This is a genomic window from Stieleria neptunia, from assembly GCF_007754155.1.
Classification (GTDB): Bacteria; Planctomycetota; Planctomycetia; order Pirellulales; family Pirellulaceae; genus Stieleria; species Stieleria neptunia.
In genome coordinates this window covers 2,594,627-2,652,297 of record NZ_CP037423.1, presented here as the reverse complement: position 1 = coordinate 2,652,297, position 57,671 = coordinate 2,594,627, and the positions used below count along the sequence as shown (strand labels likewise).

Genomic DNA, 57,671 nt, shown 5'->3' with positions numbered 1-57,671 from the left:
ACGCGATCGATGCGTTGTGCGATTGGAGCGATTGAGTCGCCGAGGGGGCGTGAGATGGCCAGACAGTCGGTGGCAGAATGATTCGGGGCAGAATGATGGGCACGTAGAAATCCTGCCGGCTTCGCCACCCCATCATTTAATGCTGTGAAGCATTTATTTCTTGTGTGTTTCGCGAGGTTTTAGCGGCAGGGCGCGAGCCCTCCGGTTGCTCATCTTCACCAAAAGACCGGAGGGCTCGCGCCCTGCCGCTAACAATTGCTTCATCGTCTTGCCCCCATCGTCTTGCCTCCATCATTCTGCCGCCGTCACGCCGACGGCTCACCGGCCACTCCCATCGACTGCTTCCAATCCGCGATCCAGCCTCGAACGCGTCGGGCGAATTCCGGCGGGGTTGCCCCGACGGTTTGCAAGCGGGCCGGATTTCCGTCAAACACCATCTGCTCGAGTGTGGCGTCGATTTGTTGCAAACAGCCAGAAAGCCGTTGTAGAATTGCGGCTTGGTCGTCTTGGGAGATCGGTTCGGTCAGCAGCCGTAACCGTTCGACGGATCGATTGATGGATTCGTGTGGCTGACGCAAGCGGACCAGATTTCTGTTTTGAGCTTTCAAACGACACGAATCGATGAAGACACGTCGCAACCGGCAAGACTCATCGAACTGAAACACCGGATCTTGGTCCCAGTACAGACTCAGTTGCCCCCGGGATCGGAATCCGATCACGACGTCGGTTCGGTCCACCCACAGCCTGCCGCGAACCGGCATCGCGGTCCCGTCGCGGAGCAAATCTTCACGGTCTTCGGTTTGCTTGGCCATCAGGAACCAGAGAATGACGAATCAAATTCAGATGCAGCCGACGTTTCGTGTCACCCTTCCATGGGAACGCGAGGAGGCGAAACAGCGGCTTCGCCGCGCGATTGAATCGGACGAACTGTCGGCCCACGCGGAATCGGCCGGGTGGGTGTTCGATTTTCAAATCGAATCGGCAGACAAGCGGTTCTGGTCGCCTCATCTATCGATCCAATTGAACTGTATGGACGAGCCGCAGTCTAGCGAGGCATATTGTCGATTTTCGCCACGGCCAGAAATTTGGACGATGGTGATGGCGATTTATCTGGTCGCGGCCTGCTGTTTCTTCGCCGCGTTGATTTTCGGATTTGTGCAGTGGTCGATGGGCAACCCGCCGTGGTCGCTGGTCGTCGTGCCGATTGCGATCGTCGTGATCGCCGGATTGCACGGGGCCAGCCTGATCGGCCAAGGATGGAGCCGCGATCAGATGGACGTGCTGCGATCGCGTTGGGAGAGAACGGTTGAACTGGCCCGGTCGGAGTCGACGGTGTAGCAACGCACGGAAAATAAGTGGGATAGGCTTCCAGCCTGTCGACGCTGGAATGACAGGCTGGAAGCCTATCCCACACGAAGGATCCGACACTTATTTTCCGTTCGATCCTTAGCGTCACAATTCGGTGACCTGAACGGCATTGCTGTGAAGCATTTTTAGCGGTAGGGCGCGAGCCCTCCGGTGTGTTGGCAAAGAGGAAGAACCGGAGGGCTCGCGCCCTGCCGCTAAAACCGTTAGAAACCCGGGGGGAAAAGGCTTCACAGCGGTGACCTGATCGGGTGTGGATCAAGTCGCTGAATCGGTCGAGCGTTTCAAATGCTCGATCGATGCGCGCGAGGGAGGAATACAAATGCGTGTCTTCGGGTGCTGTTGCTTCCAAGCACCCCACGTGGTGCGCGCATAGGGGTAATCCTCCAGCGGCAAGGCCGCTGACATCTGGCCATACCGTTTGCCGTTGAGCAGGAAGACCATCTGATTGTCGATATCCAGACCGCCGACGTGCAGCGGAATGGGAGATTCCGAGTCGTCTTTCAAGACGCGCACGCAGTCGACCAGAGAACAGTAGGAAACAGAGACCGACGTCTGCTGTCCGAAATGCAAGTTGACGACATGCGCCTTGGGATCCCTCATCTTTTCCAGGACGAACGCGATCGCTCGGTCCTCCACCTCAATGCCGACCACCGGCGTGGAATCGATCAAGTCGACGGCATCGCTTCGTTGAAGCGGCGGCTGTTCGACTCCAGCATGATCCACAGTCATTTTGAGGGGCTTGTGAAATCTGTTTTGCCCAGTGTTTCCGCCAGTGTTTCCGCCAGTGTTTCCGCCAGTGTCTCCGCCGGCGTTCGAGCGGGCATCCGACGCGTGATCTTGACTGGAAAGTAAACCGAGCGCGACGCGGCCGAGCACGAGCCCCACCGAGAGGATCACAACGAAGGTCAAAATGGGGGCAAATTCGGAGGATCGTTTTGACATCTTGTCGATTGAACATGGAGCCGTGTACGTGAGCGGCCTGCGACATCGCGGTCGCAACACTTGGATGGTCCGATTGACCATCCCCCACCGCCCCCTGGTGTTTGTCTAAACGGTCCGAAGATCGTTTTTATACACGGTCAAACGATGTTTTTGAGAAAGAGGGTGTTCAAGCCTCGCTTGGTTTCGATCCTCATGCCGATTGCCTCCATCGAGCCGTTTCCCTGTCACGGACTCATGCCCGTTCGGCTTGTTCGTGCATGATCGTCAGCAAGCGGTCGATCATCGTGCTTTCCTTGTGGGAGACCTTTCCCAGTCCCAGATGCCCGCCGGACGCTTTGGCAACCGTGATCATTTGCTTCTCGGTCAAGTGGATCAATCGATTCGCGGCGTTACGTGACATCTTCTTCAAGATCCCGTGCGTGTACCGTTTCCAGGCATCGATCCCCAATCCCGGGGGTTGTTTTTGCAACCAGGTTTCAAGCACCAGCCAGGCGGTGGAGTCTTCGCGAATCCCCAGCTTGGCGGCCTGGGCCTGAATCACCTCGCGTTCCTCCGAGTCGGCGTGGTCTTCGGCCCAAGCGACCAAGACCAACGGAATGAACCGCAAGCAGATCAACTCGTCGGCGGTGATCCCCAACTTGGAAAGCTCTTCGATCAACTGCGGGTCTTCGACACCGGTGCTGCGAACCAACGCGGCCCGCGACGTCTCCGAACCGGCTTCGGCATGCAGCCGTTGGACGATCCTAGCCTCCAACTCCGCGAAGTAGCGTGCCGCGTGTGACTTTGCGGTCGATGGCTCGTCGGTCATGATGGCTCTCGATTCAACGTGTTGGCGGGTAGGAGAACGTTGATCGCACGGTCGCGGCAACGTCGGCGTCGCGACGTGAACCGCCGCAACAACACCCTCCGCTCGAACGTGCAATTGAAGGGCCAAATCGAGGCGGGAAGAGGGTTTGGCCCGCGTGATCCGGGCGCGTTGTCATGATGTCACACATTGCCGCCCGCCGATCGAGACAAATGGCACACAGTGGGCCGATTCGCACGCTCTAAAGAAATTCGCGTGATCGAGATCGGCGATCTGACGATCGTCTGCAGTTCTGGCATTCGATTTGCTTGATTCGGTTGGCTTGATTGCGAGTTGATCATCACCTCGGAGAATTTTTGCCATGCACAACGTCCTACTTGCCATCGACGGATCGACCCCTTCGATCGAAGCCGCCAAACTGCTCGCCCACCTTCCCCATCCGGACAGCTTGGACCTGACGGTGTTGAGTGTGGTGCAGCGTCCTTTCATCCACAGCAGCTACGCGACGGGCGAGTTGCTGGAGAAGGCGTTTGAGCGCGACAAAGCCTTTGCCAACGAGTCGTTCCGGCAGGTGGCGGAGATGTTCGACGGGGCCAACGTCAAGATCAAGCACGTGATGCGCGAAGGTCCGATCGGTGAATCCATCGTCGAGCTGGCCGGATCGCTAAAGCGGGACTTGGTGGTCGTCGGTGCCAAGGGGCATTCGCAAATCACGCGTTTGTTGCTCGGCAGCGTCAGCGATCACGTCGCGACCCACTCGCCCTGCAGCACGTTGGTGGTCCGCCCCACCGGGCTGCATGACACCGCGCGTCCGATCCGAGTCTGCTTGGCGTATGAGAGCAGCGAATCGGCGGTCTCGGCGCTGGAAGAAATCGCGGAAGTCCCTTGGAAGACGGGAACCGATTTCCATCTGCTGACGGTCGAAACGTATCTTTCGGATTTCATCGGTCAACGCATCGCAGACGAAGGCATTGAGATTTCGTCGCACTACCTGGAGGGTCTCGCCGACGCCAAAGCGCGACTGGCTGACGTGGCACCACACGCCAAAACGCACTTGGTCCAAGGCGATCACGTGGGCGAAAGCATCGTCACGTTCGCCGAAGACAACGCCATCGACTTGCTGATTGTTGGCGAGACGCCGCGGAGCGCCGTCAATCGATTCCTGTTGGGCAGCACGTCGCGGTATGTCTTGCGTCACGCACCTTGCAGCGTCTGGGTCACGCGCAATCGGGCGGTCCAAACCAGTGGCTCTTAACCCCACAACTTCCTCTGATGGAGGGTGAGACGATGAAAGTCTTGCTAGCGACCGATTGTTCTCAACAGGCGGCAGCGGCCGCGGAATTTCTGCACTCGCTGAAATTCACCGAGCCGATGAGCTTGACAATCATCACCGCTCTGGGCGACCCCTACGGGTCAAGCCCCGAGTCGACACAGCATTGGTTCCCCGAACTGCTGCGACAGGAACGCGCTCGAGCGGAAACCCACCAAGCCGACTTGGCCAAGCGATTGCGGGAGCGTTGCACGCGCATCGATACGATTTGTCGTCCGGGACATCCGGTCAAAGTCGTCCTGGGCGAAGCCAAGGATCTGGATTGTGATCTGATCGTCATCGGGGCCCGCGGCCACTCGTTCTTCGGACGCTTGTTGATCGGCAGCGTTTCGGACAGCATCGCCACGCACGCCAAGTGCTCGGTCTTGGTGGTCCGTCCGCCGGACGAGGCGGATTCCAAACGCGACGCCGATTCGGCCCACGTCAACCGAATCCTGATCGGTTACGACAGTTCCAAAGCGTCTCGCGAAGCCGTCGAAGAAATCTTGGCACTCGATTGGGATGCCCAGACCGAGGTCGAACTGCTCAGTGTGGCTCCGATTTACGATTACCTGCTGGGCAACGGATTGTCGACCGCAGCGATCGCCAACGAAGAGGAGATTTTCAAGGAGATGAAGCAGGGCGGCGATCAAATGAAAGATCGCTTGATCGACAAATTGCCCCACACCAAATCGGTGATCATTCATGACCAGCGGGTCGGCGACGCGATCGCCGATCTGGCGGAAAAAAGTGATTCCGATTTGGTCGTCGTCGGTGACTCCGGTCACAGCTTGCTGGACGACTTCCTGCTCGGCAGCACCACGAAGTACGTGTTGCGTCATGCCCCCTGTAGCGTCTGGATCTCCAGACATCACCGCACCAATTCCGGGCAAGACACCGGCGCGACCGACACCGGCGCGACCGACACCGGCGCGACCAATGTCGAGGCGGTCTCCAACGAGGCTTCAGAATGAGATCGACTGCAGCGGGGCCGCGCTCGGATGACAGTATCGGGCGGCAAATCCCGTGAGTGATTCGACGCTGGGCAGCGCAAGTTTTTGTCGCGATCGTCTCAGGTGCGTGTGCACGGTGCTCGCGCTGACGTCCAATCGTTCCGCGATCTCACGGGTCGGGTAGCCCAGCGCCAACAGCCCCAAAACCTCTCGCTCTCGATCGGTCAGCGTTTTCAGTTCACTCGGGATCAGCACCGACAACACACAGACGGCGACGTCCGGGCGATCCAGCGGCCACAACCACTCACGTGAGTGTTGGCCGCGTTTGTTTTCCAGTTCAAGCGTCGCCTCTTCGCCGAGCGTGACGACCTTGGCAAAGGCCAACTTGGCCCGCTCGGTCGATTCTCCGGTCAAATGCTTCCATGCCAAATCACCCGGTTTCCAGGACGGCTTTCGACCGCTACGCCAAATCACATGGCCTCGCCAGTCGCAGATCGTGACATTTATCCCATCCAGCATCACATCAGACATTAAGAATCGCCGTCATTTTGCTCGTATTGCGATGTTTTGCGGTGCCCGACTCGCTTAAAACTTTGCCTTCATGAAGGTGACACTGTTCTTCGAAAATACACCTCCTGGCGAGACCGGGGCAATCTCGCCGGGAGGCTTCGAAGCAATGCCGAACACAATGGATCTACTCCATTGTCGCTTTTCGATGGGGTCAGTTCTGATCAGATCCACTCCGTGGCGAAGGAAGAGGGGGCGGTCGTCATCGTTGTGCGTTTTGTAACGCCGCCGCTGCTGGGGATGGCCGCCAAATTGCGGGTTCCCGATCGACCGCTGCATTAGAAAAAGCTTCACCGCCGATCCGGTTCGCGCCACAGGTTCTCCAAGCGATAAGGACGCGTTATTTGATCGCAAATACCGCAACGACTTGCCAGCGGCCGGCAAGCTCGAACATGGATAACCGCACATCTCCACGCGGCATTTCTCAATCCACGTCCATCATTGCACGTACGCTTCGGCCGCATATTGATTGCTCAATCGCGTGCTGCTATCGCACGGCAGCGTGCGATAGGTGTACCCGGCCGCCTTGACCGCGTCTTTGACCGGATTGAATTCCGCAAACGAATCATCCCAGACCGCAATCAGCACATGAAATTGCCCGGGCTGGAATTCGGCCTTCAACCGTGCAACCAAGTCGGAGAGCGATTGCTCGGTCACCGGCGATCCGCGGTGCGGTTTGGGCGTCACACGCGTCAACGAGCGACTGTGCTGAAGGACAAAAAAATCATCGCGATTGACGCCCTCGCTGGGGCCGGCTTGCAACATGTACCAACGCCCGTACCGCAGCAACACGACCGCTTCATCGGTCATGCTCCGACTCAGCGGACGGAATTCAACCGATCGTTCCGACTGCGTGCGAATCGCGCTGGCGCCTTCCGCTTGGTCGGCGATCTGTCGCTTCACTTCCTCGATTTGCTGTTCCAGTTCGGACTGGTTCGCCAATTGATCCCGGAGCGCCTGTTGTTGTTCTTCCTTCAGGTGATCGGTCCGTCCGGCGTGCCGTCGCGCCAGCGAAAGCGTCTGCTCAAGGGAACGCAACCGATCGGACTTGGCCATCACGTCGCCTGCGGGGTCCAATTGCCGCCTGATCTGTTGCTGAGCCTGGATCGCGGCAACGGTCTGGCGAACCTTGGCCTCCACCAGCGCCGTACTGACCGGCGCGGGCTGCTGGTCGTCCGCATCGTCCGGTTCGGCCGGCGCCGTCCCACGGGCGATGATCAACAACGCCGCCAGCAGCGTCAAAAACATCACGCCCCCAAACACATTCGACACCGTGTCCAGCAACAACTCCAGCGAATCATCGTCGTTGCCGTTCGTCCTCCGCCGACTCATCGTGCGCCCCCCTCGATGTCTGCTTCCACGTCCCCTTCGATCGGAACGTCGCCCTGCACCGTGATCTGGGAATCTTCATCCAACAACTCCAACGCCAGCTTGAATCCGGCCTGACGGAAATCAGACAAAAAGATGGCACCGGCACCGGCCACCGAGGGACGCAGCACCAAGATGATGGATCGCGTTTGGGTTTTCTCGCGCAACACATCACTGATTTGACCAATCGTCTGCATCGGGATCTGTTGGCGGGCGTATGACACGGTTGTCACGTCGGTGGGATTCAGCACATCGAACAGTTCCGCGTAGGTATCTCGCAAATCGACGACCCACATCGGACGCGTGGGGCTTGCGGTGGTCTTGAACGCGACCAGTTTTCCACTGCGGTGAAGCACTTGCTCTTGTTTCAGCGACTCCAACTTTTCCCGCAGTCGCTCCCGCAGTTCAAGAATCTCTTTGCGCTGCTGGCTCATCTGCTGCGAGGCCACCTGCTGTTGCAGTGTCTCCGCCTGCGACTTGGCCTCGTCGGCTTGACGAACGAGCTCGGCAAGTTCCGATTGAGCGGACTGGATGTCACCGTCCAAATCGCGGGCGTTCGCGTCGAGTAAGTCCTGATTGTCACGACGCAATTGTTTTAGCTGTTGTTTCAATTGCTCTAGATCCTGGACGGGATCCTCGATCGCCTCGTCAGGCGGCGTCGCGACGACATCGGCGGTGGATGAATCATCGGCCAGCTTTTCCTGCAGGTCAGCCGCTTGGGTCGCCAATCGCAGACTCAGTTGCACCACCAACAGCAACAGAATGAACAACATCACGCCGGCGACACCGGTGATGATGTCTTGAAAGGCAAACAGGTTGACGGTTTGCTCGCGTCGTCGACGTCTCATCGGGCATCACTCCAACACGATGGGGCCATCGATAACGACCGCGTCCTCGTCCACATCCCCTTCCTGGACCACTTCGACCGCGGCAAACCCCGGCTCGTCGTCTTGATTCGATCCGGAAGCGGCCGGTTGCCGATTCGTTTCGGGCGTGCCAGCGCCGGCGTCGGAATGTGCGATGCGGCTCAGCACTTCGCGCTGACAATACTCCGTGCACTCATCAAGAAATTCTTCTTCCTGTTTCTTTTGAAACGTCATCGTCATCTGGACCAACAGCGCAGCCATCAGGGCCAGCAGTGTCGTTTCAAACGCCGTCGCCAGTCCGCCGGTCACACCCTGGAGCGCGCCGATCAATTTCGACGGGTCTTCGGTTTGGCTGAGCACCCGTCCAAACCCGCCGATCGCGATCGACAGCCCCGAAACCGTCCCGATGAACCCCAGAATCGGAATCGCCCACACCAACCCGCGTACCAGATTGAAACTGGTTTCCATCACCGATTCATCGTGATCGGATTGCGTCCGCAAGATTTCGCCCAGATCGACCACGCGACTCAGGTTTCGTGCGTTGGACAGCCCGACTTCGATCCGATGCAAAAGCACAAACCGTTTCGGATCGTCACAGACTTCGTACAAGCGATGCAACACTTCACTCACCCGGTCGACCGACAAGACAAAGTCGATTTGGTCAGGCATCACGCTCAATCGAAGCGCCTTTTGCTGGAGCTTCAGTTTTGCCCGTTTGAACCACAGAATCAACATCGACCAGACGGAAAAAAAGACGATCACCGGTGGCGTCCAACCGCGTCGAATGAACATGTCCACGATCGGGTTGGAACCGATCGCGACGAACGATCCGAACAGCACCACCGTGATCGCAGCGGCGATCAGCGCAGGTAACACGCTCCCCACACGTGTGTAACGTGCGCCCGCGAATCCGAAACGGCGTTCGATGTCGCGTCGCATCCAAACGAGTCGATCGTTGCTGACCGGCGATGCATCCACGTTGATCAGTTCCTGGTTGTCGAGGGAGCGGACGAGACGGAGCGTTGTGGGACGACACAGAGGATCGCGCCGCACTGCTGGGCGTCAGGATCGGTCATCAGTGGCGGCTTCGATGTCTGCAGTGTGCCGAGGTCGACGCGTTTCGTCCGTCCCGATTGTGAATCGACCGAAAAGACGACCAGGGGATCGGAATCAGCCGGCTCGCTGAGGACCGCTTCGTAGTTTTCCCCCTCCAGGGACACCCAGCCGATCCAACGCGGCGGCGACGGACGCGGGCTGCGGAACGCTTTGAACTCGGCGAGCATCCGTTCGACGCGTTTGTCCCAGTCGTCCACGCTTTCGAGCAGGCGTCTTGCTTGGGTCACCTTCACCACACGATCCACGTCTTCCGGGTCGGACGCCAACCAGTTCGTGTCCCAGTCGAAATCGGACGCGTGCAAGGATTCAAGCCAGTCACCAAACGCTGACTTGATCGGAACGCTTCCCCGCACGGCAATCTCCAAAACGCGTCGCATCCAAATCAATCGATAGATCGGATCAAACGCCGGCTCGCTCTGAAACGTTCGCAACTCGCTGATCAATCGATAAGCGACGGGCGTGAAGTCGGTGACCGTGACGTCGGCGACGCTCGGCGCCACCTTGGCGGCGAATTGGCTGTGCCCCGACAAGGCAACCTTGGGCAGCACGTCCTCGCGAAACCGCAAGCCAAAGTTTTTTGTTTCACGCTCCAGTGAAGGATTCAACAGAACCGAAACAAGGTGCGCCCGTGGCGACTTTCGATCCGGTGCTTGTTCCGAATAGAACACGCTGCCGCTGGGATCGGGATAGACATAGATGCGATGGACCAGCGGTGACCGAAACGCATCACGCAATGCTTGGATCGCCTCGTCGCAGCCGGCAAGAGTTTGATACGTTGCTCGCCAGCGGGTCGCTTGGACGGCCAACGGATGCGTGGGCTCCAGCGATTCGGCGTGCTTGAGAGTCGCCAGCCAGTCTTGAGCCAATGCGCCGTCGACCGATTGCGGCTGACGATAGGCGGGATGATTCAGAACATCGATCCAGGCAAGCGTGGTGTCGATGGCATCGGCACTCGGGGCCTCTCGCTGCAGCCGCTGAGCCAACGCGTCTCGGGGCCAATCGTCGGTAAATTGCTCGATGGCCCGCTTGTAGCGTTGGGTCTTTCCCACCGCTCGCGTGATGGCGTCGACGCGTTTGTCGCGGTCGGTCTGCTTCTTTTCCTGTTGGGCGGACGTGGCGAGCATTTTGGCGGCCTGTTTGGCTGCTTCGCTCAATTCCGGATTGCCGAGTTGATGGTCGGCGGCAAAACGCCCCAGTTCTTGTTGCAACTCAAAACGTCGAGCCGACCGCGCGTCGTCAGAAAGTTCCTGGGATTCGACACGCAGGAAGCGTTCGACTTTGCCCTGTAGCATCTCAAAGGCATGCGTCTGGTCATTCGCCCTGGCGGCTTCTCGTTGCAACCGTTGCTCCTCCGCTTTGGCAAGCATTTCGCTGGCGAACTGCCGTTCCTCGTCGCTCCGTGCCAACGTGTTCAATCGTTTGACGTCATCCGCATCGATGTCGGTCGTGGCAGACGATCGCATTTGATCGGCCAAGCGTTTGAATTCGGCCTTCCGTTCGGCTTCGCGGGCGATCGCTTGGTCGACCATTTCTCGGCCGCGGACGAAGGCAGGTTCGGCCCGCGTGTCTTCGCTGAGCTGTTCGAGAAAGTTGGAGGCTTCGTCCCAAGATTCCGCGGCGACCAGTTTGTCAAATTCGGCCTCGTGATCGACCAGCGTCCGCATCCGGTCCAGGGTGGTCAATCCGAACGCGCCGACGACGGTCGCAAACAGGCACACGACACAGGCGACGGCGAACATCAGCCGACGCCGTTCCAGCATGCGTTCGGCCTGGATGTATTCGTCGGCGCGGTACCGCAACAGCGGCGATAACTCCTCGCCCGACTGTTCGGCCGCCGACTCCGCCGCGGCCAAGGCTTCGGCAACCTCTTCGCGTGACGCACCGGTTTCCAGTGCACGCTGCAAGCGGTGGAGGACAGGGTCGACATTTCGCTGAATCAAAGGGACACCGCAGGCTTGGAAGACAACACCAACCGCCGCGCGATCACGCCGCGTTGGATCACTGAATCTCGATCAAATCCCGCTCCAAGCTTAGTTCGCTGTTGGTCCGCCCGGTACTCCCTTCCAGCCGTTCGAGCAAGGCTTCGAGTTCTTTTCGCATTTGCCGGACCTCCGCGTTGGTCACGCCCGACCCGGTCGCGGCGATTTGACCTTCGCCCCCCAAGTCGGATTCGGCCGATGCATCCTCCGCGCCGCCCGCCGGTTCTCCCCGCAGCTCGGCCAATTCGGTTTCCAAGTCAAAATCCTTGCCCGGCGGCGGCATCAATCGTGCGGCATCCAACGCCTGCTCCAGTGCCGCTTGCGATTGTCCCCAACGACGATTGGACTGGGCTTGCTCGAGCAATTGCTTGGCCGCATCGACCCGGCTCCGCCAGTCCATGTTGCCCGACTGATCGCGGAACGCCAATTCCTCCTCACGATCGGCGACCGCCTGGGCCTGGCGCTTTTGAGCCGATGCCGGCGACGAAGCGGGGGGTGGGAAACAGCCGCAACAAATCAGCAGCATGCAAACAACCAAGGATGGTTTGATCATCACCGTGACTCACTCCAGATAGGTTTCTTTCATCTCGGCCAACAACACATCGAGCAGTTCCGCTTCGCCGATCATCCCATTGTGACGAAACACAATCTTGCCGCCCGGCGCAACCAAAACGGTGTGCGGCTCGGGGCCTTCCCACTGGGGATCCAAGGCCGCGATCAACGCATCCACATCCGGGTCGGTGAACAGATAATTGTTCGACGTTCGGCCTTCGGACGCCAGCGAGGGTTTCAATCGCGCCGGCAGTGCAGCCCGGTTTGCCGACAGAAAGGCGACCACACGGTCGCGGTTTTTGGGCAGATCGGTGCTGATCGTGATCAGTTCAAATTTTCGCAACCCCATCCGCCGTGAGACACGCGTCAGTCCCGGAAACTCTTCGACACAGGGCGCACACGTCGTGGACCAGACATTGAACAAGCGGTATTTGTCGGTGTTGTTTTCGACCAACTTGGCCAGACCCGCGGCATCAATTTCGTCCAGCGTCACCTCCGCCGATTGCCAACGCGTCTCGTCCGCTTCCACGTTGACAATCTTCTCACGCCACTTCGTCGAACAGCCGAACGGTTTGGTCACCGGGACGGGGACGGGTTTGCCGTCCAAGAGCGCCAGCACCGCGTCACGTGTTTCGCGTGACTTGACCGACGCCGGGTCTGGATAGCGTGAGTTGTCCAAGCGGCCCTTGTATTGCAACGTTCGTTGGGCATCAAAGACAAACACGTGGGGTGTCGCCAAGCAGCCATATTTCTTCGCCGTCGCTTGCGTGGCCCCGTCGTACAGATACGGAAACGTGAATCCATGGTCCTTTGCATACGGCGTCATGTCTTCGAAACTATCGTCGTACTTGGAATAGCCCAATTCGTCGGGCCGAAGCCCGTCGCCGGAATTGGGATTGATCGCAACCACCCGAACGCCCCGGCCTTCGACTTCACGCACCAAGTCCATGAAACGCGGGTCGTGGGCGTGACAGACCGGACAATGGTTGGACGTGAAGTAGACGATCAACACCTTGCCGTCATCAAAGTCTTTGAGTGTCCAGTCGCGCCCGTCGATCCCCGGCAATTTGAAATCCGGTGCCGCGTCGCCAATTTTCAGGGTTTGCAGACCGGGCGGGAAATCGGCCGCGGCGGACAACGCGGGTACACAGCATAGCGCCAAGCATGCGAGCAGAACTTTGGGCATCACGATCACTCCGACGGGGAAGGTGGCGAGATCAATTCGGATTTCGGTGCGTCTGATTGTAGCGGATCTCGCAGAGCATTTTGCGGTCTGCGGTTCATGACACCTTGGACACAGTCCCGCGGTTGGCCCAGCGACGCTCGCCCACGATTCGAACCGCAAAAGCCGAACGCAAGCAATGCGAGGGTTCCAAGTAGCCAACGCATTGGCATCGCAGGATTGACGATCAACGTGAACCCTGAAAGACCAACTCTGAGAAGTCCCCCACCCCGATTACAGCAAATTCCGGCACCGAATGAGCGGAAACTCATGTTCAACCCGGCCGCCGTGGATGATCAGTCGACCGGTGTCCCACGCTTTGGCACGACGTATGCGTCGTAGCGAACATCACCAACGCAACGTTGATTCTCGATGATGTGCATCGGGACGACCTGTGTGTACCAAGTTGGGGCGTTCAGCCAGAGAGGAGAACCGGTCGTGACACCATGCCCATCAATCAGTTGTCCAACTAGCCCCGAGCGAATCTTTACGACTCGTCGCGGAAAACGCGTTGGCCTCTTTGCACTGGTATTGGCCATGCTGAATTGGTTCGATCTTGAGATGACTTTGATGGCCTATCATGCCGGCATCCTCTATGAAGCGAACCCGATCGCCGACTGGGTCTTGAACTTTCATGGTCCAGCCGGACTGCGTGTCTTCAAAGTTACCATGGTGATCGGTTCGGTTTCCGCTTTTCTAATCGGGCGACAATTGGCACTTACCGAAGCCGGTTGTATCGGCGCGAGCGTGATCTATTTGGGTGTCGCAATCGCATGGATTAACTATCCGTTGTTTTATCTCTGAACCACACGACATTCACGTTTGGAAGTCATAGATCGCTCCCAAACCGATTAGATCGGTCAACTCATCCAACGCTTGATAAGACTCTTTCATCAAATCGGGGTCAGCCAAGTCAGCCGCGGTGAGCGATTCGCGATAGTGCCGATCGATCCAGTGTTCCAACTGCGTTACAAGCTGATCGGTTAGAAAAACGCCTGCCGCGACTGATGCCAGTTCGTCTGGAGTTAAAACGACGCGTAACCGCAAACATGCAGGCCCGCCGCCGTTGTCCATGCTCTGCTTCAGATCGACATATTCGACTCGGTCAAATGTCTTTCCCTCGACCAATTCGCCCAGCAACGCGTGCACGCCGGCGTGCCGTCGGCAATCCTCCGGGGCGACCAATACGGTTTCGTCATTTTCCGTCGTGACGATCTGGCTGTTGAACAAATAGGTTGCAACGGCATCGTCCAGGCTGACGCGTTCCTCGGGAACCTGGACGATTCGAATCGCATCTTGAGTCGCCCGTCGCAAGTCTTCGATCACACTCGACGGTTGCTCAAAGGCTTGTTCATGGCAAAACAGCAGTTGACGATGTCCCACCGCGATGACATCGTTGTGGAACACACCGGCATCGATGGCACGCGGGTTTTGTTTTGCGAAGACCACTCGGTCTGGATGCAGACGATGAAGGCGAGCGATCACTTCGCCGGCCGCTTTCGATTGTCGGGCCACAAACCGTTTGGGCCCCGACGCGTCATCGCCGCGACTGTCTGATCCGTAGACAAACATCTGCACGCCGGGGGCGTCGAACGTGTCACAGAATCGCGTGTGATTGGCGGCGCCTTCATCCCCCATCTCCGTCGAACTCGGTACCGCATCGTGATGCACAAAGAACCGTGGATCGGGAAAGATCCGTTTCAGCAGCATCGCCGTGATGTCGGTTTCACTCGCCCGATGCAAACTGGTGACCAGATTGGCCGGTGTGAAATGGACACGTCGATCGGCGGCATCGGCCGATGGACAAACCGTTGCCGCGTTGGCCGTCCACATACTGGAACTGGACATGGCGGTCGCCAGTAAATGTGGCGAGTGCTTCTGTGCCGTTGCCAACACCGCCGCGTCGTCACCGCTAAACCCTAACCGTCGCAACAGGGCCAGGTTGGGACGCGGTTGGGGAGGCAACAAAGCTTGGGGCACCCCCAACGCGCGCAGCCGCACCATTTTCGCGAGCCCCTGACGAGCCGCAGCGCGAGGATTGCTTGGTGCACGACGATGCGACCACGAGGCAAGGTTTCCCGGCCCCAGGCCGGCGAAGTTGTGCGTCGGTCCGATCAGACCATCGAAGTTCACTTCGACGGTGGTGGGAGCAGTCGTGTTGGTCATAGAAATCAAGATTGGAAGTAACCCTCCCGTGTGGAGGCCGGCGGTTTTTAAAGTCACCCTCCTGGCAGGAGGGTCGAGCGCAGCGAGGGGAGGTCGATCGGTGAATCGTCACTCTCACTCCGTCGAAGTCGAGCAACGATTCACTGCACCGCGATCTCAATTCCCGGCATGATCGTCGCAGGCATCGACAGCGAATCCGACTCCAGCATCGCGGACGCATCGCTGCAGTAATCGGCCGCGAAATAGCCGCTGGGGCGATGGTTGCCCGACGCGCCCAGACCGCCGAACGGTAGACGACCGCTGGCGCCGATGGTCGCTTGGTTCCAATTGACGACGCCGGCACGAATGCGTTTGCGAAAGGCGTCAAACCTCTCGCGATCATCGGACAACAACGACGCCGACAATCCGTACGCCGTTCGATTCGCTTCTTCAATCGCCGCATCAAAGTCAGCGACACGAATGACTTGAAGCAGCGGTCCAAAGACCTCTTCGTCGATTCGATCGTCCATGCCGGTCACGTCGATCAAACCGGGGCGGACAAGGGCCGGATTACGGGGATCACGTTGTGCCGCAACCAGAGCCGTCGCGCCACCACGCAGCAGGTTGTCTTGGGCGTCGAGCACTCGGTCGGCCGCGGCGGTCGAGATCAACGGCCCCATGAACGGTTCGGGATCCTCGCCGGGCAACCCGACACGCAAGGTCTTGCAATGCTCCATCAGCCTTTCCAACAGCCGTTCCGCGTCGGCGTCGTCCACCAAGACCAACCGCCGCGCACAGGTGCAGCGTTGGCCGGCGGTGACGAAAGCCGAAACGGCGGTCAGATAGGCCGCGGCGCCCAGATCGTTGGCCCGATGAACGACCACCGGGTTGTTGCCACCCATCTCCAACGCCAACAACACCTGGGGCCGGCCCGCCAACGACCGATGGATCGCGCAACCGGCGGAATAGCTGCCGGTGAACAAGACGCCGTCGACCGCTTGCGACACCAGTGTGGCGCCGACCTTGCCGTCGCCTTGAACGATTTGCAGCACGCCGGACGGCAACCCGGCCGATTGCCAGAGCTCGGCCAACAACGCTCCCGTGCCCGGCGTCATCTCGCTGGGCTTGAACACGACCGTGTTTCCCGCGATCAACGCCGGAACGATGTGTCCGTTGGGCAAGTGCGCGGGGAAATTAAACGGGCCGAGCACCGCCATGACGCCGACACCGCGATAGACCACGCGCCCGATGCCTTGCGGTAGATCGATCCGCTGCGAACCACTCCGCTCCCGATAGGCTTCGATGGCCAACTTGACTTTCGCGGGAACCAGCTTCGCTTCGCCGACGGCTTCCCAATCGGGTTTACCGGTTTCGCGACTGATCTGTTGCGTGATCTGGTCCTGGCATTCGGTCGCCGTCGCCGCAAATCGTTCCGCCACGGCGATACGTTCCTCGACCGACGTGGTCTGCCACGACGCAAGTGCGGACCGAGCGTTTGAGACTGCGTCGGCGACGTCTCTCTCTGTCGCGACAGTTCCTTCCCAAACCACTTCATCGGTTCCCGGAAAGCAGGCTACCCATGGCGGTGTTGATTCGGATGATGCGGTCATGAAGGTTTCCTCTCGCTAGACGGTTCGCCGCTCCAAAATGCTTTGGCCGTTCCCTTCAGTGGCGAGACGATCAAAGGATCTCCCACCGAGATGCCCAGATTTTCGGCATCCTGTTGCTGCAGTTGGATTCCATCGCTTGACCGACGCGTCGCACAACCGATGCAACGAAAGGGACCCTCGGCGGTCGCCACCAGCGTGTCCATCACGGCGTCTTCGTTCTCGGTGAACACACCCGCCAGCTCAACGTGGCTCGATTCAACGATCGTCCGAATCGCCTTGCGGTCACAACGAATGCACGGTCCTCCGTCGAAGATGTCGACCATTTGTGCTTCATGAAAGCCCTCGGATTCAAGCAATCGTAACGCGGGCTCGGTGTTGGTGTGCACCTTGCCGATCACCTCGCGGGCCTGCTGGGGAAGCAGCGGTACATAGATCGGATGGCTCGGCATCAACTCCGCAATGAACTGTTTGTCTCGAAAGGACTGGGTGTCGGCGATCGGGAAATCGACCTGAAAAAAGTGGCGGCCGACGGCGTCCCAAAACGGAGAGCGCCCGTCCTGGTCGATCACGCCCCTCATTTCCGCGATGACTTGACGATCGTAACGCTCGGGGTCGCGAGCGATCAGCATGAATCGCGACAGCGACAGCACGCGGCCTTTTCCACCACCCCGGAATGCTGGATGCAAAAACAACGTCCCCAATTCGGTCGGCCCGTCGAAGATTTTTGCCAAATGCAATGTGTCGACTTCGGTCCGAACGTTCAACGCCTCCGATCGATGGATGCTGCGTTCCAACCGGAACGCATAAAACGGTTCACCCTTGGCGGAATCGCCGACGTGGGTGAACAAGCCCGCGGTCCCGATCACGCGTTGCTCGGCAGCTTCGACCCACACCAGCAACGGTGACTGGCCACACTCCGATTCTTCAATTCGCTTGGCCAGCCGCTCGCGATCCGGCGTCAGGGTGGTCAACCCGAACGTCGACTGTCCGGCCAAGTCAAATAGGGCGTCCAGGTCTTGCGGTCGGACGAGCCGGATGTGGTGCATCGAAGGGATCCTAGGGAAAGCAAGGCGATGTTGACCGTCAATCAGGCGGTCGCTGCTCCAGTTACGACGGCTCTTCCGGGCAGTCGCTGCTCCGAGTACGACGGCCCTTCCGGGCGGTCGCTCCTCTGCATACGACGGCCCTTCCGGGCGGTCACTCCTCAGCGTACGACGGCCCTTCCGGGCGGTCGCTCCTCCGAGTACGACGGCCCTTCCGGGCGGTCGCTCCTCGCGTACGACGGCCCTTCCGGGGAGTCGCTCCTCAGCGTACGACGGCCCTTCCGGGCGGTCGCTCCTCAGCGTACGACGGCCCTTCCGGGCAGTTGCTCCTCCGAGTACGACGGCCCTTCCGGGCGGTCGCTCCTCGCGTACGACGGCCCTTCTGGGCGGTCGCTGCTCGCTGCAAAGCAGCGAGCGGAAACCGCCCCAAGTCTAGACACCAACGACTGCGAAAACCGTTTTAACCCTGCCATTCTATTCCGCTCAACACGTCTGGTCCAAATAGCTCGATCATTCCGCGTGACCTCCATAGACAATTCAACGAGAAAAACATTCCAACCACGCATTGACAGTTGGCGGGACATTTCTGCGCAGCGTGAGGCATGGTTAGACGAACCCACCCCCCGCCACGTCCGAAAAATACACGATGCGCACGTTCGCCTTGTTGGCCACCGTCTTTTTGATCCCCTTCGGCGTCCTCAGTTACCTGGGACAGTACGATACGAATCGACAAAGACGGGTTTGTGAAGCCCTGGTTGAGGATTGGCTGACGGCTGAAAAGGCGGGACGTGATACTCAACCATACTGGGAGAAAACCAGGGATCCGCTTCATTTCAGATCGCTGACCGAGTGGCAGATCCAGGAATCGTCGGCCAGCCATGTCAACCTGATGATCCATCGGTTGGACCGGCTCGGACGTCCCACGCCGCCGGATCACTACCGTGTCACGATCGGGTCAGACTACGATTGGGAAACGAGTCAGCTGATTCCCAAGATTCGGATGGCAGAGAACTTAAGCGACCCGCTTGGATACTATTCGAGACTGGCGGTCGACCATGTTGAAGACTGGCTGGATGAACAACGACGTGGTGGTGATGGCACCGACTACTGGGCCCCACACACGCGTCCGTCACGACTGTACAGCATCGCCGATTGGTCCGTCGTGAACGAACCCGAGAATCATTCTGACACTTCGGTCCACGTTTTGGTCCACTCGGCCACCAAGGGAGGGCATCCGATACGTAAGACCTGGCGCATTGAAGTAACGCACGGTGGATCCGGCTATAACGACTACGAACCCAAGATCACGAAAGTCATCGACTTGAGCGATTCAGTCACGCCAACAACTCTTTGACCACGTGTCCATGCACGTCGGTCAGCCGATAATCACGTCCCTGGAATCGATGCGTTAACCGTTCGTGATCGAAGCCCAATTGGTGCAGGATCGTTGCTTGCAGGTCGTGTACGTGCACGGGGTTTTCCGCGACACCAAATCCCAACTCGTCGCTCTGACCATACTCGAATCCGCCCTTCACTCCGCCACCGGCCATCCACATCGTGAACACATCGGGGTAGTGATCTCGGCCCAGAATCTTGCTCTTGGCCGTCCGGCCCTCGCGAAACGGTGTTCTACCGAATTCACCGCCCCAGACGATCAGCGTGTCTTCCAACAGCCCGCGTTGTTTGAGATCGCGAATGAGCGCCGCGATCGGCTTGTCCATCGTTGCGCACTTGTTGGTCAGGCCGTCGGTCAGCCCCGTGCCGGCTTGCGTGCCGTGGAAGTCCCAGCCCCAATCGAACAATTGCACAAACCGCACCCCCGATTCGACCAACCGGCGGGCGAGCAAACAATTGATGGCCAAGCTCGATGCCCCCGGCGTCGCACCGTATTCATCCAGCGTCTTCTGTGACTCGGCCGAGATGTCCATCACCTCCGGAACCGAGGTTTGCATTCGGAATGCCAGTTCGTACTGCGAGATCCGCGTCAAGGTTTCCGGATGCCCCATCTGTTCGGCTTGCATTTGATTCAAATCCGCCAACGCATCAAGCGTCGCGCGGCGGGTCGCGCGGCTCATCCCCGGCGGGTCCGACGAATAGAGCACGGGGTCACCCTTGGATCGGCACTGCACCCCTTGATAAACCGATGGCAAAAAACCGCTTCCGAAGGAGTTTTTGCCGCCGTTGGGTTGGACGCCGCTGGAGATCAAGACGACAAACCCGGGCAGATTTTCGTTTTCGCTTCCCAGTCCGTAGGTGATCCAAGATCCCATCGAAGGCCGTCCGCTACGCGGCGAACCGGTGTAGACCAATAACTCCGCAGGCGCGTGATTGAATTGATCGGTGTGCATCGAATGAACCACGCACATCTCGTCGGCGACATCATGAAAGTGTGGAATCGCATCGGACATCCACATGCCCGACTTGCCGACGCGCTGCCACGTGCGTGGCGAACCCATCAGCTTCGGGGTTCCAGAGGTAAAGGCGAATTCACGCCCGGCGAGAAATTGGTCGGGGCAATCCTGGTCGCTGCGTTGAACCAGTTCGGGCTTGTAATCAAACAGGTCCAGGTTCGGCGGCGATCCGGTCATGTGCAAGTAGATCACCCGCTTCGCCTTGGGCGCGAAATGGGGAGGCCGACTGGCGAGCGGATCACTCGCCCGTGCTGCCGATGACTCGGCGGCATCTCCGTCCCCCGCCAGCAACGACGCGAATGCCATCGAGCCAATCCCGGCAGCGGATTGCTGTAAAAAATGCCGGCGGGTGCGCGTTTGAAGGTATGAAACTCGGGGGTCCATGGCGGTCTAGAGGTTGCTGGGGCTTGAAAGGATTATCGATCACCCTGCCACGCAGGGAGGATTGAACGACGTTGGGGGAGAATCGAATCAGCGCGATCGATTCTCTTTATCGTTTCATCAACAGTTCGTCCAAATTTAAAATCACATTGGCGACCACAGTCCAGGCGGCATACTCGGCCGGGTCGGCGTCGTCGGGCAGGGCACCGATCGGATCGGTTGCCATCTTCATCGCATCGTCGGTCGACTCGCGATAGGTCTCAGTCGCTGCGGTCACGAGTTGTTCCAGACGCTCGATCTCCGCGGCATGGGGCGGCCGAATCAACGCGGTCTGGAAAGCGTATTGGATCCTTCCCTCGGCCGAGTCCGCCGCCCGGATCATGTTTCGCGCGAACGACTGAGCCGCTTCGACATACACCGGATCGTTCATCGTGACCAACGCCTGGAGCGGGGTGTTGGTTCGAATCCGCCGGACCGTACAGACCTCTCGGTTGGGTGCATCAAATTGAGCCATCGACGGATAGGGACTGCTGCGACGCCACGTCGTGTACAACCCGCGCCGATAGCGGTCTTCCCCCTTGCTGGTTTTCCAGTCGGTGGCCGATCCGAACGCAGCTTTCAACCCGAGCTCGGGTTGCGGCGGGTTGACCGGCGGCCCGAATTGTTTGTCGCTCAACAGTCCGCTGACGAACAACGCTTGATCGCGGACCATCTCCGCCGAGACGCGGAATCTTGGGCCCCGTGCGAGCAGTCGGTTGGCCGGATCGGCTGCGATCGATTCCGGCGTGGTCACGCTGCTTTGCCGATAGGTCGCGGACATCACCATCGACTTGATCAATCGCTTGATGTCCCAGCCGCTTTCGCGAAACTCGACCGCCATCCAATCCAGTAGACGCGGATGGGAAGGCAGCTCACCTTGTGACCCAAACTCTTCGCTCGTCTCCACGATACCGATGCCGAACAATTGCTCCCAATGCCGATTGACGATCACCCGCGGCGTCAACGGGTTTGCCGGGTCGACCAACCAGTGCGCCAGATCCAGGCGGCTGGGGTTGTCGGCATGGGCGATCCGGTGGAACGCCGCCGGCGTGCCCTCGCGGACCTCGTCGCCGGTACTCTGGTAATTGCCCCTCAGTTGCACCTGGGTGACGCGGCGTTTGTCGGCGGGCAGCTCCTTCATCACCGGAACGCTGGTCATCGGTTTCATCTCGGCCAGTGCGTCACGCGCCGCTTGAAGCTCATCACGCCAAGGTTTCAGCGCCGGTGCAATGCCACGGAAATACTCCTCAACTTGCGACGCCTGCTTCTCGTTCCAGCGGTCTTTGCCCTTGGCGATGATGCGACGAATCGGGACGGGCAACGTTGCCCAGCGGGTCAGGTTCGGGTCTGAACTGACGGACAAGCGGAAGTGATCAAGCAGATGACCTGCATGCTCGGATTCTTGTGCGATCGAAACCGTCAGCACACCTTCGGCCGCCGGCGTCGGTGCATCGAGCGACAACGTCAATTGATGGGGGCGACCGACCTGGGGTGCGATGGCCCAGCCTGTCTTGGAATCGGTCGCTGTTTGCAAGACTGCCACTGCGGGAAATCCGCTTTGTTCGTGATCGGCCGAGGCATGGCTGAACGAGACGCTTCGAAGTCCGGTGGGGGACAGGGCATGCATTGCTTTGGCAGGGGTCTCGGGTTTGCTCGTCCAGACGACGTCTCGTTTCTTGCCCAGCAGAGACACCGTGAATCCGTTCAATCGTTCGATGATTCCGGCGCCTCCATCGGTTCGATTCCACAGGACCAGGTTTTCGATCGGCATCGCTTCGCCTAAATCGATTTCAACCCAGGGATCTTTTTCACCGTTGGTGTGTTGGACCGAACCCTTGTGGTAGTCGCCTGCGGTCTCGCCGTCGTTGACACGCGCGGCGACGGCATCGGCGTAGGTTGAACTCTGGGTCGCCTTGCCTCGCGGCGCGACGTTTTCGCCCTCGCTGAACACTTCGATCTCTGCAAGGTGCAAAAATCGCGACTTGCCTGGCAATTCGACGCGAACGAATTGGGCCTGGACCGGAGCGAGCTGCTTGGGCGTCCAGGTCGCACGAAGCTGGGAGATCACGAAGTTTCGTTTCTGTGATTTCGAAGTCTCCAGCCGAATGCCTGTGACGGGTTCATCCGAGGTGGAGATTTGGATCTGGTAGGTGTCCGATTTCAGTTCGTCTTCGGAGGCCTGGATCCATCCGTCATCGGTCGTCTCCAGCCGGCGTTTGGCGTCGATCGAGGCGACGTCGGCGACTCGCCAATCGGGCGGCGAAGAAAACCGGGCCAACCACTGTTCACGTTCTTGGTCGACTTGATCCGAGGGGGCGGAAAGTTTCGCTTGCAGTGATTCAATACGCTGAGACAATTCGACTTTGCGGCGTTTCTGATCATCGCTCCAGACTTCCAGCAGCGGGCTTTCGTTGCGTTTGTCCGCGTCTTCGGTGCTGTTGAAGAAGGCGAAGAATTGAAAGTATTCGTCTTGGGTGATCGGATCGTACTTGTGGGTGTGGCACTGGGCGCAGGCCATGGTCGTGCCCATCCAAACGGCCATCGTCGTGTTGACCCGATCGACGACCGCGACGTTGCGAAATTCTTCGTCATTGGTACCGCCTTCGTTGTTGGTCAACGTGTTGCGATGAAAGGCGGTGGCGATCAGTTGCCGGTCGCTGGGGTCGGGCAGCAAGTCGCCGGCAATCTGTTCGATCGTGAATTGATCAAACGGCATGTTGTCGTTGATCGCTTGGATCACGTAGTCGCGGTAGGCCCAGATCGTGCGTGGCGGGTCGTCGGCGTAACCTGCCGAATCGGCGTAGCGGGCCAGGTCTAGCCAGACCCTCGCCCAACGTTCTCCGAATGCCGGGCTGGCGAGCAACGAGTCGACGTAGATCTCGTACGCATCGGCGCGATCGTCCTCAGCAAACGCTCGGGCTTGCTCCCAGCTCGGCGGCAATCCCGTCAGGTCGATCGCCAACCGGCGGGCCAGCGTCAGACGGTCGGCTTGGGGCGCGGGATGCAGGCCAGCGGCATCCATCTGTGCCAGCGTGAAATGATCGATGGGGCCGGTCGGCCAGGCCGGGTCGGACACCTTCGGAAGCGGTGGGCGGACGGGGACTTCGTAGGACCAATGTCTGGCGTAGCATCCGCCTTGTTCGATCCACTTTCGCAGCAACGCGACCTCGGCCGGTTTCAGCGGATCGCCTTTCCCGGTCGGCGGCATCACCACGTCTTCGTCGTCGCTGGTCACGCGGGCCATCAGCTCGCTGGCCTCGGGGTCGCCGGGCACCACGGCCGCGTAGCCGCCCAGGTCCTCGTGCGCCCCGTCGGCGGTATCCAAACGCAACCCCGCGGCCCGCTCCGCTTCATCGGGGCCATGGCACGTGACACAACGATTGAACAGCAACGGCCGAATCTCGCGGTTGAAATCGACCGCGGTTTCCCCTGCCGGTGCGAGGGATGAAACCAAGCCGTAAAGCAGGGAAACCGAAAAAACGCGTGTCAGTCGCATAGGTGGGAACGTTGAACGTTTGGAAGGGTGGCGGGCAACGTTAGTATACCCGAAACACAAGTCGACTCCCGAAACCCCGCAGCACAAAAATCCGCCCACCGGCATCTCGCCACTCCGCAGGCCGCCGTCCCCGAAGCCGCTGCCCCAGCCGCCCGTCCCCTACCATCCTGCCAGTCCGCTTCGAGACGGCAAGTCAATGGACTCAAATCACAGCCAGAATCAGTCCCACCCCACCCACGTCCCCAATCGACCTCAACCACCCAGGGACACGACCTCAACCACCCAGGGACACGGCACCGCGGCACCTCAACCACCCGGGGACACGGCACCACTTCACCCGGAGACACCGTCACCTGGGGACACGGCACGTCGATTCAATCCAATGCTATCAACCTTAAACGATTGTTTCGGATCTGAGCTGAATTTTTGGTGCAATAAGAGCCCCTGGGGACATGGCACAAGAGATCACCCGAGGATAGATCACATCGTTTTGACTCAATCACCTGGGGTCAAAATCACCCGGGGACAGAGCACCTGGGGACAGGGCACATCGGTTCGACTCAATGCTATCAATGCCGCAAGCATTGTCATTAATTTCAGATCGATTCTGAAGCAGAAATGGTTGACATAGGAGTCGATTTGTGGTGCGATGACGGCTCGTGGAATCGCACTATGCGGCTCGTTCTTGGGCTACGCAATTTGAAGAGGCCCTTCAAACCGTAGCAACGTCTAGAATCGAGTCTGTAATGGAGGATGCGATGTCACGTTCTAATCGCTGCGATAAGATTGACCCTCGCGAAGTTCAAATCGTTCACGCCATCAGTCGTACCACACGGGCTTGCCGGTTGTTTGGCGACGATCCGCTGTCGGGGAAAAACTGCGATCATCGCAAGGGCTGGATTGAAGGGTTGATCGAGCATTTCGCTGGCCAATTTGCCATCGACGTTCTGGCGTATTCGGTCCTCTCCAGTCATCACCATCAGATGCTTCGTTCGCGCCCCGACATCGTCCAGACTTGGGACGACACCGAAGTGGCACGACGATGGTTGATGATTTGCCCTAAACGCACAGACGATCACGGCAACCCCTTGCCGCCTTTGGATTCCGAGTTGGACACCATTCGGAACTGCCCGCCCCGGTTGGAACTGATACGCCTACGGCTCAGTGATGTTTCCTGGTGGATGCGACTATTGAACCAGCGCGTCGCCCAGCGAGCCAATCGTGAAGATGGCTCCAGCGGCCGGTTCTTCGAAGACCGCTTCAAGGGCATTCCAGTGATTGACGAGGAGTCCGTGTTGGCTTGTGCCGTCTACGTGGATTTGAATTGGATTCGAGCTTGCATGGCCGAAACGTTGGAGCTGAGTGATCACACGTCGGCTCAGCGCCGAATCGAAGCGATCACGGCGGAAACGCAAGCCCCGACGTCTAACCCTACCTCGGCACCCGACAATGCGTCGGAGGCCGCCGACAGGTGTGTCCGCCCGCTTGCAGATTCGTTTCTTGCGCCGGTTGATCTGAATGAATCGACGGAGTTGCCCGGCCCCCAACCGAGCCAATGTGATACACGCTGCAGCGACAAGGGGTTCCTACCGATCAGCGCTGCAGAATACCTCGAGCTACTTGACTGGTCGGCGCGACAATCGGCGGTCGGCAAAGCCGGACGTACCCCTGACAATCTCCCGCCAATTCTAGTTCGGCTCGGTTTATCGCCGACAGTCTGGCTGGAGCTTGTGGCCCACTTTGACGACCTATTCACCACGATGGCCGGATTACCGGAGAACATCGATCAGCGACGTGGCAAACAAACCGGTCGCCGGTTTCACGTCCTGCAGCGGACGCGTGAGCTGTTCGCACAAGCGACCTAGTTTGAACCGGCTTCATCGATCTGGTTTGATCTTGCAACGAAGGCTTCGCATGATCGCAACGTGCTCGCCGCGTTATTGAAGCGTCTCGGTATGCGGAACCGCTGACAGAGGCAGTGCGACGTCGCCTGTGATGTTTTAGTCTGATCGACAACCACAGCCTAAATCGTCGGCCGCAGCAATTGCCGCAACGATCGAATCTCTGCGGTGAAGAATAAGTGCCGTGTCCCCGACCGTTGGGCCGGTGCCGTGTCCCCGTGGTTGTTGTGTTGGGCCGGTGCCGTGTCCCCGGAGTTGGTGTTGGGCCGGTGCCGTGTCCCCGGGGTTGTTGTTGTTGTGTTGGGCTGGTGCCGTGTCCCTGGGGTTGTTGGGTTGGTGCCGTGTCCCCGAAGGGTTGGGACCGGGTGGGGCGGGCGATTTTTGCTTTCCCGGCTCGTAGAGGCTAGACTCGGGCGATCTGGACCTGCGATTTTCTTATTCTTTTCAACGGAAGGGCCGATTGATGGGCGTTCGATTCAGTGAAGTCGACTTGGCGACTCGAAGCGATAGCAACGTGATTCACTTGCACGTCAGCGGTACGATGAACCACGAAGATTACGAAATCTTCGGCCCCGACATCGAGCAGGTGATTCAAAAACATGGAAAGATTCGCGTGTTGCTGGAACTGGACGATTTCCACGGCTGGACGGCCCGAGCCCTGTGGGATGACATCAAGTTCGACATCCAACACTTTCGCGACATCGAGCGAATCGCCATGGTCGGTGACAGCACCTGGGAAAAGTGGATGGCGGTGTTCTGTAAACCTTTCACCGCCGCCACGATCAAGTACTTCGACGCCAGCGACATCGACGCCGCCTGGGATTGGATCTCCGAGAAATAAATGGCGCGGACAGACGCGTTGGTGTGCAGGCTTTAGCCGCCCGCTGTTGCTGCATCGCAGCGAACGGGAATCGCCTCAAGGGACCGTCCAGCTTAGGAACGCTGCGAAACGCGACGAATCCTCATGATCTCGTTGATTGAGTGTGATGTGGTCAGCGGACCGATGTACGACGTCCTTTCCAGGTCGTCGTGGGGAGTCCAGCGGACGACGGCCCGGAAGGGCCGTCGTACTCGTTGATCGGATTCGCTTGCCTCAGGCGGGTCAATTCTTTGGCGGCGTGGTAACGTGACGCGACGCCGGGCTGCGGCACCAAACCGCCGCCGAGAATCAGCAGGGTCAACATCAGCACCGCAATCCGTTCGGCCGGACGGGCGTGCATCGGAACCTGCGTCCGTGTCGGATGTCCGGTGAAGATGCGAAAATAGGCGGAGAGCACGGTGATCCCGCAAAGTGCCGCGGCGATCACCACCATCGTTCCGACCAGCGGGTAGACATCCACCGCACCTTCGATCAGCAGTTCCATGCCGACGAAGCCGACCGTCGCGGGAAAGCCGATCGCAGCCAGTCCGGTCAACAGGAAGAACCCGGCCAGCATGGGCATCTGACGATACAACCCATGGTAATCGACCAGCGCGACCCGCGAGATCCGTGCTTCGATACAACGGAGCGTGATCCCGAACCCGGTCAGCGACAGCCCCACGGACAGCCACAGGCACAACGCACCGGTCAGTCCGATCGGCGTGACCAATTCCAATCCGGCGAGCACCAACGCGGATTGGCTGAGAAACAAAAAGCAAAACATCCGGCGGGCTTCTCGTTGAATCAAGGCCATCGATCCCGCATAGACAGCCGTCACCAACGAGAGCACGGCGATGCTCTGCAATGCCCACGACGGCGCGATCGGCAACACCAACCGCATCACGGCATAGGCACCGACCAGCGGTGTGGAAAACAGAATCGCGGTGCCGAAGGTCGCTTTTTCGAATAGATCGGTCATCCACAGATGAAACGGGAACACGCCGCTGCGAAACAGCGCCGCCGCCGTCAGCAACGCACCAGGAATCAGCACAGCCCTGCTGTTCACATCGATCACACTGAGCCAACCATAGCCGACCACCAGCAGCACCGCGAAGACGGCCATGTGCAGCACATAAAGACGCGCGCACCGTTGACGGTTCCGCAGTTCCAAATAGGGTGGAACCGTCGCCGCAATCAGAAACACGATCAACGTCCAAGAACTGCGACAGCTAAACGTTGCCAACACCAGCGTCTCGGAAACCAACGCGAGTTTGAGCGAAAATCGTGGCGCTTTGGTGCGCAACGTGGACATCACCGTGACCAGGAAAATCAACGCAGCGAGCGGCAATTGGAACGCGCTGAGTTCGTCGACGACAAACACGTCTCGATCGAACATCCAATCGATAAACGGCCAATGGTCGTGCGCCTCGAACGTCCCGATCAAAACAAAATCGATCAGTTCGCCGATCGTCAACGCCAGCGTCACCGAACAGATCGCGACGGCGTGTCGCAAGATGTTGTCTCGGTTGCCGAGCAAGTGAATCCAAACCGCCCCGAACAAGGGGACCAGAATGGAAACTTCAATCCAGGGAAAATGAAACTCGGGCATCGTGGGCGTTGCTGGGGTAGGTGAATCGAATGTTCGGCGTTGAGACGTTAGGCCGCGGACTTTATATCTTCGGGGTGCAATTCGGCATGGTCCGATTCACGTGACGCTTCATGGGACAATGCGTCGGTGACCTGTCGCTCCACCGAATCGCACCAATGGAACACCCGCACGAATGGTTGGACGATCCACTTGTCCAAAGCGATGTCCATGAACCCCCGCTCGAATCCGAACCGATAGCACCAACGCTGCATCCGCGGTGGCAAAAAACCAACCCCCACCCATGAATCACGCGGCAATCGCATGCCCATCTTGTTTTCCAAATCGCTGTAATCCCTGAGCAACGTCGGTGCACGCAACAATTGCATCGTCCGCAGGCTCGCGTGCCCGATGATGTGGATCAGCGCCAGGTATTTCAGCCCCATTCCGATTTCCACGACGATGATTCCGACCTGGGTGAGCGAGGCGTAGGCGAGCGAGACCTTGACGTCATTTTGCACGCGTGACATGACCGCGCCGCAAACCGCCGAGACGACACCGAGGCTGATGACCATCACTTGCAGAGTCAACGAGGCGTCGAGAATCGGACTGAGCCTTAGCAGCAAGAACGCGCCCAAATGAACCGACAGCGCGCCGTAAAAAATGGCGCTCGACGGTGTCGGGCCTTCCATCGCTCGGGGCAACCAACCGCTGAACGGAAACAAGGCTGACTTGCCGGCCGCCGCGATCAACAGCAACGCCCCGACCATCAAGGCCTGGCTGGATGTGATCGCGGCCGTTCCTTCGGGCCAAACCCCGCTACTCATCAGCCCCCCGAAATCGCCTTCGCCGGTCATGTGATGCATCGTGATCGCGGCGATCAAAAACGCGGCGTCGCTGAGGCGATAAATCGACCACACCCGCTGACCATTGCGGACCGGATTGGTCCGTTCGTGAAAATAAGCCACCAGCAGCGCGGATGACAGACCGACCATTTCCCAGCCGACGAACAACGTTTCGATCGTACTGGCCAGCGAAGACAGGACCATGCCGCAAAAAAACATCGCGTAGTACAGGAAGAAACGCCCATAACCTTCCTCGCGATGCAAGTAACGACGTGTGAAGGCCCCCACCACGCCGCACAGGACGCAGGAAAGCATCAAGAAAGGGATGCTGAGACGATCGAAAGCGAACTTCAAATGGAACTGAAACTGCTCCTCGGGAATCGTGACCCAGTTGCCCAGTTCGATCGGCACGTAACGGATGTCCGTTGCGAGCATGATCACCAGAATCGCGACGGCGGGCAGCAACGAAAACAGCACGGCCGCTTGGGTCAGACGCGCGATCGACGTTTCGCTCAAGGGACGATTGACGAGTGTCGAAAGCCCGAGAATCGCCAACAACACGATCGGGCTGACAACCACCGCCGTCCCGAGGATGTGAAAGAGTAAGTGCAGGGGAGTCATGATAAAGGCTTCAAATCAAATGCAGGGTGCGGGCCGAAGTGGCGTAAGCTTCCAGCTTGCGAAAAGTGGTGTAAGCTTCCAGCTTGCGATCGCCGAGTTGTCTCGAGCTGAAAAGCAGGATGCTTACCCCACGCTTGAATCGGCACATCTCACGAGTGCTCCTCGATCGACGCATAGCCCAGGTGATCGCGTTGGCCGCGGTACCAATCGGCCGACGACGCGACGACGGGCAAATCGCTCGACTCCGGGGTATAGCGTTGATAGGTTCCGTTGACGTACCGCATGATCGTCGAGGTCTCGGGGTCGATCAGCGCAATCTGCACCCAGTTCCCCTTGATCAAGCACTCGATCCCCGGGTTCTCGTCAATGATCTTGTCCATCTTTTCCGGCGAGGTTTCGATGACGAACAGGATCCGCATCGGCTCGTGGATTTCAACCATCTGCTGCGACAATCCCGGTCGCAGATCGCTGGCGGCTCCGGTCATCACGCCGATCATCGACGCGACGTTGTGGGGCAGCTTGGATCCGCACCCATAGCCTTCGACATCGACGGTGGAAAAGTAGTATTCCAAATTGATCCCCGCACAAACCGGGATGGCCGCTTGCAGAATGCGGGTCAGCACGCTGACGTCTTCGTCGTCCACCGCCGGATCGTATTCGGTCAAGAACACGCGACGATCCATGAACAGACCACGGGTCCAGTCGCGACGTCCGACGGTGACGACGGCGTTGGTCGCGTGGTTGTATTCCGGTCGAGCCTGCGACAAATCCTCGGCCCGTTCCTCGACGTGCTCGAGCGCTTCGTCGGCGGTCAGATCCAGCGGAGCGGATTCGAATCGCCGGGCTCGTTCGTGCGCGTTTCGGGCGCGTGTTTCGTTGACGCTCTTTTCGATGCGGCGAAACAACGAACGATGCGTCCGCGGCAAGAGATCCAGATCGTAATACTCCACGTCATCGTTGCAGGTGTTGTGAAACGCCCCCACAAACCGCACGTCATCGGGCAATTCCACGCCGCGTTGGGCAATCAATCGCCGGACGCGGGGGTCGTTGGCCATCATGGCAAACGCGCGGGCGTTCGGGCCACCGCGTCCTCCGCTGCACGCGCCGCAGTTGTAGGCGGATTCATGGGGATTATTCAGACTGCCGCTGCCGTGGCCGAAGAAGACGATGATCGGAGGAAAGTTTTCGACCATGCCGATGTCTTGCAGGATGCGGATCACAATCCCCGCCATCTCGTCCAAGCTGTAGCCGAGCGATTCGGGTTCCGGTCCGGGCTCGGCTGCCGTCCGTTCCAAGTGCAACTCGGTCGCGGGCGGTTTGACGAAGGACCCCATCGTTTCGCGAATCTTTGACGTCAGCCGCGGCGCCAAGATGCGTGCCACCATCGGAAAGGTCGCCAACGCCCCAAAAATCCCAGTCACCCAACCACCGATCATGGTCCGCGAATGGGCATGAACTTGATGCGTGAACCAACCGATGCGGCGGCGGCGCTGGGCCCGTTTTGCGCTGACGTGCATCGCCGAGAAAAGTGGTTCTTCGCGGACGAAGTGCTGCGGCGTGAGAATCGCCGGGCAGAGCGCTCGGTAGTGGGCATGGTCGACGCCCTGGTAATACATGGCGACGGCGAAGAATCCGGCGGCCGAGGCGGTCACGCTTTCCGGATCGACTTCTTCCAGGTGTCGGCGGAACGATTCTTCCCGATCATCGATGCAAAAAATCGCCGCGTAGGCGGGTTTGCCGGATCGGGTGTCCCGGCGTTTCTGGCGGCGACGAGCCGAATGGATGGCGATCGCATCGAGCGTCTGATTGCGATAGTGTCGTTCATACGCGGCGTGCAAGACGCGGCGCCGTTGGACCGAATCGAACGTTTCGATTTCACGAATCAGACAGGCCCATTGCCCGGGCGTCATGTAGACCAGTTGTTCGGGTGTCCAACCGCCCGACTGGGCCAATTGAAAGATCGTGTACGTCCGCTCGTCGGTCGAGGGTCCCCGTTTGGCACCCAATCGGCGTTCGGCGATCCGGCGAATCTCTCGATAATCGCGTGTCCCGTACAGCCGTTCGCCGAATTCAGCGATCGCGTAGCGTTCGAGCATCAAGCGAATCGCCAGGTATTCGTTCAACGTTCCGTGGGGAACCGGGTGTTGGAGGAACGGAGCGTTTGTCTCCATCTGCCAGATCATGCCCGCCCAGCCTCGCAGGGCCAGCAGCGTCGATGCGATTTTCTCCTCGCTCTCTTCCTCGGCGATGCCCAACGCATCGAGCGACTGCCGGATCGAGACGAGCGGATCGAACGGTTCGGCCTGGATCGCGTTCAATTCACCGACGATCCCGTTCATCCACGTCGGCGTGACCGCCAGCGATCCCTGATACAACCGTGCAAAGGCCTGCGCGAATCCGAGTTCTCGATCCGGCAATGCCCAATCGGAAAAGCCCTGGTCGAGAAAGGCACCGCAAAAACGGATCAGCACTTCATTGACGCAGACGTCGATGTCTTCCCCGGAAACCTCCAGCAACAAGTCTCGAAGCCGAATCGGATCACGCCGTTCGATTTCGGGCAGTCCGGCCGATCGGACACCGTCACGCGAAATTTGCCACAGTAGTTCCAACGTGAAGGCTTGCCACTGGGCGTCGGACCACCATTCAATGGGCTGGCCGCGCCAACGGTCGACCGCCGCCACCACGACATCGGGCAATCGCGTCCCCGCATCGCCCAGGTCCAGATGACGCATCACCCAACTGCGGGTCTTTCCCACCATCTGTTCGGCGCGCTGTGGCGAAACCTCGGCGCGAAACCGGCTCAGCAGATCCGATTCGGCCAGCAACCATTTCAGCTCCGCATCGGGAGCCGAATGCAGCGTCATCTGCAGCATGGCCAATCGAAGGGTGTAGCGCGTCCCGAAACTGGCGACCAATTCATCGGCTTCCTCATCCAGGTCATCCATCAAGACTTGGCGCAGATCCTCGGCTGAGATCCGCCCCCGAGCCAGTTCGCTTCGATAGCGTTGTTCCGGCCAATAGGGCTGGCAACCGTAACGCCGTCCGCCTTCGATCACCGCCTGTTCAAAGGGCATGCCCTCAAACGAATGCAAGGTGTTGTGGTGAACGAAGACCGAAATGGGGCCCTGGGAAGGCAAGAAGTGTGTCGCGTGCTCGATCGCCGCTTGCAAGTGGGCGTGTTGATCGGCGCCGAGCCGAACGAAGGCTTCGGTCGCAGGGATGACGGCGGAGGTCGCGTCTTGCATGGTGGCGATGGATGGTTCGAGCAAAGTGATCACATCCTCATGTCTTGCGTTGTGATCACGTGTTGACGTCATCTATTAGGCACAATTCGTACCAAACCGATGATGACCGCCTCGGCCGCAGCCCCCGAATGCCAGTCGGCCCCCCAAATACGGACATTTGTAACAGTCACCGATCAGAAAAAAACCAGGAAGGAGCGACGCAACAGCGGGCAATGGCATCCCCCTTGCTTGAAAGTCGGGCAGGTGCATGGCGTTGCGTCAACGCATCGAGATGCAACCGGCCCCCAGCTTGCAGGGTGCATCGGCTTGCACGTACGTGCAAAGATTTGCACAGTTCAACGCATCGATCAGTTCAACGCATCGATCTGCAACCAAATTTCCAATCGGAAACGCATCTCATGATGGAGGTTCTTCCGCGAGTTTAGTGGCTGTTCTCGAATACTCGGGGAAGGTTTTTTGAGGGATGACTGCGATGTCCGATGGTTCTGTTCGGTAGGATGGCGAAGCCAGGTGAAGCGGAGGCGGGCTCTACTCTCAAGGAACTTCCTACCCAGCTAGTTCATTGGGGACCACTCGCAGGTTGAGTGCAGCTGCCCGTTTCGCCAGGTTTTCCATTGCTCGCTTCTTGTATTGCTGTTCGTAATAGTCGTTGCCGACATCGACATATTCCCTCCCGTACTTCAGCATCCCATAAACTATTTTCGCGAGCTTGTGGGCCGTCGCCGTGATCGCTTTGGGTGAACCAAGACGGGAACGGATCCTGCGAAAGAACGCTCCTAAGGCGCAGTTTGATCGTGCCAGGGACGCGGCGGCTGTTCGAAGTGCGGCGGCGGCTCGGTTCGCACTTGTACGTGTTTTACCACTGAGCAATTTCCCACCTGTCTTCTTACTGCCCGGACATAGGCAAAGCCAAGAAGTGAAATGCTTCTCTGTTGCCCACCTACTCATGTCGGTACCGATTTCAGAAATCAGTGTGATTGCGGATTGACCGCTAATCCCATCAATGGTCGTCATGTCGACGCCCAGCACCCGGTAGAGCTGATTGCGCATATCGAACCGGGGGCTATTGCTTCCAGCTTTAGGAGCCTTCAGCTTCGGCAGAATCTCACCGTCACTTCGGTCGGAAAATGTACCCAAATGTTCTTCAAGCTTGGAATCGACTTCCGACAGTTTGGAACCGTAAAAACGGTACAGTTCCAGAGCCTGTTTTAACGCAAATACATGTTCTTCACGCCAATTGCCTTCCAGAGCTTTCGCGATCGTCGACTCGTCATTTTTGCACCTTGGATCGCGAAGTTTTGCGAGTAGGTGAGGGTCTCGACTGCCCGCAACAATGGCATCCAAAATGGCAAGGCCAGTGGTGCCGGTGATGTCCGAAATGACGTGATGGAGCTGGACATTCATTTCCATCATCGCCTTCTGCATCCGTTGGATATGCTCGCTCGCGTTGGCGACGAGCATGGCTCGTTGCCGCATGTAAGAACGCAGAACACAAATTGCCGAATCCGGTCGAAACGATCCGGCCAGCAAACCGTATGTGTGAAGCTGCTGGATCCACTGGCAATCCAAGACATCCGTTTTTCGGCCAGGAACGCTCTTCAGCTTGCCAGGCTCAACAAGCTTCACTTCAAACCCCCTGGCTTCGAGAAGCTCGAAAACTGGAATCCAATAGACCCCTGTTGACTCCATTGCAATCGTTTTGATTCCGCACTCTTCCAACCAATCTGCGAGCGACGCCAGATCGGATGTAAAGGTGCCGAAGCAGCGAACGTGTGATGAGTCGCGATCGGAGGGCACGGCAACATAGTGCTGGGTCGAACCAATATCGATGCCGGCAGCGTTCAAGTTGATTGTGTCAAGTGATTGTGGAACGGGTGCGTTGTCAATCGGAAACCCACCACGTGATCGACGCTTAGGTTTCCCAGAGGATTTCTTCTTGGCCATGGCGGAACTCCGAAAGGTGACTTCAACGGAAAAACGCGGCAGGCGCGGGAGTAGGGCTCTGTTATTCTCTCAAACGGGGTCAACGCCGTGAGGCGAGCCACCAATGTCATTTTCAAGCAAACTCCCGGGACCAGGCTGAGAAGCGGGCACGAAGCACCACGTAGAGAACGGCCTCCACGACCCGCCGCGTATCCGACATGATAATCCTCACACCCAGTTCCTCGGAATCATTTGGTCACTTGTGGCCTGCGGCGGCTGAGGAGCAACCCGCCAAGGAATCACCTGGTCTGCGATGCGCCGAAGGTGCTTCATACCCTCCGCCGGCCCCCGTGTCGGCGGAGGGTCGTTTGAACTGAGCGTTTGTCCTCGCTCTCCCCATTCGGACATCGCAGCAATGCCTCGAAAAACCTGGGGCCTGAGCGGTTAGCCACTAAAATCCACGAAGAACGCATGATGGAAGAGTGTGACGGCGGATAAACTCGTCAGTTTCAGTTTTCTCCAACGACAGCCTTCTCACAGCAACACGCGATGTTTGACTCTCATGACGGGCGGGGGATTCGCCGATTCGCATTCGGGCTGGCGCTGCTCAGTCTGACCGCCGTCTCCGTCACCGCATGGATCCTGTCCAACGTCCGTCGTGAACAGGAGATCGTGGCGCGTTTGATTCAACACTTGCCCGAAAGCGACCTGCAAGTTGCCAAGGAACTCTCCGGCGATTTGAATCTTCAAAGCAGCTTGTCCTTCCTGCTGGTTCTGAACATCGTCGCCACCGCGATCGCCTTTGCGCTGGTCGTTCGCGGTTACTTGAGCAGCGAACGAACACTCCGCGACGTGCGAGTGCTGTCGGCGGATATCCTTGCCAGCATGGATGTCGGCATCATCACCACCGACAAGAACGCGGTCATCACCAGCACCAACCCCAGCAGTCGAGAGCTGATCGGATTGGACGGTGATGGCGTCGGCACCCGGTTGTCGGAGATCGATCCGCAGCACGCCTTGCTGGACGAGATCTGCGAGGAAATCACGACCTACCATCAACCGATTCGCGATCGAGACTACTGCGTGCTTCGCAACGGTCATCCATCGACGCTGCGCGCCGGGTGCACGATGCTCCACAATCGACACGACGAGCAAATCGGCATGGTGATTCACGTTCGCGACGTCACCGAAAAAACGCTGATGGAAGAACGGCTCCGCAGGATGGAGCGCTACATGGGCCTCGGATCGCTCGCGGCCGGTTTGCAACACGAAATCAAGAACCCGCTGAGCGCCCTGTCGCTGCACATTCAACTGTTGTGCGAACGTTTGGACCAGGAGAGCGAAGATGCAGAAGTCGCCGAGTTGTTAGACATTTTGAACACGGAAGTCAGACGCATCAATGACGTGCTCGATGGATTCCGCAACTATGCCTCCGTCGCCGAGCTCGGCCGCGCGCCCGTCGACGTGACATTCCTGATCGAAAAACTGATCCGGTTGCTTCGTCCCCAAGCCGAACACCAGAACGTCAAACTGGTGGCTGACCTGCCGTCGGAGATGGTCGGGATGATCCAAGCCGATTCGACGCGTTTGGAGCAGGTCTTTTTAAATCTCGCGATCAACGCTCTGGCGGCGATGCCCGAGGGCGGGACGTTGCGGTTTGAAATCGCCGGAGAGAACGGCAATGTCAAGATTGCCGTCAGCGACACCGGAGCCGGCATCCCCGCGGAGATTCAGGGCCAGGTCTTTGACCCCTATTTCACGACCCGCAACGAAGGCACCGGGATGGGACTCGCCTTGTGCGACAAAATCATTCGCCAACACGACGGCAGTATCGATTTGCAAACCAGCGACGAAGGCACCGTGTTCACCGTGGTGCTGCCGGTCGGGACGGTGGAAAGTGGGGGAGCAATGACAGAACGATTCGGGGCAGAATGATGGGGCCGCGCGGGCGCGCGTCCAACGCCAGCGACTCTGGCTCTGAAGGTGTTCGCGGAACGGCGCAAGCGGGCTGTCGATTTTGTGAGCCGCGACGCGTAAGCGGCCGGGCACTGCGACGCTGCCCGAGGCCTGACGGCCAGCGGCTCACCATTGACTCAGCAGATCCCGACTCAATCGACAGTCCGCAAGCCGTCCGGTTTCAGCCGGACATACCGGAGGGCTCGCGCCCTACCGCTAACAAAAACGCCCCGCTTGGCGGCAAAGTAGCATGCATTGGGGTCGCGTCGTGCTGGTATAGTGTTGGGCAGATCAACCCGCGTTTCCTTCCGTCATTCAATCGAGATCTGCGACGTGAATCCCCGGTGCTCCTTCGCCCCCACGAACTTTGTCCCCTCCGTCGCTTCGCTGCTTGTCGTCGGCTGGCTCAGCTGCTGCCAGGCCGATGATTTCCCGACCGTGTTCAACAACGAGGCAAGCTCCGACGCCAGCCCGATGCCCGCGGCCGAAGCCGCCGCAACGATGACGCTGCCCGACGGGTTCCGGGCGACCGTTTACGCCAGCGAACCGGAGGTGCGAAATCCGATCGCGATGGCCTGGGACGATCACGGCCGCATGTGGGTCGCGGAAAACTACACCTACTCTGATCGCACCCAGCACTTTGATCTGTCGTTGCGAGATCGGGTGATCATTTTGGATGACCGCGACGGCGACGGGCACGCGGAATCGCGCAAGGTGTTCACCGACAACGTGCAGATGTTGACCAGTGTCGAACTCGGTCGTGGCGGCGTCTGGCTGATGTGTCCGCCGCAGTTACTGTTTATCCCCGACGCTGATGGCGACGATGTCCCCGACGGATCGCCCGAAGTGGTCTTGGACGGCTTCACGGTCTCAAAAAGCAACTACCACAACTTCGCCAACGGACTCCGCTGGGGCCCCGACGGTTGGCTGTACGGACGCTGTGGCCATTCCTGTCCCGGAAACCTGGGGGTTCCCGGCACGCCGGATGATCGCCGGATTCCGATCGATGGCGGCATGTGGCGTTATCACCCGCAGCGAAAGACCGTCGAGGTGCTGAACCACGGCACGGTCAACCCCTGGGGTTCGGACTGGGACGCCAACGGCGAACTGTTTTTTATCAACACCGTGATCGGCCACCTCTGGCATAGCATCCCCGGCGCCCACTTCATCGAGTCGTTCGGCGAGAGCCCGAACCCGTTGGTGTTCGAGCGGATGGACATGATCGCCGATCACTACCACTACGATCGCTCGGGTTCGTGGACGAAAAGCCGCGACGGAGCGGCCGATGATCTCGGCGGCGGTCATGCCCACATCGGGATGATGATCTATCAATCCGACCGTTGGCCGCAGCAGTACCGCGACAAGTTGTTCACGTTGAACATGCACGGCTTGCGGGCAAACGTCGAAACACTCAAGCGTCACGGCGCCGGGTACACGGCCAGTCACGAACCCGATTTTTTGATTTCCAAAGATCCGTTCTTCCGCGGCATCGAAATCAGCGTCGGCCCCGACGGCGATGTCTACGTGCTCGACTGGAGTGACACCGGTGAATGCCACGATCACACCGGCGTGCACCGAACCAGCGGACGTGTTTACAAGATCAGCTATGACGCCGGCAACAAACCGACTCGCCGTTTCACCAAACCGGCTTGCTTGGCCGGTGACGGCGAATTGCCCCAGCTTTGGCGTGATTACCAAGCGGGCAGAACGACGCCCGAGCAGTTGCGCAGTCTGCTCCACGATCCCGACGAACACGTCCGTGTCTGGGCGATTCGCCTGCTGACCGACCACTGGCCGCTGGACACGTTTTTGGGACCGCAACGCGATGCCACTTATCCCGACGATCCGGAGACGCTGGCGGCGTTGAAACGATCTGCGCAGCAGGACCCTTCCGGTTTGGTCCACCTGACCTTGGCGTCGACGTTGCAGCGTTTGCCGGTCCGAGAGCGAGCCATGATTGCCAGCGAACTGGTCGCCCAACCGCGATTCGCCGAGGACCGTGATTTGCCGATGATGGTCTGGTTCGGTTTGATGCCGCTGGTCGACCAAGACCCCGCGGCCTTGGCACGGGTCGCGGTGAACTGTCGATGGCCCGACACGCTACGTTGGATCACACGGGGATTGGCGACGCGGGTCGAAACAACGCCCGCGCCACTCGACGAGTTGTTGACCGCCTCGCTGAAGATGCCGGCGGCGTTGCAGGCGAGCGTTCTGGACGGTATGGCGGAAGCCTATCGCGGCTGGCTGAAAGTCCCCATGCCAGAGACCTGGCCAAGCATCGTCCAAAGCCGAGCGGCGAAAGCCAATCCCAACACCGTTCGCGAGTTGAACCTGCTGTTCGGTGACGGCCGAGCAATCGACGAATTGCGGGAGCTTGCGATGTCATCCAAAGTTTCGCTCCAGACACGGCAATCGGCGCTAGAGAGTTTGATCGGTGCGCGGCCGGACGACTTGCGCGAGATCTGTGAATCGTTGCTGGATCAGCGCGAATTGAACGCGACGGCCGCCCAAGGTTTGTCGCGGTTCGACGATCCCGCCGTCGGCGAAAAACTGGCCAAGATGTATCGGCGGTTCCACGTCAATGACCGCCCCGGGTTGGTCGAGATCTTGGTTTCCCGCCCGAGTTTTGCCGCGGCATTGCTCGATCGCATTGATGCCGATCGAGATCCGATTCCGCGCAGCGACATCACCGCCTTTCACGCCCGCCAGATCCTGGGGCTCGGTGACGATGGCTTGCGTGAGAAACTGACCGAGTCCTGGGGCGCCTTGCGCGAGTCGCCGGCGGAACGACGCGAGAAAATCGCTGCCGTGAAGACAATGCTTTCTGGCGATGTTCTGGCGGGCGCGAATCTATCGGCCGGACGTGCGTTGTTCAAGAAGACATGCTCGCAATGCCACATGCTGTTTGGTGACGGAGAGAAGATCGGTCCCGACCTGACCGGCGCCCAACGATCCAGTTTGGATTACCTGTTGGAAAATATTCTCGACCCCAGCGCGGTGGTCGGCAAAGATCACCGGATGACCATCGTGTTGACCGATGACGGACGCGTCTTGAACGGTTTGGTGGTCTCCCAAAACGACAAAACGATGGTGATTCAAACCCAATCCCGCCAGGAAACCATCCCCATCGATTCGATCGAAAACGTCAAGGAAACGACACTCTCACCGATGCCCGATGGGTTGCTGACGACACTGTCCGAAGAGCAAATCCGCGATCTGATCGGTTATTTGATGCATCCGACTCAGGTCGAACTGGATTGAGTTGGTCAAAAGATGGGTTGGTCAAAAGATGGAGCCTCTGGAGAGAGACTTTCTTCTGTCTTGATGACTTCATGTTTTGACCACTAAATTTTTTGACCCACTGACTCTTCCGTAACCGGCAACCACGCGAATCAAGACGACGCATTCTGGTTCGATTCAATCGCTCTCCGCCGAGGTTGCGATCTGATTGATTTGGCGAATCGTCTCGCTCATCACGCGACGATCGACGTCCTTCAAGAAAAGCGCGGCTTCCTGCGGATCGGCAAACCAAACCTCCTTGATGCAGACGCGATCTCCATCACCGGGCGGGAAATCGAGTTCGGCGACACTGGTGACGCCGGAACGCGGATGATGTTGGGCGTACGTGTACGGGGTTTCGTACCGATCGGAGCGCCAATTCATTTTCAGCAAGATCGCGTGGGTTTGGTCTTCGCGAAGTGGATAGTCGGCGAAACGCGTGATCGATGGTTTTTGGGACGCCAATTCGGCTGTCGTCGGCTGAAACAGCTCACGATCCACTTGCCGGATCGCTTGGACCCGATCGGCGAAAGCGTCTCGCCACGCTTTCAGACTGCCGGCATGGGCAAGATCCGAGACATGCGCAATTCGGAACTGAAGATCGCTATTCATTGGAAATTGGGTTCCGTCCACGTCGACCAGCACGAGACAATCGTCGTCCCATCGCGGCAATCCGATCTGTTGCCCGTGCATCAACAACAACGATCGCAGTGGCGTACCGATCAGTCCGTTTTGCAGCAACCGTTGCAGTTCAGCGGCGTCGAAGGTTGCTCCCGTCACCATCGCTTGTTCGAGAGACCGCACCACCTGTCGGCTTTGAGTTTGCAATTCCTTTTGCAGTTTTTTTAGCTTCTGCACTTCCGGCTTCTTCCCAAGTTTGGCAGGAATCGATTTCTGCGATTTACCGGACTTGGTGACTTCGATGATCGGCTTGCCGTTGGCCTGGACGACCAACTTCATGAGGGTGTCATCGATTTCGACCGGTGAGACGGCGTCGATGCGATCTTGAATATCGATCATGGCGAACCATTCCAGTCGTTCGGGGTCGTCCATCCCGGCTCGCAGTGCGAGTGTCGCTCGCGCCTGTTGATTTGCGCTGATCGCCTGGTCGCGTTTGCTCGCTTTGAGTCGATTGGCCGCGCGGCGGTGTTCCTGCAAGATCCTCATTCGCTCCGCCAGATCGCTTTCACGCTGATCACCGATGGCCACGGGAATCAGGGAGAGTGCCTGAACATCGATCCCATTCATCTCCGTCTCAATCCGCTTGCGAAGCGTTTGCCGATCCGTATCGCCCCGTAGTGCTTCGGTAATCGTGCGAATCTGTGTGACGCGTTGCGGCGTCGCGATGGCGGGCAAGCACGCTTCCAGTTCCAGCCAGTGTGCAGCACTTATTTTTCGCGATGCTCGCTCGAACCATTGGGTATCGACGCAGGCGTCCGATTCCAAATCGACATCCGAGTGGTTGGATCTGAGTTTCAGCCAGGGCTTATACGCTTCGTCCGGCGACTCAGCGATTTGTTCCATCGTCGGAAACGAATCGCTGCCGCCCCGATTGAAATTGTGCCAGACGAAGAGCGCGGGCGTGTAAATCCAATCTTCACCCGCTTGATGAAGCAACCATTCGACCGCCTCGAGAAGCCCGGTTCGTGACATCGATCGCCCGATCCACTGGGCCCATTGCGGCGCAGCGAGGGCGAGTTCCAGCAATCTCTGTTCATCCAGCCGCTTTTCCTTCAGCGCCTGTTTGACGATCGAATCAAACTGTTCCCAGGTCTCTCCGTAGCCCGGCATGGAGTACCTGATCAGTTGCCGAAGGAGCACCGGCGCCTTGGTCACCTCGTTACGCTTTTGTCGATTCCATCGTGACAGTCTCTTTTTCCCCAGGGCGTCAAGCAATCGCATCAGACGCGCGATACCAGGGTAAGAACGAATGCGTCCCGCCATTCGAATCGCGTCGTCGGTATCGTCCGACTTGTGAAACAGGGCAGTTGAGACGGTTTCATCGATGAAGTCGTTCAAGGCGGCATCGTATTCCGCTTCCCGTGGTTCCGCATGCTTTCGAATTCGCACCGCACCTTCATCCACGTCGGTCGCGTTTTGCAACGGTTCTCCGCCCATACGTGCCGTTCGCCAGGTCTCTCGCAGATCGGCGGCGGTCGCTTCGCCGGCACCAAACGCGCTCGCTGTGATGTGCATCGCAGGCGGCAGAGGCGGCACATCAGGGGCCGGCGTCGCCGCTCTCTTTGTTCTTCTCCAAAACTTGCCTTCCGGTTTGGATCAAGAATTCGGAGATCGAGATCAGGTCTGGATCGGAAATCTGCGAGGCGGATTGTTTTGCAGCAGCAACACGGTCGCTTGTTGGGCCGCTGACCTGCAATGACAAGATGACTTTCTCGAGTGTGCTCAACGTCCTACCCAAATGGTCCGAGGGGTGCTTCGCATTTTTGGTACCTGAATCCTTTTCCGCGGCTTGGGAACATCCAGACAACGGTGGTTAGTAGAATAATAAATCAGAGGGAGAATTGCGCGGGCATGAGTGTTGGTGTGCAGGCTTCAGCCGCTGACTGTCGCTGCGAAGCAGCGACCGGGAATCGCCTAAAGGCTAAACACCAACGCGTGCGGTGACATGGTTTATTTGTTTTCTGACTCAAGTGGTAAATGATGCGTTTTGTGATGATGGTTGGCCTGGTCGTGTTTGCGTCGTCGCTTCAATCGGCCGAACAGGACAAGGCGAAATCTGCGCTGGAGGCGATCGAGAGTAATCGGGGCGGTCGGCATTGGGTCGAACAGGAAACCGCGCCGCCGAAATCGCCGGCCGATTCGCTCAGCGCGATCCGAATCGAACCGGGCTATGAAATTTCTCTATTCGCGGCCGAGCCGCTCGTTCGCGATCCCGTTGCGATCTGTTTCGACCGCCACGGGGACATGTACGTCGTTGAATACGGCGACTATCCGATCGGCCCCGAAGACGGCGGCGATCCGCTTTCAAAAATCGTGATGTTGGAAGACAGTGACGGTGACGGTATTGCCGACCGCAGACACGTTTTTGCCGACAAACTGGATTTCGCCCACAGCATGATGGCCTACCAGGGAGGCTTGCTGGTCGGTGCCAAGACGAAGGTGCTGTATCTGAAGGATACCGACGGCGATCACGTCGCGGACGTCCGCGAAACCGTCTTTGACGGATTCACCCCCGCGCATCCGCAAATGCAAATCGGCAACCCACGCTGGGGAATCGATAACTGGGTGTACTTGAATTACGGTCCCGGCAAAATCACTTCGGCAACCGATCCGGATTCGGCCGTGGCGCTGCCGCGCAAGGATTTTCGCTTCCATCCCCAGACGATGGAATTTGAAGCCGACAGCGGGATGGGACAGTTCGGCAACACCGTCGACCGTTGGGGGCATCGGTTTTATTGCACCAACCGCAACCCGATCATCACGACCTTTCTGGCGCCAAACGTCATGGCGCGAAACCCGTTTCACATCGTCAGCGCCCCGTACTACGACGTCGCTCCGTCCGGCGGACAATCACACGTCTTCCCGCTGGTCGCGATGAAGAGCAACTATCTGTCCCACGCGGGAACCCACACGTCGGCCTGCGGCACGACCGCGTACACGGGTGACCTGGGCGACGAAACGTTTCGCAACAGCGTGTTGGTTTGCGAACCGATCGGCCACTTGGTGACACGATCGATCGTCGACACCGACTCGCTGAAATTCACGGCAAAGCGTGCGCAACCGAAAAGCGATTTTGTCGCTTCGGCCGACACCTGGTTCCGGCCGTCCAGCCTGGCCACCGGTCCCGACGGGGCGCTGTACCTGGCAGACATGTATCGCTTGTGGGTGGAACACCCAAAATTTCTGCCGCCGGAAATTGCCGCGAAGCTGGACTGGCGGGCCGGTGACGATCGCGGACGGATTTATCGAATCGTCCCCAGCGGATCGGCCGCGCGGCCATTCACCGCGCCGGAGTCAGACGCCGATTGTGTTGCCTTGCTCGCCGACGACAACGGATGGCGACAGTTCCTCGGTCAACGATTGTTGGTCGAACAACAGGCGACCGGCCAGGCGGCGAGTCTGCGAAAACTGCTTGCGTCTGAGGCGCCGACGACACGTTTGCACGCCCTCTGGACGCTGGACGGATTGTCGGCGATCAAACCATCCGACGTCCTGCAGATGTGTTCCGACACGAACGTGCATTGCCGCGTCGCAGCGGCGAAATTGGCTGGCGGCATGATCGATGTCGACGCCGTTCACGACAGGCTGATCTCGCTCGCCGGCGACTCCAGTCAACAAGTCCGTTTCCAAGTCGCCTTGTCGCTCGCGGACGACGAGTCTGAGCAAGCCACCTCGGCGTTGACTCAACTGGCGCGACGCGACGGACACGACAGCGCCTTTGCCGACGGATTGCTAACGTCGCTCAAGCAGCGATCCGGTGCAGTGCTTGTCGGGCTGATGGATGACGATTCCTTTCCCCGCTCGGGTGACGCCGGCACGTTGGATTTGGTCCGAAGACTCGCCGCAGTCGTCGGCGCCCGCGGTAATTGGTCGGAACTGCGGTCCGTGTTTGAATCACTCGGCAGGGACGGTAGCGAAAACTGGTGGCGTGCCGCGGCGATCGCCGGGATCGGGGACGGGCTGCCGCGTTATCGTGGCGATCGAGGGCGGATGACATTGCCGAATTTGATTGCGAAGCCGCCTGCCGAATTGGGCGATTCAATCGTCGAATTGAAAGCGGTGTTTGATCGCAGCGGAGAAATTGCGGTGGATCCCGAACAGGCTGTTGCGGATCGTGTCGCGGCCATCGAACTGATGGCCTATCAACCCTTTGATGCCGCCGCCAGAACGTTTGCCGAGTTGCTCTCCAGCGGGCAACCGGTGCAAATCCAATCGGCCTGTCTGGAGGCGTTGCAACGAAACGGTTCGGCCGGGGCGGCGCAAATTGTTTTGGATCGATGGACACAACTCGGGCCGTCGGTCCGCGGCACGGCCATCGCGTTTTTACTGCGTCGGACCGAATCCACACGCCTGACGCTTGATGCGATGAGCGAGGGAAAGATGAACCCCTCGGCGCTCGGCATCGATCAACGCGTGCGATTGCTCAAGCACGCCGATGAAGCATTGCGGGATCAAGCGACGAAATTGTTTGGCGGAGTGGTTTCGCCGAACCGCCAGAAAGTGGCCAAGGATTACGAGGGCGCGCTGGCGATGACGGCCGATGCCGCCCACGGCAAACAGGTCTTCACGCGGGTCTGCGCCAGTTGTCACCGAATCAGCGGCGAAGGCCATGAGACGGGTCCCGATTTGACCGACGTCCGCAATCGCTCCAAACCGGCGCTGCTGTACGACATTCTGGATCCCAACGCCAAGGTCGAACCGCGTTTCACGTCGTATTCGATTCTGACGGCCGAGGGCTCGGTGTTCACGGGACTGATCGAATCGGAAACCAGCGAAGCGGTGATCTTGAAGATGGCCGAGGGTAAAACCAAGACGATCGGCAGGGCCGAGATTGACCAAATGAAAGCCAGTGACGTGTCGTTGATGCCCGAAGGCATCGAGAAAGACATTTCGCCCCAACAGATGGCTGACTTGTTGGCGTATTTGAAGGACCGTTAGCAACACACGGAAAATCAGTGGGATAGGCTTCCAGGCTCGTCAATGCTGAAATGACGAGCCTGGAAGCCTATCCCACTTGGCGGCTCAGGTATTCGGAGTTCACATCGACGAATCGCAGATTGCGGTGTTGGGCTTTGCTGATCCCGATCCGCTTGGTCGCTCGGATGACCGGGGCGCGCTGAGACGAATCGGTGAACACGCCCAACCGTTCGTCGCGGACCAGACATCGGCCGTCGTCGCTGCGATCGATTTGCAACGCCTGGCACAACATCGCCGGGCCGCGAGTCAATCGGCGGACGTCGTCATAGCCGCGGTGGCGACGCATGACATCGAGGCCCCAAACCGGTTCGATGGCTCGGATCAAGACCGCGGCCCCCTGGTCGGCCGGTTGGGTGACCGCGTTCAAACAGTGTTTCGCATGGATCGGATAAACGTACAGCGTCCCGGGATCGGAAAACATCGACGCATTGCTGGCCGTTTTTCCTCGCGCCGAGTGACTGGCCGGATCGCCGTGGTCCAGATACGCTTCTGTCTCGACGATCCAGCCGCCCAGCCATTGACCATCGACGTGATGAAGCAGTGCTTTGCCGATCAATTCTCGCGCCACGACCGCCGTCGGCCGGCCGTAGAACGCTGCGTCGAGGCGATCGGAAAGCAACCGGGTCGGTGGCGAGAGACGTTGGACCATTCAAGACATTCGATGAAATGACGCTGTGAATTCGACAGGCCGTGAAACAATCTATACCGCGGGTTGGATTTTCCCCATCTGCCGACCGCCGATCAATGGTGGATTTTTGCGTGTGGTCGAGGACCGAATCGTGGAGATCGGGGCGCTGCGCGATGGCGACTACCGAAGCCAAGATGTCGTGGATCTGGGCGAGGTGGCGGTGCTTCCCCGAATGGTCAATGCGCACACGCACTTAGAGTTTTCGGATTGCCAGACTCCGATCGGCCGCCCCGGAATCGCATTGGCCGAGTGGATCGGCAGCGTCATCGCTGCCCGCGGAGTGGCAACGGCTGAGGAGCGTCAGGCCAACATCCGCGCGGGGATCGCCGAATCGGTCGCCGCCGGCGTGGGATTGATCGGGGACATCGCGACCACACCCTGCACCTATCCGAGCGACGCGGGCGCCCGCATCGTCTCGTTTGCCGAAGTGCTGGGTTTGAGTGACAACCGAGGTCGCGAGCGATTTCAATCCGCCCAGGCACACGCAGAGACATTGGCGGCAAACCCGTCGATTGACTTCGGCGTCAGCCCCCACGCGCCCTATTCGACGCCGCCTGAATTGATTCGCCGCTGCGTCGATTTGGCCAAGCCGTCCGGTGCCGCATTGGCGATGCATGTTGCCGAGTCGCCCGACGAGCGCCCGCTACTGCGACGGGGCAGCGGGCCGTTTGCCGACGCCCTCCGCGGGGCCGGCCTGTGGCCCGAGGGGCTGTTTCCCTGGCCCGGCGCGCAGCCGCTGATGGATCTGATCGGCTGGATCGCCGAAGCGCCCAGAGCGTTATTGATCCACGGCAATGATCTTCAAGACGATGAAATCGAGCGAATCTCTCGGCACCCCCAACTGACCGTTGTCTACTGCCCGCGAACGCACCACTTTTTCTCTCACCCCCGTCACGGCGTCCAAAAACTGCTCGACGCGGGGATCCGAGTCGCCATCGGTACGGATTCGCGGGCCAGCAACCCCGACCTAAGCGTCTGGAAAGAAGTGCAATTTCTGCTCGATCATCGGCCGGATCTCGATCCGCAGGCGGTGCTGGAAATGGCGACACTGGCCGGATCGGATGCCTTGCTAGGCGCCGGATCTCAATTTGGGAGAATCCAACCCGGGCGGATCCGTCACCAGCCGCTGGTTTTGGTTCCCACGACCGCCAAACGCCTGAATCAGGTGTGGCGGGATTTCGCAGCCGGGGATTTGTCGTGCACGGACCTGCCCGGGCGGGCATAATAGTTCCAAGTTTCAAGTTCCAAGTTCCAAGTTCGGTTTGTTGCTTTATGTATCTTCGTTTGGCTTCGCGATTCCTTTTCGAAACCGACAAGCGATTGCTTGCCAAAGCGGCGTGGACGCTTGGAGTGAAGGGACTTTGGAGTGTGCACAAGCACAAGCGGCGGCTGAAACGCGGCGAGTTCTTTCCGCCGTTTCTGTATCTGTCGGTGATCAACAGCTGCAATCTGCGCTGTCAGGGTTGTTGGGTCGACGTGGCCGCCAAACAACAGCGGATCGAACTGGATGCGGCGAACGAGACGATTCGGCAAGCCAAGGCGATGGGCAACAGTTTCTTCGGCATCTTGGGGGGTGAGCCCTTCATGCACAAGGATCTGCTAAAAATCTTTGAACAGAATCGCGACGTCTATTTTCAAGTGTTCACCAACGGTCACTTCATTACCGACGAGGTGGCGGCGGAATTAAAACGGCTGGGCAACGTCACACCGCTGATCAGCGTCGAAGGATCGGAGATCATCAGCGACGAGCGACGGGGTCGTGCCGGCGTCTTGAATCAAACGATGGAAGGGCTGAAGACTGCACTGAAGCACAACCTGTTGGTCGGCGTGTGCACGAGCGTTTGCAAGTCCAACATCGATGACCTTGTCAACGACGCCTGGGTCGATCGCTTGATCGAGATGGGGGTGATGTATTGCTGGTTCCACATCTATCGACCGGTCGGTCCGGAATCCAATGCCCAGCTGGCGCTCAACAGTGACCAGCAACGGCGCGTGCGACAGTTCGTCGTGGACACCCGCGCGACCAAGCCGATCATCGTCATCGACGCCTATCACGATGACGCCGGAAACGCTCTGTGTCCGGCCGCGACCGGGTTCACCCACCACGTCGGCCCCTGGGGCGACCTCGAACCCTGTCCGGTGATCCAGCTGGCCACCGAATCGATCCACGATGATCGTCCGTTGGCCGAAACGTTCAATCAGTCACAGTTCTTGAAGGAGTTCCGATCGCTGACGGCCGAGCACACACGCGGCTGCGTGATCATGGAACGCCCCGACCTACTGGTCGAGTTGGCCGAAAAGCATGGTGCCCGCGACACGACCGCTCGGGGCGCGGTGATCGAGGAACTGAAAAACGTCACGCCGCGGCGGAGCCAGTTCCAACCCGGTGATGAGATTCCCGAACGGAGCTTTGTTTATCGCTGGGCCAAGAAGTACGCCTTCAACGATTTCGGAACCTACGCACGGCACTTCGACGCCGCGAAGTATCGTGACCCGGACAAAGATGCCCCGGATAACGAGCCGTCCAAGAGTGAGTTGCCGGTGCTGCAGTAAAAAGGTAGGTCACGCTGTGCGTGACGATTAGCATGCACCTCAACACTTGTTCCCAGGCTCCGCCTGGGAACACACTGTCTTGGAGGCTCCGCCTCGCGATCCACCGGCTTCGCCGGTAAGGGTGGCAAGCAGGATGCTTACCCCACTGTGTGCGTGACGATTGGCATGCACCGCATGCCCTACAGCTGAATCACCTGCTCTTCGTTGACCGTTTCGGCGTGGGATTCGCAGCTTGCGGCCAGTTCGATCTTGGCGTGCCAGCGGCCTTCGGCGTCACCACGGACCAACCAGTGCGGCTGCACGCAGACGCTTTGATGCACCAGTTCAAACCCCGCTTCACTCTGGCTGACCGTTTCGACGGGGAAGGCCCAGATGCCGCTGGGGCGATCCAGCTTCATCGACACGTCGATCCCCAGCCAGCGATCCGAAAGCGATAACTGTGAGGCGTGTTCCAAATCCAGCTTCTCGCCGAGTTGCCCGAGCTGCTGGCCGTCTTGGTCGCTGAAGTAGCGATCGTCGGCACCGGAAGGCAGCCCGGCAAAATTCATCTCGATCGCGAAATGCAGATCCCGATCTTGCGGCAGGTTTTCCAGCAGGTAGGTGATCTCCAACGCATCGCTTCCGCTGACCATCGTGACGGCTTTGGTCAGCACGATCGGGATCCCCCAGGCGTTGCCTTCGCGGCGCATCTGGACTTGGACGCGGTCGGAACCCCGACGCAGTTTCGCCTCAAACGGAAGTTCAACGAAATCGCCGCGTTCCATCGCTTCGCCGCGGGCGACCGATTCCAGATCCGTGTCGACGTCATAGAAGTGGTCCATCAAACTCTTTCGCGGGTAGCGATCGTATTGCAACCGCTGGTCCAGATCGGCTTGTTTGAACACCACGCGGTCGTGGATACTGGCGACGTTTTCGCCATCGACGTTCGGACCGGCAAGCACTTTCTGGTGATAGCTTTCCGAACGGCGCTGCAGCGTTGCGAGCAGATTGTGGCTGATCTCACGCACATCCAATTCATAGATTCGACCGCCGCGCCCCGGCGCGACCCAGACACACAGCTTGTCGTTGCTCAAGCGGACTTCCTGCAGCCCATCAAAGTCGTAATCGTCGGCGGTCGCCTGGACGGCACCGGATAGCTCGCCGGTCAGTTTGCTGAGCAGATTGTCGGCCGTGATCAGGTGTTGATAGACGGCGTTGCGGAGGTGCGGCAGATAGATCCCACCAAACGCTCCGTGCCAGTAAGGGCAATTGCACTGGCCGCGGTAGAGATGATCGCGAATCACCGCCAATTGCCCGGCATCGATGCCGGCCGATTCGGCATCGGCCAGACGGCGACTGACGTGCATCATCCGCGCGTACATCTCGTTGGTTTCTTCGTACTTCGATTTGAAGTTCCGCCAATACCCGCCGCGGACAAACGTTTTGAGATCATCCCAACGTTCGTGGGCATCCAGTGTGTGGGTCACGTCATCGAGCATGATCTGTGACTCGGTCGGCAACGACCACTCGGTCATCTCGCGATAGCTGCAATCGGGCAGATAGATTTTCCCCACCGGTGCGGTGCGGTTGATCGCTTCGCCCAGCGCGACGCTGTGCAACCACGAGGCGTTTTCTGTTAGGGCGTTGAACAGCGATTTCAACCAGCCCCTCTCGTAGACGTGCACTTTGGTGTCGGGCCAGGTGCCAAATTTCTCGCCGTCATCGCCAAACGTCAGCACCGCGCCGGGGGCTCGCTCGGCCACGCTGCGACAATAATCGATCGTTGCCTGGACCGGCTGAAACGGGATCGTGTAACGCAGATGTTCCGAACCGGGAAAAATGCGTAGCAGTCGCCCGTCGTCTTCGGTGATGAAGTAACCGGTCAATTGATTCTCATCAACGCCCGCGGCGCGGAAGTGATAATCATCCAGCACGGTGTAGCGGATACCGGCATCGGCGACGTCACGCGTCAGCGTCGATTCCCAAACCCGCTCCGGCGTCCACATCCCGGCCGGCGTGCTGCCCAAATGCCGTTCCAGCCATCGTCCGTACGCTTCGATTTGGCCGATCCGATCCCGCGAAGGCAGCATCGTCAAAATCGGCTCGTATTGCGGACCACCGACGATCTCGATCCGTCCCGCTTCGACCAACAGCCGCAACCGATCGAGATACTCCGGATGTCGCTCGGCCAGCCACATCATCAGCGGTCCCGACGTGTGCAGCGAAATCTGCAACTTGTCGTAGGGCTCAAAGACATCCAAAAACGGTCGATAGCTATCTTGGTATGCCTGCTCAAACACGCCGTCAAAGTTTCCGATCGGCTGATGATTGTGCAAAACCAAGCAAAGATGAACGTGAGCAGACATGTTCGCAGGAGTTAAAGTCGTGAATTGGTAGCAACGATCGACGACACCGTGCGTTGTCGCACCGTGTGAGGAGTCAACCGGTTTGCCGGACGTGATTACTGAGCGAATTGTATGAAACGAGTGGACGTTTCCGAATGGCCAGCCCGGACCGATCCGTCCGGTTGCACGAAATCGACCAGGCGCTGAAGCAAAAGGTTTCCCAGTTTGGACTTCTTCCCCTAATCGTTAACGGCGACCCACCGCTTCTATCGGCATGACCGTAGGGGCTAACAACAGTCAGAATCGGCAAATTTTCACAGCGATTGTTGCCCCACCGCCCGGGCATACCAGCCGTCTGGGTGGTGTAGGTGACTGTGCGCGCCCTTGCAGTGGCTCGACAGCGGAAGAATTGATGTGGGGGGCCTCAGTCAATGCCACTTACTTTGGCATCAAGCAGGTGGTTTATGTTAGCGGCAGGGCGCGAGCCCTCCGGTCTTTCACGTTTTTTTTGAAGCGCGACCGGACGGCTCGCGGGCCGTCGAATTTGTGAGCCGCGACGCGTAAGCGGCCGGGCACTGCGACGCTGCCCGAGGCCTGACGGCCAGCGGCTCACCAGTGTCTCAGCAGATCCCGACTCAATCGACAGCCCGCTCGCGCCGTTCCGCTCACACCCTAAGAGCCAAAGTAGATGGCATGGGGCGCGAGCCCTCGAGAGACACATTGGAAAATGCGTCACCGCGTCAGCAGAACGTTTCGCGGATCATGCCGTCTGGCGATCTCGCGGTAACGCAGCGCGGCGGATTCCGGCAGCAGTGAATTGATCATGCAGTCACAGCTCCATTCGAATCCGGCGGTCTTGTTCAACCGGGGAAAGACATCGAGCGACCACTGAAAGGCTTCGGGCTGTTGGCACCCGGGAGGGCAGGTGTGCAGCAGGTAATTGAAGGCTTTGCCCGGGAACGCTTCGTTGACCCAGCAGAGCACACGCCACAGGAAACTGGACAACTGGTCCAGGGACGTCTCGGTCATCTGATCAAAGTGGGGCTGATGTTCCAGGGACGTCATGCGAATCATGCCGCCGAAGCGGCTGGAGAACGGGCAGAATGCGACAAACGAATCGGTCCGGTCGATCACCCGACTGCGTTCGGCCAATTCGGCCCGCAACAAATCGCAGGCGAGCGTGCATCCGGTCCGTGCCCGATGGTGCTCGCAGCGGAGCAACGTGGTGCGGACATGGTGCGGCATCAGGCTGGTGGCGATCAGCTGGCTATGGCTGTGTCGCAGCGATGCGCCGGCCTCGGGTCCGCAATTCTTAAACACGCTGATGTAGTTGATCCCACGGACCTGTCGCCAATGACGAATCCGGTCGCGAAAGGCCAGCAATGTCATGTAGACCAGGGCAGGGTCATACTGCGTGATCGACTCGGCGTGCAGCGAGGATTCGACCACCACTTCGTGGCCACCGACCACATCGCTGATCGGAAACAGGTTGTGTCGATCGCCGTGGTCACCTTTCTCGGCATCGCAGGGGCTGACCGCCGGGAACTTGTTGGGCACGACACGCACGTCCCAGTTCTGCTGTTCCCCCGGAACGACCTCGACCACCGGTCCGGCAAAGCGGGTCGCCGCGCTATCCAGGGGCGTCGTTCCCTGGTCGCCCAATTTGGCCGACCAGACCGCTTCGGGGGTGCGGTTCTCCGCACCGACACAAAATGGACAGGCTTCATCGACCGCCGGGACCTGGACGGCGGGAAGTTGGACCGCCGGGTGCTCCGCAGCGATCGCCTGCTTGGTCGATTCGTAATCGTTGGGACGGAGATCGCGTTTGGGCGCAAAAATCGTCCAGTCGCCGGTCAGCAAGTCGCGCCGCGTGTGTGAGGTCGCGCTGCTGCCCCGATAGGCAGCCGCTTCTTGACGGCTTTTGGTATCGGCATCGGAGCGTTTGAGTGAACGCATGACCGAACGCCGTGCCGGTCGTCCCGGCCACATCGCTTCGGTCTCGCCGGCCGAAGCCAGACGCGTGTCGGTGTCGATGGTCACCGGCTTCGCTTGATATTCTGAGACCGCTTCGCTGACTTGATGGGGCAGATTTGATTCTGCCGAGACGATTTGCGGTTGTGGCTCAGAATCGGAAGACATGCGTCGCAGCAGGGGTAGGTTGGGATTGGTGAGGATGCCTGAACACGGGTGCTGCCACCCTTTGTCTGTCCATCAGCCTCTCGTCCACTTGAGCCGTCCCAAGTCATCCAGATTGGGAGTGCTGTTTGCGGACCCGACTTTCCTCACTCTACCAATTTCTGAGCAATTTCCAGTCTTCTCTGGCCAAAAAAATAAAATCGTCTGCCGGCCCTCATTTTGGCACGAGAGGCTTGCCCCTCTTAAGGGAAACTGCGTTGTCGTAAAGCTCTACATACTGGTATGCACTTTTCCTCCAAGACCAGTCAGCGTCCATCGCCCGCTGCACCAAATTATTCCAAATTTTTTGATCGTGATATCGCAATTTCAAGGCTCGACCGATCGCTTCGTCCAGTCCGCGCGGGGAAACCTCGCGCAGTTGGAATCCGGTCGCCGTTTCGTTGGACAAGGTTTCGGAAGTCGTGTCGACCACCGTATCGGCCAACCCGCCCGTCGCGGTAACAATGGGTATCGTTCCGTAACGGAGACTGTACAGTTGATTCAGTCCACAAGGCTCGTAGTGACTGGGCATCACAAACAGATCCGCACCGGCTTCAATCCGGTGCGCCAAGGCGTCGTGAAAGCCGATGTGTGCGGCGACCTGCTGGGGCGCCTGTGCCGCCAACGCGGTCAACTCGGCTTCGATCTGTTTGTCACCGCTGCCGAGTATCATCCATTGCGTCGGTCGGCCTTCTTGAACATGTTGCCGAATCACCGGCAGAATCAAATCCCATCCTTTCTGTTCGGCTAAACGCCCCACCAACCCGATCATCGGCACGTCGGCTGATTCTTCGAGCCCGAATTCGAGCTGCAGCGAACGCTTGTTGGCGACTTTTCCCGAGGGCCAGTTGTTGGCGTCGTAATTTGCGCTCAGGTGAACATCGGTCGCCGGATTCCAAACGGTCTCATCGATCCCATTGGTGATGCCGGTCACTCGCCCACCCTTTGACGCAAGCACGCCATCCAGACCACAGCCGTGCTGGGGCGTACAGATCTCCATCGCATAACGCGGACTGACGGTGGTGACATGGTCCGCGCTGACGATTCCGGTTTTCAGAAAGTTGAGCTGTCCGTAGTACTCAAAGGACTCGTGGGTGAAGTGTTTCCAATCCAAGCCCGTCCAGCCGAACGCGTCACGATGAAACTGCCCCTGGTAGGCCATGTTGTGAATGGTCATCAAGGTCGCGGCCTTGCCGAGCGTCCCGAAGGCTTTCGGGGATGCCTGCAGCAACGCGGGGATCAATCCGGATTGCCAGTCGTTGCAATGCAGCACATCGACGTCCATCTCGATCCGCGACAGGGCGGCCAGCGCGGCGCGGCAAAAGAAGGTGAAGCGTTCGGCATTGTCCCGATAATCGCCGAGTTCGTCCCCGTAGAGTGATTCGCGGTCGAAGTACTGGGGCTGGTCGATCAGCCAAACCACCACGTTGCTGTCCGGCAGCAGACACCGCAACAGCCTTCCCCCCACCAGCTTTCCGGGCGACATCGGGATGGCAAAACTGATATCGGTCGTGTCGATCTTGAGACCGGCCCGGTAAACACTGCGAAACGCCGGCAGAATCACGGCACAGCGATGTCCCAACGCGGCGACTTCGCGGGGCAGCGTGCCGCAGACGTCGGCCAGCCCGCCCGTTTTCGCCAACGGTACTGCTTCGGAAGTTACGTAGACAATATTCAAAACTTGGTACCTGAGTCGGAGCCGGACGTCACCCGACAGATGCGGGTCACGGCCGAAGTTAATTCAACGGGCCAAGGATTTACAGCGTTCCCACCCACCCGTGTGGAATTATTGGTCGCAATTAACGGTCGAGCCGCAAAGCGCGGGGGGCCAAGACGCCAGAATTCCCCCGCATCAGCTAAACTTTCAGGTAAACAGTTGTAATCTGGTCTTCTCGTCCAAATCAGTAGTTGTGTTGCCTGCATGTCGATCGCACAGAGCGAATTCTGGTCTCGTTTGGTCCAATCCGGGCTCGCCGATGCGGGGAGTTGCCAACGGTACTCGGCCGCGTTCGAACAGTCGCCGGACAAATCGACGGGCGAGGACGCCAAACCGCTGGCAGCCTTTCTGGTCCGCAGCGGCGTTCTGACCAAGTTCCAGGCCGACGAGTTGCTTCAACCGCAAGCTGCGACGCTGCGAGTCGGTTCGTTCGTGATGACCAGCGACGCGCCGACCGCGCCGTTCTCTCACTGGATTCCCGTCCAAACGCCGGTGACCGAATCCGCACCGGTCCCGCGGTACGGATTCCTGCTCCGCGTCCCCCTGGCCAGTCTGGATGAAACGCGACGCGGCTGGCTGGCCGTGCATAGCGAAATCCAAGCGGAATCGCTGCAGGCGATCGAATTGTCCGGCGGCGCCCAAGCGGGAAACGCCGAGCAAACCGTCGAGATTTTTGCGCCGCTCCCCGACGGCACCTCGCTGCTGACCGTGCTGCAATCCAAGCCACCCCTCAGCCCCCGCAAGACCATTCGCATCGGCGTCGATCTCGCCAACGCACTCCAAACGCTGCACCAACCACTCGACTCCGGATGGGTGATGGCACACGGGGCCGTGGCCGCCGACCACGTCTGGGTGACGCCCAAGGGGCGCGCGATCCTGCTCCGCGACCCCTCCTCCCCCGCCCGATCGCCGCGCGGTGACCTTTCCACCAGTTGGATCGAACGCATTGAGCCGCCTGCGCTCTACGCCGCACCCGAGCTGGCCGATCCGGCCGCCATGCCGACCCCGGCGTCGGATGTCTATTCGTTGGGATGCTTGCTGTTCTCGTTGCTGCTGGGACGCCCCGCCTTTTCCGGCGACGACGACCGAGACTTGTTCGCCGCCCACAACGAAGTGCTGCCACCGGAACTGATCGAGGCGGTCGAACAAGGTGCCGCCGGAAATCCGCTGCTGCGCGTGCTCGCCTACGCGATGGCAAAAGACCCCGCCGCCCGATTCGGATCCGCCGGAGCGATGGCCGAAGCGCTCGCGCGAGCCGGTGAGCTGCTCGACAGCCAACCGAAACCCACCCGCCAACCGAAACCGAAACCTCGGAAGACACCCTCGGCTCCACCGGCCGACGTGGCCTCGCCGCCGCCGGTCGAAGCCCCGTCCGCTCCGCCGGTCGAAGCCCCGTCCTCTCCGCCGGTCGAAGCGCCGACGCAAGCAGCCCCCGCCCCGACTCCTCCCCAGCCTCCGGCGATCGAGCCCCAGCCGCCGCGCGATCAGCCGCCGTTAGCGCCCGCAGCAGCAGCGCCCGCACCGGCAGCGGGAGCACCTGCGGATCGAGCCCCCACCGAGAAAGCCCCCACCGAGCAGGCGCCTGCGACAACGGAGTCGGCAACCGACCAGCCGGCGACGCCCCCGAGACGGAAGCGACGCAAGCGCAAGAAGAATCGGATTCCGATCCTGGCCGGCATGATGATCGTGCCGCTGATGATGGTGGGGCTGGCCATCGTGCTGCGCGGACGCGGCCCCGTCAAACCGCCCGCCCGACCGCGGCCCAATCCCTCGATCGTCAACCGCGTCCCAGAAGTCCGTGAGTCAAGACGCGAAGTGCCCAGCGACGAGCCGACGCTCGTCAATGGCTATGAAATTGTCGACAGCGATCGCTTGCTTTGGGTGCCACCCTATGCCGCCGATTCCCCACCGCCCTCGTTGGAGCTTTTGCCACCCGGGCCGGCGGTGATCGTTTCGATTCCCCTGGCGCGGGTCACGGCCAGCCCTGATGCGCAAACGTTGACGACGACCTTCGATGCCGAGCTGTCACCGTTGATCGCCATGATCGAACAGCGTGCCGGCGTGACGCGGGACCAAATCCAGCGCTGTACCGCTGCCCTGTTCCCCGGCCAGCAGGGGTGGCCCGAAGTCGCCTTGGCGATCGACTTGGTTGCACCGGTCGAATTGGACG

The 57,671-nt window shown here is 59.3% G+C and carries 40 protein-coding genes (2 of these 40 running past the window's edge); 15 read left to right on the top strand and 25 right to left on the bottom strand.

What is annotated here, in order from left to right:
• Positions 1 to 35, top strand: the 3' portion of a protein-coding gene (locus Enr13x_RS09270; RefSeq protein ID WP_145385767.1) for a UTP--glucose-1-phosphate uridylyltransferase. The gene continues 3,316 nt to the left of window position 1, outside the view; 35 of the gene's 3,351 nt are visible here — the last part of the coding sequence; the start codon falls outside the window, past its left edge; it ends in the stop codon at positions 33 to 35.
• Positions 36 to 305: 270 nt separating this feature from the next.
• On the opposite strand, the gene Enr13x_RS09265 is transcribed toward Enr13x_RS09270, so the two are convergent.
• On the bottom strand, positions 306 to 812 hold the full coding sequence (locus Enr13x_RS09265) for a hypothetical protein (protein ID WP_145385765.1): 507 nt from the start codon (positions 810 to 812) through the stop codon (positions 306 to 308).
• Between the two features lie 13 nt (positions 813 to 825).
• Between Enr13x_RS09265 and Enr13x_RS09260 the strand changes: the two genes are divergently transcribed.
• Complete coding sequence (locus Enr13x_RS09260; protein WP_145385763.1) at positions 826 to 1,338, top strand: hypothetical protein; 513 nt, start codon at positions 826 to 828, stop codon at positions 1,336 to 1,338.
• Positions 1,339 to 1,623: 285 nt separating this feature from the next.
• Here Enr13x_RS09260 and Enr13x_RS37805 read toward each other — a convergent pair whose 3' ends face one another.
• Positions 1,624 to 2,097 (bottom strand): DUF3179 domain-containing (seleno)protein, encoded by a 474-nt coding sequence (locus tag Enr13x_RS37805; RefSeq protein WP_197455889.1) that lies wholly within the window; start codon positions 2,095 to 2,097, stop codon positions 1,624 to 1,626.
• Positions 2,098 to 2,542: 445 nt separating this feature from the next.
• Entirely contained in the window at positions 2,543 to 3,118 is a 576-nt protein-coding gene (locus tag Enr13x_RS09250; RefSeq protein WP_145385759.1) for a hypothetical protein, read from the bottom strand.
• A 358-nt stretch (positions 3,119 to 3,476) separates the two neighbouring features.
• On the opposite strand from Enr13x_RS09250, the gene Enr13x_RS09245 reads away from it, so the two are divergent.
• Complete coding sequence (locus Enr13x_RS09245; protein WP_145385757.1) at positions 3,477 to 4,370, top strand: universal stress protein; 894 nt, start codon at positions 3,477 to 3,479, stop codon at positions 4,368 to 4,370.
• A gap of 32 nt (positions 4,371 to 4,402) precedes the next feature.
• On the top strand, positions 4,403 to 5,398 hold the full coding sequence (locus tag Enr13x_RS09240) for a universal stress protein (protein ID WP_197455888.1): 996 nt from the start codon (positions 4,403 to 4,405) through the stop codon (positions 5,396 to 5,398).
• Here Enr13x_RS09240 and Enr13x_RS09235 read toward each other — a convergent pair.
• Complete coding sequence (locus tag Enr13x_RS09235) at positions 5,390 to 5,908, bottom strand: response regulator transcription factor (protein ID WP_145385754.1); 519 nt, start codon at positions 5,906 to 5,908, stop codon at positions 5,390 to 5,392. The genes Enr13x_RS09240 and Enr13x_RS09235 overlap by 9 nt on opposite strands.
• Before the next feature lie 171 nt (positions 5,909 to 6,079).
• Between Enr13x_RS09235 and Enr13x_RS37800 the strand changes: the two genes are divergently transcribed.
• Positions 6,080 to 6,226, top strand: a complete 147-nt coding sequence (locus tag Enr13x_RS37800; protein ID WP_197455887.1) for a hypothetical protein — start codon at positions 6,080 to 6,082, stop codon at positions 6,224 to 6,226.
• Between the two features lie 156 nt (positions 6,227 to 6,382).
• On the opposite strand, the gene Enr13x_RS09230 is transcribed toward Enr13x_RS37800, so the two are convergent.
• Genes Enr13x_RS09230 through Enr13x_RS09205 form a run of 6 tightly spaced genes read right to left on the bottom strand, consistent with a single transcriptional unit; the run spans position 6,383 to position 13,011 of the window.
• On the bottom strand, positions 6,383 to 7,276 hold the full coding sequence (locus Enr13x_RS09230) for a hypothetical protein (protein ID WP_145385752.1): 894 nt from the start codon (positions 7,274 to 7,276) through the stop codon (positions 6,383 to 6,385).
• A complete protein-coding gene (locus Enr13x_RS09225) occupies positions 7,273 to 8,160 on the bottom strand; it encodes a hypothetical protein (RefSeq protein ID WP_145385750.1) in 888 nt (295 codons plus the stop codon). Before Enr13x_RS09225 ends, Enr13x_RS09230 begins: the two co-directional genes overlap by 4 nt.
• A 6-nt stretch (positions 8,161 to 8,166) precedes the next feature.
• Positions 8,167 to 9,156 (bottom strand): MotA/TolQ/ExbB proton channel family protein, encoded by a 990-nt coding sequence (locus tag Enr13x_RS09220; protein ID WP_231744176.1) that lies wholly within the window; start codon positions 9,154 to 9,156, stop codon positions 8,167 to 8,169.
• A 5-nt stretch (positions 9,157 to 9,161) separates the two neighbouring features.
• The gene (locus Enr13x_RS09215) at positions 9,162 to 11,234 is read right to left on the bottom strand and encodes a hypothetical protein (protein WP_145385748.1); all 2,073 of its coding nucleotides are present in this window, start codon (positions 11,232 to 11,234) and stop codon (positions 9,162 to 9,164) included.
• Between the two features lie 58 nt (positions 11,235 to 11,292).
• Positions 11,293 to 11,826 carry a hypothetical protein gene (locus Enr13x_RS09210; RefSeq protein WP_145385746.1) on the bottom strand — a complete coding sequence of 178 codons (534 nt, stop codon included), beginning with the start codon at positions 11,824 to 11,826 and terminating at the stop codon, positions 11,293 to 11,295.
• Between the two features lie 9 nt (positions 11,827 to 11,835).
• On the bottom strand, positions 11,836 to 13,011 hold the full coding sequence (locus Enr13x_RS09205; protein WP_145385744.1) for a redoxin domain-containing protein: 1,176 nt from the start codon (positions 13,009 to 13,011) through the stop codon (positions 11,836 to 11,838).
• A gap of 573 nt (positions 13,012 to 13,584) precedes the next feature.
• Here Enr13x_RS09205 and Enr13x_RS09200 point away from each other — a divergent pair.
• Positions 13,585 to 13,851, top strand: coding sequence for a DUF5658 family protein (locus Enr13x_RS09200; RefSeq protein WP_145385742.1), 267 nt, complete (start codon positions 13,585 to 13,587; stop codon positions 13,849 to 13,851).
• Between the two features lie 12 nt (positions 13,852 to 13,863).
• Here Enr13x_RS09200 and astB read toward each other — a convergent pair whose 3' ends face one another.
• The 3 genes from astB to Enr13x_RS09185 all read right to left on the bottom strand — a co-directional run bounded on the left by astB (position 13,864) and on the right by Enr13x_RS09185 (position 17,848).
• The gene (astB, locus tag Enr13x_RS09195; RefSeq protein ID WP_145385740.1) at positions 13,864 to 15,213 is read right to left on the bottom strand and encodes an N-succinylarginine dihydrolase; all 1,350 of its coding nucleotides are present in this window, start codon (positions 15,211 to 15,213) and stop codon (positions 13,864 to 13,866) included.
• A 140-nt stretch (positions 15,214 to 15,353) separates the two neighbouring features.
• Complete coding sequence (gene astD / locus Enr13x_RS09190) at positions 15,354 to 16,802, bottom strand: succinylglutamate-semialdehyde dehydrogenase (RefSeq protein WP_145385738.1); 1,449 nt, start codon at positions 16,800 to 16,802, stop codon at positions 15,354 to 15,356.
• The gene (locus tag Enr13x_RS09185; RefSeq protein ID WP_145385736.1) at positions 16,799 to 17,848 is read right to left on the bottom strand and encodes an arginine N-succinyltransferase; all 1,050 of its coding nucleotides are present in this window, start codon (positions 17,846 to 17,848) and stop codon (positions 16,799 to 16,801) included. Before Enr13x_RS09185 ends, astD begins: the two co-directional genes overlap by 4 nt.
• 643 nt (positions 17,849 to 18,491) lie before the next feature.
• Between Enr13x_RS09185 and Enr13x_RS09180 the strand changes: the two genes are divergently transcribed.
• Positions 18,492 to 19,199: a hypothetical protein gene (locus tag Enr13x_RS09180; protein ID WP_145385735.1), complete on the top strand. Its 708-nt coding sequence runs from the start codon at positions 18,492 to 18,494 to the stop codon at positions 19,197 to 19,199.
• Here Enr13x_RS09180 and Enr13x_RS09175 read toward each other — a convergent pair.
• Together Enr13x_RS09175 and Enr13x_RS09170 are read right to left on the bottom strand one after the other, a co-directional pair.
• Positions 19,180 to 20,640: a DUF1501 domain-containing protein gene (locus Enr13x_RS09175; protein WP_145385733.1), complete on the bottom strand. Its 1,461-nt coding sequence runs from the start codon at positions 20,638 to 20,640 to the stop codon at positions 19,180 to 19,182. The genes Enr13x_RS09180 and Enr13x_RS09175 overlap by 20 nt on opposite strands.
• Positions 20,641 to 20,746: 106 nt before the next feature.
• Positions 20,747 to 24,172: a DUF1553 domain-containing protein gene (locus Enr13x_RS09170; protein ID WP_145385731.1), complete on the bottom strand. Its 3,426-nt coding sequence runs from the start codon at positions 24,170 to 24,172 to the stop codon at positions 20,747 to 20,749.
• 758 nt (positions 24,173 to 24,930) lie between these two features.
• On the opposite strand from Enr13x_RS09170, the gene Enr13x_RS38845 reads away from it, so the two are divergent.
• The gene (locus Enr13x_RS38845; protein WP_231744175.1) at positions 24,931 to 26,037 is read left to right on the top strand and encodes a hypothetical protein; all 1,107 of its coding nucleotides are present in this window, start codon (positions 24,931 to 24,933) and stop codon (positions 26,035 to 26,037) included.
• Positions 26,038 to 26,536: 499 nt separating this feature from the next.
• Positions 26,537 to 26,914, top strand: coding sequence for a SpoIIAA family protein (locus Enr13x_RS09160; RefSeq protein ID WP_145385730.1), 378 nt, complete (start codon positions 26,537 to 26,539; stop codon positions 26,912 to 26,914).
• A 151-nt stretch (positions 26,915 to 27,065) separates the two neighbouring features.
• Here the strand turns inward: Enr13x_RS09160 and Enr13x_RS09155 are convergent, their stop codons facing one another.
• From Enr13x_RS09155 to Enr13x_RS09140, 4 genes are all read right to left on the bottom strand, one after another.
• Positions 27,066 to 28,541 (bottom strand): proton-conducting transporter transmembrane domain-containing protein, encoded by a 1,476-nt coding sequence (locus Enr13x_RS09155; protein ID WP_145385728.1) that lies wholly within the window; start codon positions 28,539 to 28,541, stop codon positions 27,066 to 27,068.
• Between the two features lie 47 nt (positions 28,542 to 28,588).
• On the bottom strand, positions 28,589 to 29,983 hold the full coding sequence (locus Enr13x_RS09150; RefSeq protein WP_145385726.1) for a proton-conducting transporter transmembrane domain-containing protein: 1,395 nt from the start codon (positions 29,981 to 29,983) through the stop codon (positions 28,589 to 28,591).
• A 149-nt stretch (positions 29,984 to 30,132) separates the two neighbouring features.
• The gene (locus tag Enr13x_RS09145) at positions 30,133 to 33,228 is read right to left on the bottom strand and encodes a DUF2309 domain-containing protein (RefSeq protein WP_145392204.1); all 3,096 of its coding nucleotides are present in this window, start codon (positions 33,226 to 33,228) and stop codon (positions 30,133 to 30,135) included.
• 546 nt (positions 33,229 to 33,774) lie between these two features.
• Positions 33,775 to 35,115, bottom strand: coding sequence for an IS110 family RNA-guided transposase (locus tag Enr13x_RS09140; protein ID WP_145392203.1), 1,341 nt, complete (start codon positions 35,113 to 35,115; stop codon positions 33,775 to 33,777).
• A 585-nt stretch (positions 35,116 to 35,700) separates the two neighbouring features.
• Between Enr13x_RS09140 and Enr13x_RS09135 the strand changes: the two genes are divergently transcribed.
• Positions 35,701 to 37,086, top strand: a complete 1,386-nt coding sequence (locus tag Enr13x_RS09135; protein WP_145385724.1) for a two-component system sensor histidine kinase NtrB — start codon at positions 35,701 to 35,703, stop codon at positions 37,084 to 37,086.
• A 354-nt stretch (positions 37,087 to 37,440) separates the two neighbouring features.
• Complete coding sequence (locus tag Enr13x_RS09130; RefSeq protein WP_145385723.1) at positions 37,441 to 40,368, top strand: PVC-type heme-binding CxxCH protein; 2,928 nt, start codon at positions 37,441 to 37,443, stop codon at positions 40,366 to 40,368.
• 156 nt (positions 40,369 to 40,524) lie between these two features.
• On the opposite strand, the gene Enr13x_RS09125 is transcribed toward Enr13x_RS09130, so the two are convergent.
• Positions 40,525 to 42,582, bottom strand: a complete 2,058-nt coding sequence (locus tag Enr13x_RS09125) for a DUF4132 domain-containing protein (RefSeq protein ID WP_145385721.1) — start codon at positions 42,580 to 42,582, stop codon at positions 40,525 to 40,527.
• A 22-nt stretch (positions 42,583 to 42,604) separates the two neighbouring features.
• Positions 42,605 to 42,793: a hypothetical protein gene (locus Enr13x_RS09120; RefSeq protein WP_145385719.1), complete on the bottom strand. Its 189-nt coding sequence runs from the start codon at positions 42,791 to 42,793 to the stop codon at positions 42,605 to 42,607.
• Between the two features lie 251 nt (positions 42,794 to 43,044).
• Between Enr13x_RS09120 and Enr13x_RS09115 the strand changes: the two genes are divergently transcribed.
• A complete protein-coding gene (locus Enr13x_RS09115; RefSeq protein WP_145385717.1) occupies positions 43,045 to 46,005 on the top strand; it encodes a PVC-type heme-binding CxxCH protein in 2,961 nt (986 codons plus the stop codon).
• Between the two features lie 67 nt (positions 46,006 to 46,072).
• Here the strand turns inward: Enr13x_RS09115 and Enr13x_RS09110 are convergent, their stop codons facing one another.
• Positions 46,073 to 46,693 (bottom strand): DNA-3-methyladenine glycosylase, encoded by a 621-nt coding sequence (locus tag Enr13x_RS09110; protein ID WP_145385715.1) that lies wholly within the window; start codon positions 46,691 to 46,693, stop codon positions 46,073 to 46,075.
• A 25-nt stretch (positions 46,694 to 46,718) separates the two neighbouring features.
• Here Enr13x_RS09110 and Enr13x_RS09105 point away from each other — a divergent pair, with 25 nt between their 5' ends.
• Positions 46,719 to 47,957 (top strand): amidohydrolase family protein, encoded by a 1,239-nt coding sequence (locus tag Enr13x_RS09105; RefSeq protein ID WP_231744174.1) that lies wholly within the window; start codon positions 46,719 to 46,721, stop codon positions 47,955 to 47,957.
• A gap of 47 nt (positions 47,958 to 48,004) precedes the next feature.
• Positions 48,005 to 49,285 carry a radical SAM protein gene (locus tag Enr13x_RS09100; protein ID WP_197455886.1) on the top strand — a complete coding sequence of 427 codons (1,281 nt, stop codon included), beginning with the start codon at positions 48,005 to 48,007 and terminating at the stop codon, positions 49,283 to 49,285.
• 179 nt (positions 49,286 to 49,464) lie between these two features.
• On the opposite strand, the gene Enr13x_RS09095 is transcribed toward Enr13x_RS09100, so the two are convergent.
• From Enr13x_RS09095 to glgA, 3 genes are all read right to left on the bottom strand, one after another.
• Positions 49,465 to 51,630, bottom strand: a complete 2,166-nt coding sequence (locus Enr13x_RS09095) for an alpha-amylase/4-alpha-glucanotransferase domain-containing protein (RefSeq protein ID WP_145385713.1) — start codon at positions 51,628 to 51,630, stop codon at positions 49,465 to 49,467.
• Between the two features lie 711 nt (positions 51,631 to 52,341).
• Positions 52,342 to 53,748, bottom strand: coding sequence for a galactose-1-phosphate uridylyltransferase (locus Enr13x_RS09090; RefSeq protein ID WP_145385712.1), 1,407 nt, complete (start codon positions 53,746 to 53,748; stop codon positions 52,342 to 52,344).
• Between the two features lie 211 nt (positions 53,749 to 53,959).
• Positions 53,960 to 55,462, bottom strand: coding sequence for a glycogen synthase GlgA (gene glgA, locus Enr13x_RS09085; RefSeq protein ID WP_145385711.1), 1,503 nt, complete (start codon positions 55,460 to 55,462; stop codon positions 53,960 to 53,962).
• A 243-nt stretch (positions 55,463 to 55,705) separates the two neighbouring features.
• On the opposite strand from glgA, the gene Enr13x_RS09080 reads away from it, so the two are divergent.
• Positions 55,706 to 57,671, top strand: the 5' portion of a protein-coding gene (locus Enr13x_RS09080; protein ID WP_145385710.1) for a serine/threonine-protein kinase. Its footprint extends 1,160 nt past the window's final position; the window shows 1,966 of its 3,126 coding nt (coding positions 1-1,966); it begins with the start codon at positions 55,706 to 55,708; its stop codon lies off the right edge, out of view.

Coding starts and splice junctions, on each gene's coding strand:
- Enr13x_RS09265 (WP_145385765.1), bottom strand. CDS start 812: ATGGCCAAGCAAACCGAAGACCGTGAAGATTTGCTCCGCGACGGGACC.
- Enr13x_RS09260 (WP_145385763.1), top strand. CDS start 826: ATGACGAATCAAATTCAGATGCAGCCGACGTTTCGTGTCACCCTTCCA.
- Enr13x_RS37805 (WP_197455889.1), bottom strand. CDS start 2,097: ATGACTGTGGATCATGCTGGAGTCGAACAGCCGCCGCTTCAACGAAGC.
- Enr13x_RS09250 (WP_145385759.1), bottom strand. CDS start 3,118: ATGACCGACGAGCCATCGACCGCAAAGTCACACGCGGCACGCTACTTC.
- Enr13x_RS09245 (WP_145385757.1), top strand. CDS start 3,477: ATGCACAACGTCCTACTTGCCATCGACGGATCGACCCCTTCGATCGAA.
- Enr13x_RS09240 (WP_197455888.1), top strand. CDS start 4,403: ATGAAAGTCTTGCTAGCGACCGATTGTTCTCAACAGGCGGCAGCGGCC.
- Enr13x_RS09235 (WP_145385754.1), bottom strand. CDS start 5,908: ATGTCTGATGTGATGCTGGATGGGATAAATGTCACGATCTGCGACTGG.
- Enr13x_RS09230 (WP_145385752.1), bottom strand. CDS start 7,276: ATGAGTCGGCGGAGGACGAACGGCAACGACGATGATTCGCTGGAGTTG.
- Enr13x_RS09225 (WP_145385750.1), bottom strand. CDS start 8,160: ATGAGACGTCGACGACGCGAGCAAACCGTCAACCTGTTTGCCTTTCAA.
- Enr13x_RS09210 (WP_145385746.1), bottom strand. CDS start 11,826: ATGATCAAACCATCCTTGGTTGTTTGCATGCTGCTGATTTGTTGCGGC.
- Enr13x_RS09205 (WP_145385744.1), bottom strand. CDS start 13,011: ATGCCCAAAGTTCTGCTCGCATGCTTGGCGCTATGCTGTGTACCCGCG.
- Enr13x_RS09200 (WP_145385742.1), top strand. CDS start 13,585: ATGCTGAATTGGTTCGATCTTGAGATGACTTTGATGGCCTATCATGCC.
- astB (WP_145385740.1), bottom strand. CDS start 15,213: ATGACCAACACGACTGCTCCCACCACCGTCGAAGTGAACTTCGATGGT.
- astD (WP_145385738.1), bottom strand. CDS start 16,802: ATGACCGCATCATCCGAATCAACACCGCCATGGGTAGCCTGCTTTCCG.
- Enr13x_RS09185 (WP_145385736.1), bottom strand. CDS start 17,848: ATGCACCACATCCGGCTCGTCCGACCGCAAGACCTGGACGCCCTATTT.
- Enr13x_RS09180 (WP_145385735.1), top strand. CDS start 18,492: ATGCGCACGTTCGCCTTGTTGGCCACCGTCTTTTTGATCCCCTTCGGC.
- Enr13x_RS09175 (WP_145385733.1), bottom strand. CDS start 20,640: ATGGACCCCCGAGTTTCATACCTTCAAACGCGCACCCGCCGGCATTTT.
- Enr13x_RS09170 (WP_145385731.1), bottom strand. CDS start 24,172: ATGCGACTGACACGCGTTTTTTCGGTTTCCCTGCTTTACGGCTTGGTT.
- Enr13x_RS38845 (WP_231744175.1), top strand. CDS start 24,931: ATGTCACGTTCTAATCGCTGCGATAAGATTGACCCTCGCGAAGTTCAA.
- Enr13x_RS09160 (WP_145385730.1), top strand. CDS start 26,537: ATGGGCGTTCGATTCAGTGAAGTCGACTTGGCGACTCGAAGCGATAGC.
- Enr13x_RS09155 (WP_145385728.1), bottom strand. CDS start 28,541: ATGCCCGAGTTTCATTTTCCCTGGATTGAAGTTTCCATTCTGGTCCCC.
- Enr13x_RS09150 (WP_145385726.1), bottom strand. CDS start 29,983: ATGACTCCCCTGCACTTACTCTTTCACATCCTCGGGACGGCGGTGGTT.
- Enr13x_RS09145 (WP_145392204.1), bottom strand. CDS start 33,228: ATGCAAGACGCGACCTCCGCCGTCATCCCTGCGACCGAAGCCTTCGTT.
- Enr13x_RS09135 (WP_145385724.1), top strand. CDS start 35,701: ATGTTTGACTCTCATGACGGGCGGGGGATTCGCCGATTCGCATTCGGG.
- Enr13x_RS09125 (WP_145385721.1), bottom strand. CDS start 42,582: ATGCACATCACAGCGAGCGCGTTTGGTGCCGGCGAAGCGACCGCCGCC.
- Enr13x_RS09115 (WP_145385717.1), top strand. CDS start 43,045: ATGATGCGTTTTGTGATGATGGTTGGCCTGGTCGTGTTTGCGTCGTCG.
- Enr13x_RS09110 (WP_145385715.1), bottom strand. CDS start 46,693: ATGGTCCAACGTCTCTCGCCACCGACCCGGTTGCTTTCCGATCGCCTC.
- Enr13x_RS09100 (WP_197455886.1), top strand. CDS start 48,005: ATGTATCTTCGTTTGGCTTCGCGATTCCTTTTCGAAACCGACAAGCGA.
- Enr13x_RS09095 (WP_145385713.1), bottom strand. CDS start 51,630: ATGTCTGCTCACGTTCATCTTTGCTTGGTTTTGCACAATCATCAGCCG.
- Enr13x_RS09090 (WP_145385712.1), bottom strand. CDS start 53,748: ATGTCTTCCGATTCTGAGCCACAACCGCAAATCGTCTCGGCAGAATCA.